A 57,671-nucleotide genomic window follows, 5' to 3' on the forward strand; every position below is an offset into this window, starting at 1 on the left:
AAAAACATCGCTTTTTTTATGGATGCTATGTCGTTTAATATGAAAAACATAGCATCAAAACTTTTATTCTTATGAGCTGTTTTATATAAAATTTAAAAACATTTACCTGTGATCTGGATGTGACTATACCAAGGCTATTCGAAAAAAACAGCGTAAAAAAAACCTCAATTCGTTCAGAATTGAGGTTCATTATATTTTAATAAAGCATTATTTGTTTTTTCCGAATCCTAAGATTCCAAAAACTGTTTTAAATGCAATAAGAGATGCTACTATAAGGCTAATATTTGCAATTGCTGAAAACAATGATACGTGTTGATCAAAGTTTGTGCAAACATCAGGAACAAATCTAATGAATACTCCTATAAGACCCAAAACGATAGCTATTGTTAAAGTCTTGTAATAATGAGTTTGATTTGCGTTATTATCAGTCTTTTTTGGTTCTCTATGTTGTATTGTCTCTGCCATTTCGATTTTATTTTTTTGTACCACAAAGGTACAAATTATTCATTGTTTCGGAAATAAAATAACAAAAACATTTATTGAATTATTAACGCTATCTATTTTATAAAGAGGTAGAAAATGTCTAAAATTGCATCGCAAACAAAATGAATGAAACATGATGCTCCAGAATCTCTACAAATCAAGAAAATATGGGTTCATGATCGCTTCATCACCTGTAAAACGAGTTCAGTCATACAGTTGAAAATGGATACTCATTATTAAGACAAATTTTTCTGATGAAAAAGTTATTATTCCTTCTCTTACTCATTCCGCTTTTGGGGAATGCACAGTTTCAAAAAATAGAAAATTTTGTGGTAAAAGAAAATTTATCCCGCAATGGTAAACTGGCTATTATTGCCGTAGATTCGTTAGAGAGAACAAACGAACGGATCAATGGTACTTATAAATTTAGCATCAATGGATTTACGCAAGAGCTAAAATTTCATGATGGAATTGCTGTTCCAAATGATAAAATAGAATCTTCCACCTTTGTATTTTTCAAACACAAAAATCAAGATACATCCAAAGGACGATTATTTTATATCTACAAATCGGACAAAGGACTGTCCACGTTTGCGATCAGTGGATTGATGTTTATCATCATTCCAGCGGTTATTTTACTGATTGCCTATGCTTTTAAGAAATTATTACTGACCGCCATTATATTGGCTGTGGGATTCTTTTTCTTTAACCATTCACAGGGCTTAAATATCTCTTCTATTATAGAGTCTATTTTTGCAAGCCTCAAAAATCTAATTTTTTAAAATGGTAATCCGATACCAAAGTTGTATTGAATAAAATTATAGCGATCGGGCTTATGTGTCTGATAATACTGATCCTTAAATTCTTTGGAATCGAAAAAATGTTTTAACACCCATTGATCGCTTCCTGAGAATTGAGGATCTTTTACTTTTAGGCCGGCATCAAGTCTAATGATAAAATAATCGGAGTCAAATCGTAATCCAAAACCTGTTCCAATAGCAATTTGCTTTAAAAATTTATCTGCCTTAAACTCTCCTCCGGGATTTAGTTCATTTTCTTTTAAGCGCCAGACGTTTCCAAAATCAATAAATGTGGCCCCATTCATCTTCGCTCCCAAGAAACTATTTAAGATTCGAAAACGATATTCTGCATTTCCTTCAATTTTTATTTCGCCTAATTGATCTAGGTTACGGAGGTTCAATCGCAAATCTTCTTGGACGCTTGCTCGATTATAATTACCAGGGCCTAATGTCCGTGCTTGCCATGCCCGCATGCCGTTCATACCACCACCATAAAAGCTCTTTTCAAAGATCATCAAGGTCGAATTATTACCATAAGGAACAGCAATACCTGGATTGATTCGAAAAACAAATTGTTGATTTCCTCCTAGATTACGATAAATCCGATAGTCCAATTCTGTTTTGGCATACTGTAGGTAAGGAACGCCCAGCACCTTTTTTTCACCATCGGCATTTTGATCAAACTTGATAACCTTACTCACCAGATCCAATATATTGCCACTTAAATCGATCGAGCCTTTAAAATAATTAAAATTTTCTTTCTTGGTCAATTTCTTGGCATTATAGATAAAGGAATACTGAGAGCCTAATCCGAAATATTCACGGTTGTTACTTCTTACATATAATAAGTAACCTTGATCTATTAAATTTTGTGCAAAGTTTTCATTTAACTTTCCTTGCCTGTATTCCAGCACGATGGGTGTAAAGCTGTGAAATTTATTTGCCGATTGATGCCATGAATAATTTAATGTATTGATAAAATACCGATTAGAATACGTTGCATCTTGATTGAAAATCTGCAAACTTGACGAAAAGGTTGTCTTAGCTAATCCATATTGTGCGGTATGATTAGTGTGAAATGGCGTCATCAATCTTGGGACAATTAAATTTACGCCAATTTGAACATCATTGTTAAAGATTTTATCCGAGATATTGCCTTGGAGTCTTGGATCAAAGAGTATACCGTATCGCAATTTTACCTCCAGCAACTCTGCGCCACCAAAAATATTACGATGGGAGAATGTATTTCCGATATTAAAACCACTCATACCAGAACTCAATGTAAATTCCCCTTCGATCTGATTGCCCATCAACGGTCGTGGAACCATTTCATAATATGCATCTAATGTATTGGAATCGGTCTTTTGATAATGAATCTTAATGCTCCTAAAACCATTCATCTCATACAAACGATCATAAGCCATGTTTTCTTTGGAAAGATTGTAGTAGTCTCCGGACTTTATATACATATAACGCTTCAACGGCTTCAACCTAAAATTGCGCGTTTCATCTGTAAAATGAATTTGGGAGATACTATCAGTTATTTTTCTGGCTTCTTTTTTTACTGTTCCGAAATTGCGTATGGTAACAAAAACCTGATCAATTTTATAAGCCTGGTGATTGGCTGAGTCACTGGGATTTTCCACTTGTATCTCCAGTTTGAGGCGATTATTTTTTGATGTCGAATCTACTGCGACCCGCATATATTGGCGTATATAATCATAGTAACCGTGATTACGCATCGCGAGATACAATTTTTCCCGCTCTGTGATCAAATTGACCGCGTCATACTGTGATCCTTCTTTAACCACACTGAAGGGTTTCACTTCTTGTTCATACAGATGGGCTACTGCACTATCGGCAAAATTGTAGCTGATCTTGTCCATATAGTACGGAATGCCTTCGGTAATATTAAAATTTATAGTTGCTCTTTTATTTTTAACCAAGATTTCAGGCTGTACTTTCGCGTCAAAAAAACCTTTTGTAAATAAAAACCTTTTGATCTGTGTGGCTGATAAATCTACTAAACTAGAGTCTAATAAATGAGGTGCTTCCCCAACATTTCTCAAATCCCGTTTTTTATATTTACCGTCTTTGGTATTGAAAAGGTTATATATAAATAAATTAACCCTTGAATTGGCTTTAATATCATTGGATACATACAGAGATGCTGATTCCTTCAGCTCTGGTCTGACCCCTTGAATATTCACATGATCAATCAACGCTTGATCTTCATTTAAGAATCGTGCTGAACGGCAAGATGTGAAAATTAGCAACAAAAGCGTTATACTTGTAAAAGCTAAAAAGCGTTGATTATTTATCATTAAAAAATGTTGTCAAAAGCACAAATTACTCTAATATCATCTCTTCAAAATAAAAAGTTTCGCAAACAACATGGTCTTTTTATTGTAGAAGGAATTAAATCTGTTAACGAATTTCTATCATCCTCTTATCAAGTTGACAGCATCTTTTATACAGAAGATGTACTCGCAAAAGTGGGTAAAATATCGGGAAAAATAAAATCTTATGTGCTGACTGAAAACGAATTTCAAAAAATCAGTGGATTAAAATCCCCCCAAGGCATATTGGCTCTGGTTCATATCCCAGAACAAAAGGAATTACAAGTACAGGATTATAAAAATCAGCATACCTTAGTATTGGATGATATCCAAGATCCAGGAAATTTAGGCACGATCATCCGTACAGCAGAATGGTTCGGCTTTCAACAGATTATCTGTTCTATCGGGACTGTCGATGCGTATAATCCTAAAGTGGTACAAGCGACTATGGGTTCACTTTCTCGTATCCAAATTCATTATATCGATTTGAAGGCTTTTATCAAAGAGGTGAAAATACCTGTTTATGGTGCTTTGCTCGATGGAAATAGTATTTACGAGACGGATTGGACGCATGAGGGTCTTATTATATTGGGAAATGAGGGAAATGGAATTTCTGAAGAAATTATTGAACTTGTGGATCAGCCCGTCACCATACCAAGGATAGGTGAAGCAGAATCTTTGAATGTCGCTGTAGCAACCACCATATTTTGTTCAGAAATCGCCCGAACAAAAAAATTATAAGACATCGCCTTCTTTTCTAAAAGAGGGCGATTCATTTTTACACAATTCAACAGCGCATTTACAATGACTGAAAATAAATCCATATACACATTACAATTTGCACTTCTTTGCCTGAGCTCGCTATTATTTTCAGCTAGTTTCAACATGATAATTCCGGAACTTCCCAACTACTTGAGTCAGATGGGTGGTGCCGAGCATAAAGGTTTAATCATCGCCTTATTTACCTTGACGGCTGGTATATCGCGTCCTTTCAGTGGGAAGTTGACCGATCGATGGGGACGAGTTCCGGTTATGGCAATCGGATCGATCGTTTGTTTCTTATGTGGCTTTTTATATCCCATTCTGACTACAGTTTCCGGATTTTTACTTTTGAGATTAATCCATGGTTTCTCTACAGGATTTAAACCGACCGCAACTTCTGCTTATGTAGCCGATATCATCCCCCGAGAAAGATGGGGTGAGGCGCTTGGTATGCATGGACTTTGTTTTGCAATCGGTGGTGCTGTAGGACCAGCGATTGGTAGTGCTATTTTTCAATATTACGGCATCAATGTGATGTTTTATAGTTCTTCGCTTTTTGCCCTCCTTTCTATTGTTATCGTCATGAACATGAAAGAGACGCTTGTTAAAAAAGAAAAACTCAATTTATCCATGTTCAAAATATCACGGACGGACATTATTGATATCGGTGTTTTACCGGCAGGTATTGTTACATTTTTATCTTATTCGGCTTTTGGTGCCATATTAACGTTAATACCGGATTGGAGTGACCATCTGCATTTGAGCAACAAAGGAATATTTTTCGCGGCCTACACCATTGCCTCTATTTTGATACGCTTTGTATCGGGAAAGGCGTCTGATAAATATGGTCGTACACGAGTGATTATGGTCGGACTGTTTATTGTTGGTATTTCACTCTTTTTGATCGGTCAGGGTGATTCTTTTAATAAATTGATGTTGGGTGCAAGTATATATGGTATTGGTACCGGTATCCTATCCCCTGCTATCAATGCATGGACAATAGATCTCGGAAAACCCAACCAAAGGGGACGTGCAGTAGCGACGATGTATATTTCGATGGAGGCCGGTATCGGTTTAGGGGCATTATTTGCGGGTCTATATTATCAAGATATCATAACCCGAATCCCTCAAGTGATGTATTTCAATGCTTTATTTTTAGGGGTAGCACTTCTATATATGTTTTTTTGGCAAGGATTTCGCTATAGACAGAAAGCAGATTAATTGAGAAATCAATTAATCTTAAAAAATCTAATCGTAGCTATTTCATAATGGAAAGTAATTCAGAAAAAAAACCGTACTCAATTGGGCTTGCTTCAAGCTTATTTGCCTTAGCATTAATCATTGGATTTTTGTATGTCACCCAAAGCGTTGTCGTACCTCTGCTTTTTGCTATTATACTTTCAATAACGCTGTATCCGATAGCTGCATTTTTTGAAAACAAATTAAAATTTGGTAAGGCTGCTGCAGCTATTATGGCGGTCATTATTGCCATCGTAATTATCAGTACACTGATCTGGTTTATAGTACATCAAAGTATTATCATTGGAAAAGATGCGGTCGCAATCCAGGAGAAGGTGCTTGCTGCTGTTGAATCGATCCAAAATTGGATTCAATCTCGGTTTGGCTTGGAAAGAAGTGAGGTTGTCCAAAAGATGAAAGAGCAAGGAAATAATGCTTTAGAAAATGTAGGCGGATATATGTCAACAGCTTTTGGCTCGATTGGTAGCACATTAGCGGGAATCATCTTAGTTCCTATTTTTATCTTTTTCCTTTTATACTACCGTGATTTTTTCAAAGAGTTTTTCTTTAAAGCATTTAAAAATACGGATAATAAAAAGATTCATGCTGTCTTAAAAAAGATTTACGACGTAGTGCAAAGCTATTGTTTAGGACTTGTGATGGTGATGGGCATTGTCGCGGTATTGAATACGGTGGGTCTGATGTTAATGGGAATTGAATATGCTTGGTTTTTTGGTTCCATGGCTTCTTTGCTGATGTTATTGCCTTATATCGGTATCGCAATTGGATCCATTTTACCTGCTCTATTTGCCTTGGCAACCAAAGATAGTGCTTTATATGCCGTAGGTGTTATTGCCTGGTTTCAAGTGGTGCAATTTTTGGAAGGAAATATCATCACCCCAAATATCGTGGGGGGTAAGGTGAGTATCAATCCATTAATGGCTATTATCGCTATTCTATTGGGGGGAATGATTTTTGGTCTTGCGGGATTGATTCTTGCATTACCGATGACTGCAACATTAAAAGTTATCTTTGATGCTATCCCTTCTATGGAACCGATTGGATATTTAATCGGTGAACCTGAAAAGGAGCATCTCAAAAGAAATGCGACTCAGGAACTGCTACAAAAATGGGGTATTGTTAGAAAACCTAAAGTATTTTTTAAACAAACCATGGCTGACTCTGCTCCTGTAGATCCTGATTCTACCAATGATCCGGATAGTAAAGCTGAATAATTTTTATTGAAAAATAGATCAATTCGTCCAGGTATTTAAAGATAATACTTGGACGAATTTGTTTTAGATAACGCTATACTTCAATTGGATTTTCAGGATATCCGATGAGTTTTGAATAGTCTATCCCCGACTGAGCTATACAAACTATCATTGATATGAATATCATGATGATGGTTTGTATGAAATAGCCTATTAGTGATCCATCAATTTTTAAAATCAAATAGATTCAAACATCAGAAAATTTCCTGTAAACGCTACTTTTATTAACCTTGAAAAATGTGCATACTGTCAATAATCAACAATTGTTTTACCTCTTACATCCATCCTCTTCACTCTATTTTAAATAGATGCAGATAATTAATTTCTACTAACTTTGGTTTTAATATGAGCTATATGAAATATGTACCAACACTTGAAACGGAGAGACTGATCATTCGTCCAATAACTTTAGATGATGTTGAGGAGTTTTATGCGATGGACTCGCAACCGGAAGTTCATCTTTATTTAAATAGATCTCCGTTAAAATCTAGTGAAGAGGCAAAAGATTATATTAAAGGTCTACTCCAGCAGTATGAGACACATGGTATAGGTCGTGTTGCGGTCATCGAAAAAGCAACGAATCAATTAATAGGCTGGACAGGGTTTAAATTTATAGAGGAACCCATGAATGATAGGATCAATTTTCTAGATTTCGGCTATCGCTACCGTAAAGAGTCGTGGGGGAAAGGTTATGCTACAGAAGCGGCATTGGCGTGTATTGCATTTTATTATAAAAATTTGACCCATATACCTCTCCATGCCAGTACGCATGTCGACAATCATGGTTCGCGAAAGGTATTGGAAAAGGTTGGATTTAAGATTACTGATACCTTTAAGTTTACCATTTGGGACATCGATTGTTATTGGTATGAAAGGATTGAAGATACTAAGTAAGGTGTATACATCCCATTTTTAAATTCATAACTCCACTTTTAAATATTGAAATTTCCAGCATAAATCTATTTATATATCCATTGGATAAAACGAAATGCTTTTCGTATTTTTACGCTTGCAAAAATTCTATTCTTTTTGCAACTGATAATAATAAAAACACCATATTATTGATTACATGAGTGAAGAAACAAACTATCCTGCAGACGATAATCAAGAAGAAGTAAATAACGGACAGACAAATAATAGTAAAACAATTCCACTTTCGGGATTGTATGAAAACTGGTTTTTGGACTATGCATCTTATGTTATTTTAGATCGCGCAGTACCTCATATCAATGATGGTTTTAAACCTGTACAGCGTCGGATCCTACATTCACTAAAAGAGATGGATGATGGTCGATACAATAAAGCGGCCAATGTAATTGGTAATACGATGAAATATCACCCGCATGGTGATGCTTCAATTGGTGATGCCATGGTACAGATCGGTCAAAAAAATCTGTTAATTGACTGTCAAGGGAACTGGGGTGATCCGATTACTGGCGATGCTTCTGCTGCACCTCGTTATATTGAAGGACGTTTATCCAAATTTGCTCTGGATGTTGTTTTCAATCCGGAAACGACAAACTGGCAACTGAGTTATGATGGCCGTAACAAAGAACCTGTTACTTTACCAGTAAAATTCCCTTTGCTGCTTGCTCAAGGTGCTGAAGGTATCGCTGTAGGTCTTGCTACGAAAATAATGCCGCATAACTTCTTGGAACTGATCGATGGATCGATTCAAGTATTGAATGGAGAAAGACCTCATATCCTACCTGATTTTCCTACAGGCGGAATGGCGGACTGCTCGGCATACAATGAAGGTCAGCGTGGTGGAAAAATACGCGTACGTGCAAAAATAGAGGAGCGCGATAAAAAGACATTGGCGATCACTGAAATTCCTTTTGGAACAACGACGGGAGGATTGATCGATAGTGTAGTCGCGGCCAATGATAAAGGGAAAATCAAGATAAAAAAAATCGAAGATAATACCGCTGAATTTGTTGAAATTATTGTGCATCTGGCTCCAGGAATATCTCCTGATGTCACGATTGATGCGCTATTTGCTTTTACGGCTTGTGAAGTATCCATTTCTCCCAATACTTGTGTAATCAAAGAAGATAAACCTCACTTTTTGAGTGTGAATGATATCTTAATTGAAAACACGAAAAATACCAAGAACTTACTAAAACAAGAACTGGAAATCAAATTACATGATCTCCTAGAAAAAATATTCTTCAGCAGCTTACTCAAGATCTTCATTCAGGAAGGTATGTACAAGCATCCTGAATATGAAAATGCTGGTGATTTTGATACCGTGGTACTGGTTTTAAACCGTCTTTTTGAACCATTTTTTGGCCAATTCTACCGACCGATAGTTCCGGAAGATTATAAACGTCTGATCGATAAACCGATGAGTAGTATTACGCGTTTTGATGTAAAGAAAGCGGATGATCAAATGGCTTCTTTGGAAGAAGAGATCAAAAATGTGAAACGTCATCTTAAACACCTGACCGATTATGCTATCGCCTGGTACGAAAGATTGCGTGACAAATATGGCAAAGGTCGTGAACGTAAAACAGAATTAAGAGCTTTTGATCGCGTTGAAGCAACACAAGTAGCCTTGGCCAATGCGAAACTTTATGTCAACCGGGAAGAAGGATTCATTGGTTCAAGCATGAAGAAAGATGAGTTTGTTTGTGATTGTTCGGATATTGATGATATCATTGTATTCCGCGCTGACGGTAAATATGTCGTAACGAAAATTCAAGATAAGGTATTTGTCGGAAAAGATATCATCCACGTTGCTGTCTTTAAAAAAGGAGATGAAAGAACGATCTATAATGCCATCTATAAAGAAGGAGATACGGGTACGAGCTTTATCAAGCGTTTTGCCGTAGTGGGTGTCACTCGTGATAAGGAATATGATATCAGTAAGGGTTCAAAAGGTTCAAAAGTAACATACTTTACGGCTAACCCGAATGGGGAAGCGGAGATCGTCAATATTCAGCTCAAACCGCATACGAAATTAAGAAAACTTAATTTTGACATGAACTTTGCCGAAATTGCGATTAAAGGGCGCGCTTCTCAAGGAAATATTGTATCTAAATATCCGGTTAAAAAGATCACGTTCAAAAGTGCTGGTGTTTCGACTTTAGCTGGTCGTAAGATCTGGTTTGATAAAATAACGAAACGCTTAAATGCGGATGAAAGAGGACTGTATCTAGGCGAATTTGATGGTGATGATAAGATCTTGATCGTCATGTCGGATGGTACTTACGAACTGTCGAACTTTGATCTGAGCAATTATTTCGATGATAAGATGATTCGCATCGAAAAGTATTTTCCTGAACATGTGTACACAGCTATTCATCAAGATGGTAAATCGGGTACTTATTATGTAAAACGATTCAAATTTGATGATATTCCTGTCGGTAAAAGCATGCTCTTCATCAATGATGAACCTGGATCTAAACTTATTTTGTTGACGAATAATACCGATCCAATAGTTCACTTGGATATTCTAAAGGGCAAGTCCCAAACCGAAGAGGCTTTGGACCAACCGCTGAACGAAATCATCGATGTGAAAGGTATAAAAGCACAAGGAAATCGTCTCTCTTTTCACACGGTTAAAAGTGTGACTTTGATGACGGAAGAAATTGATTTAACGGTCAACACAAAAGATGTGAGTGATTCGAATACTGAAGGTACCGAATCAAGTGAAGAAACACATAAAGCAGAAGCCGATACTCAACCGGATGATATTAAACTGGAGATCACAAATCCTGATGATATCCAAACGGATAATGCTGGGCAGATTGAATTGTTTTAAATGAACAGCACGTCATCAAGCTGATTGAGCTTATCAGTCATAAAAAAATCCGCTTTTAGCGGATTTTTTTATGACTTAAATTCTTTTACGAATTTTTGAAGTTTTGGTGCAATGACTACTGAACAGAAAGGATTTTCAGGATGCGTATTGAAGTAATTGTGATGATAGTCTTCTGCTACCCAAAAAGTAACTGCTGGCTCGACCGTCGTAACGATCGGGTCTTCGAAAATATCTTCGCTATCCAACTCATCGATAAAGTTCTTAGCTAAAATCTCTTGTTCTTCATCATGAAAAAACACAACCGAGCGATATTGCGTACCCACATCATTTCCCTGACGGTTTAATGTTGTTGGATTATGTGTTTTAAAGAATATCTTCAACAGCTCTTCATAGTTGACAAGATCTTCATCGTATTCGATCTGTACAACTTCAACATGCTCTGTCGTACCTGTACAAACTTGTTCGTAAGTTGGATTATCGTTTAATCCTCCCATATAGCCAGGCAAAACGGATTTTACACCTTCTGTATTTTGAAAAATAACTTCTGTACACCAAAAACAGCCGCCTCCAAATGTTGCTTTCATATCTTATTATATTTTATTCTCAAACTTAGATAAATTTGTTTAATATCAGGACTCCGGTACGACACAAATCTATCCTTTAAATTTATTTTATGCTCCTCTTGAGTGCTTTGCGATGATCACGATATCCGCTGCCCACAAGAATTATTGTATAGCATAAAATTAAAGATTAATGACAGAAAAAGAGTCATATCAGTTTACTGATTTTGAAAATCTATGCTTTGTAATAATAAGAGCCTGGAATGAGCAAGTCTTGTTTTTCTTTGTGGCAAACAGCATATGAAAATCCTTTTTGTAGTGCATAGGATCCATACTCCCCTTTCTTATTGAGTGCTAAAAATCCTACTTGAATATCCTTAGCAATATTGGGTTTCTTTTTGACAATCCGTTTGACCGCTTCTTTGCATGCTTCTTCAGGCGAATATCCCTGACGCATTAATTCCACAACCAAAAAACTGCCCACTGTACGGATCACCTCTTCACCCACACCCGTAGAGGTAGCTCCCCCTACTTCATTGTCCACATACAGTCCTGCTCCTATAATCGGGCTATCTCCAACTCGACCGTGCATCTTAAATGCCATACCGCTTGTCGTACATGCTCCGGATAAATTGCCGGCAGCATCTAGTGCCAACATACCGATGGTATCGTGATTATATTGATTACCGGGCAGACGCTCTACGGCGAATGACTTGTTTTCAATATTCATGACCGGTTTATATTTTTTTTCTTTTAACCACTCTTTCCATGCTTTCTCTCCTTCGGGTGTAAGCAGATTTTCTTTTTCAAAACCATTTTCCAGTGCAAATTGCAATGCACCATCACCTGCGAGCATGACATGGGGAGTTTTATCCATCACTAAACGTGCTACTGATATGGGATGTGCAATATGCTCTAAAGCAGCTACTGATCCACAATTACCTTCGCAATCCATGATGCAGGCATCTAAGGTGACCATACCGTCACGATCGGGATAGCCGCCTTTACCTACGGTCATATTTTTTAAATCAGCTTCGGGCACACGAACACCTTGTTCGACCGCATCTATAGCTTTCCCACCACTCTTTAGCACTTCCCATGCTGCTTGATTTGCTGCAATACCAAAATCCCATGTGGAAATAACAATTGGTTTTATTCCCGCTCGCTTATTTGAAATGGAAAAACTTGATAATGTTTCTACAGAACTAACAGCAGCTGCTCCAATAATACCTTGTCTAATAAATTGGCGTCTTGAACTCATATTTTAATCGATTTAGCATTACAAGTATACGCAAATGCACGTTTCTTTTCATGAGTTTTTTCATTAAAAACACCTCGTCAATTCACATTTATGCAAAAGAATTGTAAATTAATTCACAAATCGTCATCATTTCTTATAAAAAAATAGGCAATTTAGTCTATCTTTAAACCAAACTAATCAGCATGACAAACAAACTTAAATATGCTATTCTTACCTGTGCCGGCTTTTTAACCATTAATCATGCCTTTTCACAACAGATAGATTCAACCATCTATCATCAGGTCAAAGAACTGCAAGAAAACGTACGTAAGGCTTATGCTCCTGATAAGCGGACTAAGATATTTGCCTTTACCCAAACAGATGTTGCCAAAAATAATTATCAAATAGAAACGACAGAACAGGCTGCTAAAACAGCTTTCGAGCAACAGATTAGAAATATCCCTGCTAATGTCGCGATAACCATACTACCAGAACAAAATCTGGGTAATAAACTAATCGGGGTAGTCAATTTATCTGTAGGCAACATGCGAACCAAACCTGATAATGCCGCTGAAATGGCAAGCCAGGTTCTGATGGGCACTCAGGTTGACCTCTTACAAAAAGATCGCGGTGAATATCGGATACGTACTCCTGAAGGATATATTGCCTGGTTACCGGCTTCTGCTGTAACAGCGATGACAAAAGAGGAAGCACAGCAATGGAACAATCAACCTAAAATAATCTATACAGCGGAATTTGGAAAATCATTCTCCGAACCGAATACGCAAAGTCAACGGGTATCGGATCTGGTTTATGGAGACATTTTAGTGCTGACGGGAGAAAAAAACAATTATTTTGAAGTCGCTTATCCGGATAAAAGGAAAGCTTATATTAAGAAAGAGGATGCGCTATCATTAAAAAAATGGATCGATACGCGTAATCCAACAGCTGAAAACTTAATTTCAAGTGCAAAATCAATGTTGGGACTTCCTTATCTTTGGGGCGGTACATCTGTTAAAGGTGTTGATTGCAGCGGTTTCACAAAAACAGCCTATTTTATGAATGGCTTTGTGATCCCACGTGATGCTTCTCAACAGGTATTAGCAGGTGAATCTGTTGACATCTTAGATGCTGAAGGACACTTTGATCCTGAAAAGGCACTTAAAAATCTAAAACCTGCTGACCTCCTATTTTTTGCGGCTGGTAAAAACAATAATCCAAATGCGCGTGTTACGCATGTCGCACTTTATATTGGCAATGGTACATTTATTCATGCTGCAGGTTCTGTACGGATCAACAGCATGTTGAAGGATGCCGTAAATTATGATGATTTCCAGACACGTACAGTTGTTGCAGCAAAAAGATATTTAGGATCTGATGACCCACAAATACAAAAAGTACAAAATAACAGCTATTATAGTATCAAATAAAAGATAACAACGATCATGGGTATACATGCAGATTGGATCACTAAAGATTTTGGAGCGTTCAAACTCCGATTTAAACCCTATACTTTAGAAATGCGCTACGTATTTACGGTTGCATCTTTCAGTAGGACGACAACTCCGGTTGTACTGACTCAACTGGAGTATGACGGCATCATTGGATACGGTGAGGCGAGTATGCCTCCTTATCTAGGCGAATCTCAAGAAAGTGTCATCAATTTTCTCAACAACATCGATTTAAGGGGATTTAACTCGCCCTTTCAAACGGAAGAACTATTGGCATACGTTGATCAAATCAGTGCTAAAAGTACGGCGGCAAAAGCAGCTGTGGATATAGCGCTGCACGATTTGATCGGAAAGATACTGGGAAAACCTTTTTACAAGATATGGGGATTAAATCCAGCGTTAATACCTGCGACTTCTTATACGATCGGTATCGATACGGAAGAGGTAGTTCGCAAAAAGGTCATGGAGGCAGATCAGTTTAAAATTCTTAAAGTGAAGCTGGGGCTTGAAACGGATAAAATGATCATCGATACCATCCGTCAATGTACGGATCGTCCGCTATGTGCTGATGTGAATCAGGGCTGGAAGAACAAAGAACAAGCGCTCGAAATGTCACATTGGTTAGCTGAACGCGGAGTTGTATTTTTGGAACAACCGATGCCAAAAGAGCAAATCGATGATAATGCCTGGCTTACGGAACATAGTCCTATACCAACTATTGCAGATGAAGCATGCCAGAGGTTGATCGATGTTCCGGCATTGCAGGGGGTATACTCGGGAATCAATATCAAGTTGATGAAATGTACGGGCATGCGAGAAGCGAAGCGTATGGCAGAATTGGCACAGGCATTAAAAATGAAGGTGATGATCGGCTGTATGACGGAGACATCTTGTGCGATTTCTGCAGCAGCTCAATTGGCGCCTTTGGTGGATTGGGCAGATCTGGACGGTGCACTTCTCATTGGCAATGATATTTATGATGGGATGAAAGTCATTGATGGGCAATGTATATTGCCAGATCGTCCGGGAATAGGTGTAATCGCTCAGTAAAAATATAACATGGTATAAGATCTTGTATTTTACGAATATCTTGATCTTATACTTATCTTGTCCCTTAAAGGTTGCAATAGATGACCTAAACCAAAATCTATTAAAAGCATAACTAACCAACACTCTTATGAACAAAATTTTACTCACCTCGTTATGTACGGTGGCTTGTGGATCTTTGCAAGTCGTACATGCACAACAAATCCAAGTTGCGGGAAAGATTTCGGATGCGAATGGCGCTGCCGTTCCTGATGTCACGGTCTCCATTAAAGGTAGCGGCACCGCAACATCGACAAACTCCAATGGATTGTTTACGCTCAATGCCAATCCGGATGCCACACTCATCATTAGCGCAGTAGGCTATCAAAAACAGGAAATCAAATTAAATGGCCGCAAAACATTGAGCATTTCTTTGCAGAAAGAGGAAAATGCTCTGGATGAAGTCATGGTGGTTGCTTATGGAACCGCCAAAAAGAGTACCTACACAGGTTCTGCTGCGGTGGTAAAAAATGATGCGATTGATAAACAGCCAGTCACTTCGTTTCAAAATGCATTAACAGGCCGTGTTCCAGGATTACAAGTCAGTACGAGTTCGGGGCAAGCGGGTTCTACTCCTGCTATCCGTATACGAGGTATCGGCTCCATGAATGCTTCGAATGAACCTTTGTATGTCATCGATGGTGTACCTGTGGTATCGGGATCTACGGGACAGATGAATGATTATCTGGTCAACTCAAATAACGTCATGAGTACCTTAAATCCTTCTGATATTGAGACTATAACAGTACTGAAAGATGCAGCAGCATCTTCTTTATATGGTTCGCGAGCAGCAAATGGGGTGATTATCATCACGACTAAAAAGGGGAAAAATGGGGCTCCTAAAATTAATTTAAAATCATCTTTAGGTATCAGTCCAAGTTGGGCAACTGATAATAACGAAACAGCCTCAGTACAAGATCAGATTGATATGCTGTACAGTGTGCTCTACGATTCTCGTATTGCGGGTGGACTGAACGAAACAGCTGCAAACAAATGGGTATTAGACCGTTTCAAAACTAGATTTGGGATACATGGGTATGGGTTTTCGACGGAAGGAACGTCAATGTACGAGAAAGTTAATATTACCGGTCTTACAGATGGTATAGAAAATAGGGAGGGTAAATATTACGATTGGAATGATGCCTTATTCAGAACGGGTATTTTCAACACCAATGATCTATCGGTAAGCGGTGGAACAGATAATACGAACTATTATACTTCTCTTTCTTATACACAGGATAAAAGTCGCGTCATCCTCAATGACTATAACCGTATCAGTGGACGCGTGAACCTCAATCAAAAAATTGGTAAATACTTAGAGTTTGGGTCGAATATCAATATAGCTAAGACAAAATTGGTCGGCATGAATGATACCCGAAATACGGGAAGTAATTATTTACTGCAAACGAGAAATCTATTATGGCCGCTGTACTGGCCTACAGACTATAAGACTGGCAATGAGTGGACCGCTCGTTATGGTAGTTTGGCTTATAATCCGCTTTATTACAATAAAGAGTGGGAGAACAGTTCTAAAACCAGCAAAATATCTGCTGTTGAATCGTTGACTTTAAAGTTGCTTCCTGAATTGACGGTTAAAACGATCTTTTCATATGATGAGACGGAGTCTAAAGATCATATCTACTACAGTGCAAAGCATTATAATGGTTCATCTACAAATGGTGTCGTCACTGAAGTCACTTCGAATATCCAAAAACTAGTTTCGTCGACTACGGCTAACTATAATAAAACTTTTGGACTTCATCAGGTTGCTTTACTAGCGGGATTTGAGGCTGAAAAAAATGAGAGCAGCTTCGTTCGTGCCACAGGAAAAGACTTACCTTCTTCGGCTTTACATACCGTATCTACCGCGGGGCAGTTGGATGCTGGATCTTATGTTTGGGGCAACAATATGATGTCCGTACTATCTCGTGCTGAATATAACTTTGATGAGCGTTACTTTGCTTCGGCATCTTTTCGTCGAGATGGTTCTTCTCAATTAGGTCCTATTCCGCGATGGGGAAACTTTTGGTCAGTAGCGGGCTCTTGGAATATAGCTAAAGAAAGTTTTATTGCTCAAATAGACGATATCAATGCTTTGAGAATAAGAGCTTCCTATGGTGTGAATGGTACTTTACCATCTACAAATTATGGTTGGAGATCATTGACCAGCTATACCAACAAATATATGACACAACCTGGAGGTGCTTTGAGTAATATTGCTGACCCTAACCTCAGCTGGGAAAGAAATTACACCACCAATCTAGCCTTAGAATTTGGGTTATTTGACAATAAAATCTTTGGCTCGGTTGAATATTTCAACCGAGATTCTAAAGACCTTATTCAGCAGGTGCCGATCTCAACCATAACTGGTTTTTCCAGTACATTGAAAAATATCGGAGAAATCAACAATAGAGGTCTAGAATTTGAATTAGGTTCTGATATCATCAAAAAACAGGATTTCAGATGGACTGCTAGTATAAACGCTACTTTTATTGACTCTAAAGTCACCAAATTAAGTGATGGTAAACCGATCATCTGGTACGATCCCACAGGTAAAGATGATCGTGCTCGTTTCATCTATCAAGAAAATCAATCGACATTGGCTTTTTATGGTTTAGAATGGGCAGGTGTCAATAAAGAAAATGGTAAAAATGTCTGGTATACAAATGATGGTACCGAGGGTGATTTCTTATTTGAAGGAAGAGGTGCCAGTTACAACTATACTAAGGCAAAGCAAACCATCATTGGCAATGCCAATCCAAAAGTCTACGGTGGTATTAATACAGATATGGAATATAAGGGCTTATCACTGGGTTTAAACTTTGCCTACAAAATCGGTGGAAAACTATATGATGCGACCTCTAAAGATGTGGCTGATGATGGTTACTATTGGGAAAGAATTCATGCGCAATATTTTGTTGATGAGTCCTGGTCACCAAGTAATATGGAAGGCAATTTCCCTATGGTTTCTGGTCGAGATCTTGAAGATGTTAATCAGATCAGTAGCCGCCACCTCTACGATGCTTCATATTTGCGATTGAAAAATATTTCCTTGTCCTATAAAATTCCTAATGATTATTTGAGCAAAATAGGAATCAACAATGCACGTATTTTCTTTAATGGAAGTAATTTATTGACTTTCTCAAAATACAAATATATGGATCCAGAGGTTAATCAGTATGGTACCCGTGGTTGGGAAATCCCAACTCCTAAGACCTACACATTTGGATTAGAATTTAATTTTTAACCTATTAAATTGAGAAAAATGAGAAAATTATTTATTGCTTCGTGCATCTTTATATCCTTTTCAGTTTCATCTTGTAAAGACTTTTTAGACGTAAAACCTACAAATTCTGGAGATGCTGAAACTTCCATCCAAACAGCTGCTGATGCCAAAGTTATTGTCAATGGCGTCATGAGCATCCTTTCAAATCGAGATTATTATGGTCGAAATTTCCCCTTGTACGCCGATGTAAAAGGTGGTGATTTCACTATTTTTGCGGCTGGCCGAGGATTTGATTATTTGTATACGTTTAACCATAGTGCTTCTTCCAATAGCTACTCAAGCGTTTGGACACAGGGTTTTAATGCAATTGCCCAAATCAATAATCTGTTGAAAAATATTGAAAGTCTAAAAGCGACGGGTTCATTGGAAAATTTTAATTCGTACGAAGGTCAGGCTTTGACTGCTCGGGCGTTGGTCAACTTTGACTTAGTACGTCTTTATGGCGAGCCTTATAATGAAAATAAAGCAGCTTGGGGTATTCCAATTATTACAAAATCTTTAAAGGCTGATGCTCAGGAATTGAGAAGCACCGTGGAAGATACTTACAAACAAATTCTTTTGGATCTTAAAGCTGCGGAGACTTTACTTCCGAAAACAAAATTGAATGGTTATTTAAACTATTATGCCAATAAAGCTTTACAGGCAAGGCTATATTTGTATATGGAAGATTATCCAAATGCTTTGGCTGCAGCTCAAGAGGTGATTAATTCAAAAGTATACACGCTTTACAGCAATACGGCTTGGGTCGATTCCTGGAAATCAGAATTTGGTACCGAGTCAATTTTTGAATTGGGAATTTATCCGAATGAAACTGATTTGGGAAATTCATCTTTAGGTGCTTATTTTAGAAGATCTGCTCATGGTAGTTCGGCTATTTTAGGAAACTTTATGGCGAGCGATTATTTCTTAGCTCGTCTCAAACAAGATGATACAGATGTACGATGGGGTGTCATGGCACGTGATGAAACTTCTACAACTCGATTGGGTGCAATCTACAAGTATAGTGGTGGCATTAACTTAGAGGGGGACAAGAAGTCATCAAACAGCACTGCGGTAAACTTTAAAGTGATCCGTCTTTCTGAAGTGTATTTAATGGCTGCTGAAGCTGCACTGAAATCAGATAAAGCTCTTGCTGCAAGCTATCTCAATGAAATCCGTAAACGCTCTCCAAAATTAAGTCTTACGAATGAGTCAACTATATCTTTAGATGTCATCGCTGAGGAAAGAAGTAAAGAGCTGGCTGGAGAAGGTCATCGTTTCTTCGATATGATCCGCTGGAATAAAAAGATTGAATTTAATGACGAATTGGGTTCCATCAATACGATTCACCGTACTAAAATAATTGACAGATCACTTAATAAAACGATTCTTCCAATTTTTATAGACGAGATCAATGCCAATCCAGGGATTGGTGCACAACAAAACCCAGGATACTAATCTCGCTGATTATAAAAGTAAAAAGCCTTCTGATCAATGGTCAGAAGGCTTTTAATTTATTAGGGATATAGGGATCAATTGACCTTTTGAAAGGCTACCCGGGGTGTTCCATCGCTGACATAAATAATACCGCAGCGTATGTATCCTAATCTTGTCAATACCTTTTGCATCGGAATATTTGTTTCATGGGTATCGACGCGAATATTGTGACACTGTTCGAAACACCATTGAAAACACTGTGATGCTACTCCTTTGACTTTTCCATTTGAGGCTAAGCGATGAACCACTCCGTAGGGAGCATCATTTAGCCATTGACCTTCTTCAATAACTGTATAATTGGGGTCAGGAAGTAATGAGAAACAGAATGTTGCGACTATGGTATTCTCTTCTAGACAGACGTAATTTTCTCCTATTTCAATTGTTGACCGGATATATTCCCGAGAGGGATAGCCATTTGTCCACTGAATGGTATTGCCGCTAGCACGCATTAAGCCTCGTGCAATGTCAATAATAGCCATCACCTCATCTAAATCCTCCAATTTTGTTTTTCTAATGTCCATATTTTAAAATAACATTTTATTTTTTTAGTAACGAAGTGACTAGTGATCAAGTAACAAGATAGTCTAACCTTCTAACTTTCCTTATAGTAACAAAGTGACTAGTGATCAAGTGACAAATGGTCTAACTTTCTAACCATCTCACTTTCTCACTCTCTACCTCCCTACCGAACGATCTGTTTCATATTCAACGGTAATTCCTGATTCAAATCTATCAAATAACCGTTAATGACGGCATATTGAATTTCATTATTTTTCTTTAGGAAAAAGTTTGCTTCTTGGCCTAAACTTAAGCTATTATAAGTCTGCAATTTACCCGTAGTTAGAATATGTATAGGCAAATTGTGCAACGTATTTATTTGAGCTTTATCCACTCTTACTGCCGCATACCCTTGTTTCAATAATGCCCTTATCGTTGACGGATTCAGATCGCTGAGATGCTCGAATGGGGATTCATAAACATGAGCTTCTACCCATTCAAAATCGGATAGATCTACATCATCGTATCCATAAAAATCATGAAGATCTCCTATATCTTCCACATATCCTTTAACGTAATAATCGTCATTCACGGTGATTTCATCTCGGCGGATGGCAATATCTACTTTCAAAGGCAAACCCTTTGAAACAGTCGATACGCGACGCAATATAACGTCGTGCAACTGGGAGGCATTGAAAGGTATCTGTTGGTATGCTGAGATTGAAAACTGCTGATAACTATCTTGTGCTATTTGCATTAAAGCATTTAGAATCACAATGAAATTCAATTTCCTGATCTGCTGTTTTTCCGGATCGCCTGCAAATGCTCCTGATTCAATTAAGATCGTACTGGCTCCCCATTTTTGAAAACTATCACCAAATGCTCTTGGAGAATGTTCATCGTCATATTTAGCTACTGCTCCTGGTATATAATCTTGGAGCAATTGATGCATTCCGGCGATTATTTTCATTGCATTGCCACGGACTTCATTGATATCCCGCTCCCAGTTATAAGCTGGAGCCAATAACGAAATAGTAACCGGTGTTTTAGTTCCTGGAACATTATAATAGATATTCTGATCGTGTAAATTGAATCCGAATTGTGGTTTTATAAGTGCTGCCTGCTGTCTTAAAAGTTTTCCCTCTGGAGTTGCTGTATCTCGGGCATCCCGATTGAGATCAATCTGTTGCGCATTTCTTCTGGTGTAAACTTCTGCCCCATCGGGATTGAGCATCGGGATAAAGTGAATGGTTAAATGGGATTTCAACAGTGATCTTAAGGAATCAAATTGATCATTTTTACCTTCTAAAAAATTGAAAAGATCAAATAATGCCATCGTTGCGGTCGGTTCATCGCCATGCATTTGAGACCATAGCATGACTTTTTTGTTTCCAGCTCCGTAGGTAAGCTCATAGATCGCTCGTTTTTGGACTGATTGTCCGATCTGCTTGACTTGTAGATCCTGTGATGCTTGATGTTTTTTTATTAAATCGACTACTTGAGCATGTTTAAATCTCCGGCTTGTTAAGGTAGACTCTCTATATAATGAATGGGCTTCATCAAAGTCATTTTTATTTAAATTCATGGTTTGGGCAAAAATTGTATTTACAGAAATGATGAAGATTAAAAAGAAGATAATTTTCATCATGGAGCTAATTTCCGTCAGTCTAATCCGTTTATTCATCAATCATTTTGTTTATGATAGACACTTATATTTCCTTCAGTAATGTTAAAGATCTGAAGTGGTCGTGATCTGTTGATTATTTTGGTTTGCAAACTACTGTATGCTGGTTCTATTTATCTAGATTAATCTTTTAATACTTGCTGTAATAAGGTAATCGTTCCTTTGTCGGCATCCATTTTGACATGTGCGCCTACAGGTAGGATAAATTGATTGGCAATATGCCCGATCATCGCTCCTGAATAAGCGGGTACTCCCAGTGGTTTGATATAATCGTTTAGGACTTGTTCTAATGTTAAAGAGCCGTATCCACTTGCGGGCCCGCAGTCGGTACATTTACCAAATACGAAACCTTTGATCTGCTCTAAAATCCCGGCTAATTTCAATTGACAGAACATGCGGTCTACTCGTTCTATATTTTCATCGACTTCTTCTAAAAATAGAATTGCATTTTTAAAATCGGGTAAATAGGCTGACCCGCATAGGCCACTGAGCAGTGTTAGGTTTCCTCCTAATAGTATTCCTTCTGCTTGTCCTGACCTTATGGTAGTGATTCGTTCTTTATATTGGATAAAATTATCTCCTTTATCTGTTGGGTTTGCAAACTGTGTCGGCTGATTGAGAAAAAATTGATTTTCAAAATTTTTAGCAACGGTATTGCTCCATGTACTGATACCGACTGCGCCATGAAAGGATATTAAACCAGTCTTTTTATAGAAGGCCATGATCAGTGCGGTAATATCGCTATAACCTAATAATACTTTGGGGTTATTGGCGATGAGTTTATAATCAATCTTTGGCAATAAGCGGGAAGCTCCTGCTCCTCCGCGTATACAGACAATCGCTTTTACCTCTTGGTCTGCAAACATGCTGTGGATATCGGCTAGGCGCTCTTCATCTTTTCCTGCCAAGTTACCGTATCGGCTGCGGATATGTTTTCCTTCTTTTACTTTGAAACCAAATTTTTCAAAGATTTCGCGGGTCATAACGATGGATTCTTCGGTATCAATAACTCCCGCAGGAGCTATTAATCCGATGGTATCTCCCCTGCGCAATACTTGAGCAAGTAATTTCTTTTGGTCAGCTAGAGTTTCAAAGAAATCTTCCTGCGCAAATGACAGTGCAGGTATTCCTGTTGCGACTAAGCCTAAAGATTTTAAAAAGGTTCTTTTGTCCATAGCTAGAGGATTAGCAAAATTATCGGTTAAACAATAGACGCTTTCCTGAACCGTACTCGATCAAGCTTCCTTTGGAATACGCTAATTTTCCAGAAACGATGGTATGTTCGATGGAAGATTTAAAGGTATGATCTTCAAATGGTGACCATCCACATTTGGAAAGGATGTTTGATTTTGTTACGGTATATGGTTTGTTCAAGTCTACGAGTACCAGATCTGCCCAATATCCTTCACGAATAAAACCACGTTCTTCTATCTGAAAACAAATTGCCGTATTGTGTGCTGATTTTTGAACGATCTGCTCTAAAGTCATTTTACCATCATGATACAGATCCAGTAATGCTTGTAACGCATGTTGCACTAATGGCCCTCCCGATGGTGCCGCACTATAGGCTTGTGATTTTTCTGCAATCGTATGAGGAGCATGATCAGTAGCAATGACATCAATGTGTCCGTCCAATACTGCTTTTACAATTTCGTCTCTATCGTTTGCTGTTTTTACGGCAGGATTCCATTTAATAAAATTACCTTTTGCGGCGTAATCTGCATCGGAGAACCACATATGGTGAATACATGCTTCTGCGGTAATTAATTTTTCAGCCAAGGGGATGTCATTTCTAAATAAGGCAATTTCTTTGGCCGTTGATATGTGTAGGATATGCAAACGCGTATTGTTCTTTTTAGCTAATTCAACTGCTTTGGAAGAGGAGATGTAGCAGGCTTCAGCAGAGCGGATAAGTGGATGCATGTTTATCGTCAATCCTGCATCGCCATATTGCCCTTTGTATATTGCTAAATTTTCTTGTATAGTCGTTTCGTCTTCACAATGTGTAGCGACCAACGTTGGTGAATTGGCAAATATATCTTCCAATGCGCGCTCATTGTCAACCAACATATTTCCGGTCGATGATCCCATGAATACTTTCACACCACAGACATCACGAGGATTGGTTTTCAATACCTCCTCCAGATTATCGTTGGCTGCCCCCATAAAGAAGGAATAATTGGCTAAAGCATTTTGAGATGCGATATCATACTTATCTTGTAATAAGGACTGTGTCAACGTATTGGGTACTGTATTGGGCATTTCCATAAAGGATGTGGTTCCTCCTGCTACCGCAGCACGACTTTCGTGCCATATATCGGCTTTGTGCGTTAATCCTGGTTCACGGAAATGAACTTGGTCATCAATTAATCCGGGTAAAAGGTATAAGCCCTCTGCATTAATCTCCTGATCGGCTGGGTGATTAATTTCTGCAGCAATCATTTCGATACGACCATGGCTGATATATACATCTGAAGTTGTTATTTTTCCCTCGTTAACGATTTGCGCAGATTTTATAAGTATTGTTGACATAGTTGCTTGTAATATTTAATATGATAACAAACTTAGAGAAATTTGTTTTATGTTCAATTCTAATTGCATAATATATCCAAAAATTTATTCGCTATAATTTGTTTTTATGCGAAACTATTAAAGCTGTTGAAAAAATTATCTTTGATCTAGTATCAGCCCAGTCTCTTCTAGCAGAAATAAGCTCTGAAAGGATTTGAAATTATTAAAATTCTGAATTCCTTATCATACTGAAATCATCACATAACTATTCCTGACCGCTGGTCTATAAAACAGAAAAAGCGGTAATGAATCATTACTGCTTTTTCTGTTTTTAAAAGTTAAAGTAAACTTAGGCTACATCAAATTTGTATCCCACTCCTTTTACGGTAGTTACATAATCTTCACCAATTTTTTCTCTCAGTTTTCTAATATGTACATCAATAGTCCTATTGGTAACAACTACTGAATCTTCCCAGATACTTTTCAGTATCTGTTCTCTGGTAAATACTTTATTGGGTTTGGATGCAAGCAAGTACATCAACTCAAATTCTTTTTTTGCAAGCACAATTTTCTGTTCACCACGATATACTAAGAAAGAATCACGATCGATCACTAAATCCATGATTTCTAATTTATCTTGTGATCTTGCTGCTTCTTCAGATACATTTCTTCTTAGAATGGCATTAATACGGCTCATCAAAGCACGAGGCTTGATAGGCTTTGCTATATAATCATCGGCTCCTACATGGAAGCCTGCGATTTCGGAATATTCTTCACTTCTAGCCGTTAAAAATACCATAAATGTATTCTTAAACTCAGGCATAGCACGCATTAGTCGGCAAGCTTCGATACCATCCATCTTTGGCATCATCACATCCAAGATAATGAGATCTGGATTGATATCTTTAGCTACATTGATAGCTTCATGACCATTCGAGGCAGTTGATACTTGATATCCTTCTCGCTTTAAATTGTAAGCAATTAAATCTAGAATATCCTGCTCATCATCAACTACTAATATTTTTTGCTTTGCAATGCTCATCTTCTTTTTTTTGCTAAATTATGAACAAAATGACAACAAAACATTAACGAAGTGTTATTAAATTGTTAAGTAACATTCCGAAAGTTAATATATAATTTGCGCTATTTTAAAGTTTTCTTTAAAAAATCCTCCAATTCTTTGCCACGTAAATTTTTAGCAACAATCAAACCTTCAGGATTTAACACATAAGATGCGGGAATTCCTGTAATGCGGTACAAGCCTACTACGGTCGACCCCCATGCTTTTAAATCCGAAGCATTGGTCCATTGTAACTGATCATCAGCAATAGCACGCATCCAAGGTCCTGGATTATCATCTAATGATACGCCAAAAACATCAAATCCTTTTCCTTTATATTGATGGTATAACTTGACAATATTGGGATTTTCCTGACGACAAGGCATACACCACGACGCCCAAAAATCTAACAATACGTACTTACCTTTAAAATCCGATAGTTTGATTGATTTATTGTTCGGTGTAAATGATTCAAAGTCTGGAGCAGGTTGGCCTATAGCCAATGTTCTCAATTTGTTTGTTTCTTCTTTGAACTGTGTAACGTAACCATTGTCTAAGAACTTATCTTTGATCTTATCGGCATAGGCTATAATTTCAGATTCTGCAATCTCCGGATCTAAGGTACTGATAGCATAAAAACCTGCTATATCATCATGATTTTCAGCAAAATCTACTGCTGCTTTAGTATAATACTGCAGTTGTTCGGTAAACTTCTGTTTATATTCGCTTCGCAGATTTTCAATTTCATCAACATCTGCGGTGATCGACTTTTTAGCAAAATCTGCTTGCAAAGAATCACGAACAGCATCACGTCGGTTTCTCATTTTGGAGAAAGTCTTGATCGTGGATGATAGATCCGACCCTTCGATCACATAGTCATTGACATCTTTTTGAAGGTCTGCTTTGAATACAATCTCCTCACCTGGAGAAGCAATCAAATCATACCTATTTTTACCTACACGAAGAGATAATAGACGTGCTTGACTGGTAGGCCGTTTAAATTGAAAAGCATTATTATCTCCAAAAAACATGGAATCTAATTTTCTTTCGCCTTCGTATAAGGATACTACTTTGATATTTCCGGGATTTTCAATTTGACCAGAAATTGTAAACTCGTCTTTATTTTTACATCCAACTAGAAATAAAAATAAAAAGCCCACCACTAGCAACGTCTGTTTCATCATATTATCTTTTTATTTTATAAATTCTATAGCTCTATCAATCGCAGTTGCTAATCCAGCACTATCTTTTCCTCCAGCTGTCGCAAAGAATGGTTGTCCACCTCCACCACCTTGGATATCTTTTGCTAAATCGCGGATGATATGACCAGCATTCAAGCCTCTTGATTTTGCTAACTCATCTGAAATCACAACAGTCAAACTTGGTTTGCCATCAAAATCTGCTCCTATGACTAAAAATAAATTATCAACGGCACCTTTCAAGGCATACGCCAATGTTTTAACGGCTTCTGCATTTGGCAGATCAACAACTGTAGCTAAGAAATTAACATCGCCTACTTGCTGCAATTTGCTTTCTAGGTCTGATTTTAACGCCAAAGATTTTTCAATAATCGTTTTTTCTATTTCCTTCTTCAAGGCGCCATTTTCCTCTACCAATTTGCCCATAGCTGCAACAAAATCTTTTGGATTATTGAGCAATCCCTTGATCTGATCTACTAACTCAAAATGTTCGCGGATAACAGCTGCAGATTTTGTTCCTGTAATGGCTTCGATACGACGTACACCGGCAGCGACAGCGGACTCTGATGTGATTTTAAAGAAACCGATCTGTCCAGTTGCCTTAACGTGTGTACCACCACAGAGCTCTTTTGAGAATGTATCATCGAAAGTAATGACACGAACGTAGTCACCATATTTCTCACCAAATAAAGCCGTAACGCCAGAATCTAATGCTTGCTGATAGGGTATGTTGCGTTCTTCCTTCAGTACAATATTTTCACGGATCTTAGTGTTAACTATGTCTTCTACTTGTTTGATCTCTTGGTCTGTTACTTTTGAAAAATGGGAAATATCAAAACGCAAAACATCTGCATTGACTAATGAGCCTTTTTGATTCACATGGTCACCTAATACTTGCTTTAAAGCGGCATGGAGTAGATGTGTCGCGGAGTGATTATTTTCGGTATCAACTCGTTTTGCTTGATCTACTTGAGCAATAAAAAGACCTTCAAAACTCTGCGGTAATGTATCGATAAAATGTACGAATAAACCGTTTTCTTTTTTGGTGTCGGTGATATATATTTTTTCTCCAGAAACGTCAGATACTAGAACTCCGGTATCTCCTATCTGACCACCACCTTCAGCATAAAAAGGTGTTACCGATAGTACCAACTGAAATTGGTCTTTGCCTTTTGCTGAAACTTTACGGTATTTGACAATTTCTGTTTTTGCCGTTAAGGTATCGTAACCGACAAATTCAAATCCTTCGTCTTCATTGACTAAAATCCAGTCTCCGGTATCAATTGCTGTTGCCGCACGGGAACGCTCTTTTTGAATCTGTAATGCTTCATTAAAACCAACCATATCCACGGACAGATTTTTCTCTCTTGCTAACAATTCGGTCAAGTCAATTGGAAATCCATAAGTATCGTAGAGCTCAAAAGCAAAGTCTCCTGCAATAGTTGTATTTGCTTCCGCATAATTTTCGAAACGTTGTACTCCGGTCACTAAAGTTCTCAAGAAGGATACTTCTTCTTCCAAAATCACTTTTTGAACAAAGCTTTCTTGTGCTTTCAATTCATTGAAAACACCATCAAATTGGGCTGCCAATAAGGGTACCAATTCGTTGATAAATGGGGCTTTGAAATTCAGAAAAGTATAAGCATAGCGTACCGCGCGACGCAAAATACGACGGATCACATACCCTGCCTTATTATTAGATGGTAACTGACCATCGGCGATAGCAAAACTAATCGCACGAATATGATCTGCAACCACACGCATAGCGATATCTGTTTTCTCATCTGCACCGTAAGCAATACCTGCTTTCTGAGAGATAAACTGAATAGTTGGTTGAAAAACATCGGTATCGTAATTGGATGTTTTTCCTTGAATAGATCTTACAAGACGTTCAAATCCCATTCCTGTATCGACGTGTTTGGCTGGTAGAGGTTGCAATGAGCCATCTTTTAAACGGTTAAATTGCATAAACACTAAGTTCCATACTTCGATTACTTGTGGATGATCGGCATTGACAAGTGATTGGCCCGATACTTCTTGTCGCTCTTGCGCTGTGCGCATATCGTAATGGATTTCAGAACAAGGGCCACAAGGACCTGTCTCCCCCATTTCCCAAAAATTGTCTTTTTTATTTCCTAATAGAATACGATCTTCTGCAATCAAAGCTTTCCAAAAATCATAGGCTTCCGTATCTTTTGCTAATCCTTCTGAATCATCACCTTCGAAAATCGTGACGTAAAGACGGTCTTTATCTAATTTATATACATCAGTAAATAATTCCCATGCCCATTGGATTGCTTCTTTTTTGAAATAATCGCCGAAACTCCAATTTCCTAACATTTCAAATAAGGTATGGTGATAGGTGTCAATACCTACCTCTTCCAAATCATTATGTTTACCGGATACACGTAAACAACGTTGTGTATCGGCAACACGCGGAAATTTAATGGCGGCCTCGCCTAAAAATAAATCTTTAAATTGATTCATTCCCGCGTTTGTAAACATCAATGTGGGATCATTTTTCACCACAACTGGTGCTGATGGTACGATTTGGTGTCCTTTACTTTTGAAAAAATCCAAAAAAGCCTGACGAATTTCTCTACTTGTCATTGAAAATCTAATTGTCTAATTATGATGATGCAAACTTACTTAAATTTGCCTCGTAATGCAATTAGACAGATGTATTTTAGTCTACAATAATGTATTAAGAATGTCAAGAATTGAAATATATTTTGACTATTTTTAGAAATACTTCATTTTAGAATAAGATTTAAGAAATTAAAATGGAGTTAGTTACTTTGTCAAATAGTATGTCTAAAATCACTTTATTTCATTAAATTAATCACATATTTAAATCATTATAACAAATACCTTTACATTAGGTAAGAAAACAAAACTAACTTATACCAATTATGTTAAACAACTACGGTGATGTAGTCATGTTTTTTTAACCAACGATAGCACACAACATAACACTTAACGATCAACAACATGAGCAATAAAATTTTAGTTCCAATTGATTTTTCAGACAATGCCCATACTGCTATTCAATTTGCAATTGATCTGGCAAAAAAAAGGGGATTTGAGATTCATTTATATCATAACTATACGGTCTCATCCAGTAGTTTTGAGGATGAAAGCAAGGAAAGTACTGACGAAAATTTCAAAGCAGATATATTAATGTCTGATTTGATCGATAAGTTGAAAGCCAACAATCCCACAGTCACTTTTACTTCGAAATGCGAGCGTGGTATTATCACAGAGTCCTTATTTAAGGAAACAAAAAATGCGGACTATTCAGCTATTATCATGGGAACAAAAGGGAAAACCGACGATACCAGTGTCATTGTCGGTAGTACAACCTACGCTGTCAGCCAAAAAAGTAATATTCCTGTGATTGCCATTCCGGTTCATTATCAAACAAAAGATATCCATAAGATTGGTCTACTTTCTAATTTTAAATATGCTGAGCTAGATACTTTAAATGAATTTATCAAAATATTTGGATCCAATGTGAAAGTACAAATCATACATGTACACTATCACCCAGATTCTGAGGCTGATATCGAGGATAAATTAGAAATCTGGAAATATCAAATCAAGAAACATACTGAAATCACAGATGTGGACATAGAAGTAGATTCTATACAGACCGATGTGGAGGAATTGGATACGATTCCTGAAGTGATCAATGAGATTATTAAAGATGAACAAATTGATCTGGTATTGATAACGAAGACACGTAAATCATTTTTTGAACGATTATTTAAAAAGTCTGTTGCAAAACAAATTATTCATCATCCTATTATTCCTACATTTTTTTCTAAAGCTTAAATTACTATGGGTAAAATATTAGTGCCAATCGATTTTTCTGAAAACTCGATTATTGCTGCAAGATATGCAAGGGAAATTGCGCTTGAAAATCATGATGAGCTGGTTTTCTTACACGTGTATACGAAACATGTAAACAAATACGCAAATTTTGTCGTACGTGGTGAGAAAATTATTGATCCTACCATAAAAGATGCAGAACAAAAACTGAGTGAATTGGTCAACCAAGTTAAGGACAAATATCCAACGTTGACAATAAGCCAGCTTTTTGATGAGGGGATTCTCTCGGAAGTAATTGCAAAAGAAACAGCGAAGAACAGTTATAAAGTAGTGGTAATGGGAACAAAAGGGGCATCAGGAATTGAGTCGGTTCTGATCGGCAGCAATACCTATGATGCAATTAAAGATGCACAAATCCCTGTTTTGGCGATCCCTGCTTACGCAACAACATATAAAAAAGATACCATTGCACTGTTGACAAATTTCAAACCTGGTGAATTGGAAGTTCTAAAACAGGCGATACCTGTATTTGGGAATAAATTTCATCTTCTATTGATACACATTAACAAGGCTGAAGCTGAATTAAAAGTATTGGACAAAAAGTTTGACGAATGGATCGATACCATCATTAGAGAGACAGGTATCGATGATATTTCATATACCATAAAAAATAGAAGCTATTTTGTCAATTTGGCAGAAAGAATCGCAAATGGAATACAGACCATGATTCGTGATGAAAACATCGACATTATCTTAATTACAAAAAGCCGCAAGACATTTTTTCAAAACTTATTTTCTGAAAACATTATTAAAGAAATGGCTATGGAAATTATGATTCCGAATTTCTTTGGCAAGACCAGTTCCAAGGTGGAAATTCCTAAATAAACTACATGTTAACGTAGAAATGTAAATTATAGTATACATGATGTTACATTTTTTATGGCAAAGCAAATGAATAAGTGGTCAATTAACTACAAAAATGGGTAAATCTACAACAGGTTTTATTAGATGGGCCCACATTGGCAACATTATTGCCTTATGCACCATAGAAGATTAAAAATTAAAATTAGATAATATGAAGATTAACCTTAAGAAAACTGGTTTATTAGTAGCAGCGGGACTGTTAACATCTGCTTCATTTGCACAAAATGCAAAAGTTGGTTCTATCGAAGGAACTACTCCACTAGGATCATCGACTGAATATAGAACTTGGTCGATTGGTATAGGTGCAGGGGTTTTAAATCAAACTAATATTTTCGGTTTTAACCGTAAAGATTATAATGATTTGGATCATAATTTAGGTTATTCGGCATACATTAAGAAACAAATTTCCCCTTCTTTCGGATTCAAAGCATCGTACTTAGGTGGAAAAGTTGGTGGAGCATATAAAGATGGTTCACAGTCTTTCGAAACTAAAACACCTTGGTCAGCTGCATTATCTGGAGAATGGACTATGGCGAATTCCAATTGGAGATTTTTCAATAGTTTCATCAAACCCTACGCTTCATTAGGTTTAGGAGTTTTGAACTCTGAAGCAACAGTAACGATGGGATCGACAAGTACAACATCTGATTCGCAATCAAAGTTGTTCGTTCCAGCTGATTTCGGTTTTAAATTTGCAATCGCAAAAGGTATTAACTTAGACTTAGGTTATCAGTTAAACTGGGCAAACCAGAAATTCGATGGATCTAATCCTGCTGCATCTCCACAACCAACTTACAAAAATGACTTATTCTCATATGCACATGCTGGTTTAGAAATTGCTTTAGGTGATGGTTCAAAACCTGCTTTGAATAATTCAAACCCGGTAGCTACATTGGTACATGATTATACAGCTAAATATGATGAGTTAAAAGCACAACGTGATGCATTGGATGCTGCAAATAAAGCATTACAATCAAAAGTAGAATCATTAAATGCTGATTTACAAGATGATGACGGTGATGGTGTTGCTAACAAATTTGACAAATGTCCAAATACACCTTCAGGTGTTCAAGTAGATGGTGCTGGTTGTCCAATCCTTGTTAAAAATGAAACTAAAATCGTAGAGAAAGTGATCACTGAAACGGATAGAAGAACTGTTGATGAGGCTATCAAAAACTTAGAATTCGAAACTGGTAAATCCGTGATTCGTGCTAACTCTTACAACTCATTAAATAAAGTTGCTGCATTATTAGTAGAAAAAGATTTCAGTTTGAAATTAGCGGGTCACACCGATAACACAGGTTCATTAGAATTAAACTTGAGATTATCTAAAGAGCGTGCTGAGGCAGTGAAAGCTTACTTAGTATCTAAAGGTGCTAATCCTTCTCGTATTGAAGCTACTGGTTATGGTCCAAACCAACCTATTGCATCTAATAAAACTGCAGAAGGTCGTCAACAAAACCGTCGTGTTGAGTTTACAATATATTAGTAGATATTACTATCATAAAGAAGGGCTACTCCAAAAGAGTGGCCCTTTTTACATGATTAATTTTTGAGTATAACTAAAATTATTTGACTAAAGTATTTTAAGATCGATAAAAATTAAAAGAACAGAACCTTCCTTACAGGTATTTAAAACGATGAACGGAACATTTTGTCATCCAAAAAACACAATATATCAAATACTTAAGTGAAAAATTAGTTTGGTAAATATTATTTCCCTATATTTGCATCGCCTTAGGCAATAGAGCCTATTGTATAAATTAATTCATGAACCCATTTTTAGAACTGGGAATCCGTGAGGAAATTGTTAATGCCATCTCAGAATTAGGTTTTGAAAAACCTTCTGAAATTCAGGAAAAAGCCATTCCTGTTTTATTGACTGGTAACGACGATTTTGTCGGATTAGCCCAAACCGGCACAGGTAAGACAGCAGCATTTGGTCTTCCATTATTACAGCAATTAGACTTTTCTCAGAAACATCCTCAAGCGTTGGTATTATGCCCGACACGTGAGCTTTGTTTGCAAATCTCGAAAGATATAGAAAGATATGCTAAAAACCTAGACAACGTCCATGTTGTTGCGGTTTATGGAGGTGCAAATATTAGTGACCAACTACGTCAGATCAGACGTGGAGTGCAAATTGTAGTAGCGACCCCTGGTCGTATGTTAGATATCATTGGCCGTAATGCTATTGATTTCTCTCAAGTAAAATATGTTGTGTTAGATGAAGCGGATGAGATGCTTAATATGGGCTTCAAAGAAGACATCAACAACATTTTGTCAGAGACTCCTGACACTAAAAAAACATGGTTATTCTCAGCTACCATGCCTTCAGAGGTTCGTCGTATTGCTAAAAACTATATGACTGATCCTGTAGAGATGACTGTAGGAACAAAAAACACAGGTAATGCAAACATTGAGCATCAATATTATTTGATTAGAGCTAAAGATAAATATGCTGCTTTCAAACGTATTGTTGATTCAAACCCTGATATTTTTGGTATCGTATTTTGTCGTACAAAAATTGAAACTCAAGAAATTGCAGAATCTTTAATTAAAGATGGTTACAATGCGGATTCACTACACGGAGATTTATCTCAACAACAACGTGATAAAGTGATGAAACGTTACCGTGACCGTAGTTTACAACTACTAATCGCTACCGATGTAGCGGCGCGTGGTATTGATGTAAACGACGTAACTCACGTAATTAACTTCTCTTTACCTGATGAAATTGAAAACTATACTCACCGTTCGGGCCGTACAGCTCGTGCTGGTAAAACTGGTATTTCAATCTCTTTAATCAACATTAAAGAACAAAGCAAAATCCGTCAACTTGAAAAAGTTATCGGAAAGCAATTTGAACGTAAACAAGTTCCTCAAGGAGCTGATGTTGTTGAAAAGCAATTATTGACAATCATCAATAAAGTTCAGAATGTAGAAGTTAATGAGGATCAAATCAATCAATTCTTACCAGCTATTATGGAAGGTTTTGAGTCGTTATCGAAAGAAGATATCGTAAAAAGATTTGCTTCATTAGAGTTCAATAGATTCTTAGATTATTACAAAGGTGCACACGATTTAAATATCGAAGCACGTGATATCAGCAGCAACGGCCGCGAACGTGGCGAAAGAGGTGAACGTGGTGAAAGAGGCGAGCGTGGTAGTTCAAAAGGATTTACTCGTTTGTTTATGAACTTAGGTTCTGTAGATGAATTCAGCCGTGGAGACATGTTAGGATTTATCTGTAACAACGCTAAAATCTCTGGTAAATCAATTGGTAAAATTGATCTAAAAGGAGTTTTCACATTCTTTGAAGTTGAAGATGCTGAAGTTGCTAAAGTATTTGAAGGATTCAAAGAAGTTGATTTCAACGGACGTAATGTTCGCATCGAAGTTTCTGGAGATGGAAAAACTGAAAACCGTGGTGGTGGAAACAGAAGCCGTGGTGGAAGTGGTGAGCGCAGAAGCTTTGGCGGCGGTGAAAGACGTGAAGGTGGATACCGTGGTGGAGATCGCAGAAGTGGTGGCGGTGAAAGACGTGAAGGTGGATACCGTGGTGGAGATCGCAGAGAAGGAAACGGTGGTGGTTTTAGAGACTTTTCTGGAAAAAGAAAAGAATCTAGTAACAAATACTAATCGATTCAAGCTATAAATAATAAGAGCGGCTATCCAAAAGATAGCCGCTCTTATTTATTTGACATTATACTCCGCTTATATTAAACGAAAAGTGCGATTGTTACTTGACACGCTGACGAATAGCTTCGTAAAGGACTACTCCAGCTGAAACAGATACGTTTAATGAACCTATTTCTCCAAACATGGGTATCTTTGCTAAATGATCAGCAATACGAATTAAATCGTCTGATACTCCTGTATCCTCAGCTCCCATGATGATACATGTAGGTACGGTATAATCTACATCATAAATACTATCTTTTGTCTTCTCCGTACTTACTACCAACTGTATCCCCGATTCAATCAAAAATTTACCAATCTTAGCCAAACCTTCATGACGACATACTGGAATTTTATATAAAGCGCCTGCTGAAGTCTTTATCGCATCAGGGTTAACTTCCGCAGAACCCTTCTTGGGTACAATGATAGCATGAACGCCCGAACATTCGGCTGTACGTGCAATAGCGCCAAAGTTGCGCACATCTGTAACACCATCCAACATTAAAAATAAGGGAACCTCGCCTTTTTCATAAATCTCAGGAACAATGTCTTCAATTTTTTGATAGGTAATAGGCGAAATAACAGCAATGACACCTTGATGGTTTTTGCGTGTGATACGGTTTAATTTCTCAATCGGAACTTGTTGAAATCCCAGGTCGTGCTCCTTCAATAGGGCTTTCAATTCTAAAACTAAACTTCCGGCTAAACCTCTTTGAATAAATAATGATTCAATTTCTTTACCACTATCTATCGCTTCTATAACGGCACGAATACCGAAAACCATCTGATTGGCTTCACGATCTGCTGATCTATCGTGTCTTTGAAAATTTTGCATGCTTAATATTCTAAATAAGAATTGGTTGCTAGCAATTAGCTAACCAATTTGAAAGGCAAAGATACAAAAAGAAATATGGGTTAGTGAAATAATAGTTGGTCTAAGTCTTAACTTAAACCCAAATTTAATTCTTTTCTTAGTGTTTCTAAAAGTGGATTTTTTTGAACCATTGCCTGATATTTCTCTTGCGAGGTGTAAGGTTTACGAACCACATCATGTTCCATAATAACACCATGGAGATCTAGAGAAAAATTACGTAATACTGGACGGAGATAATTTAATACATCTATTTTTGCCGTGTTGAGCACATCCATCTGCACCATATTCTCGACCTCAACTTCTATTTTATTTGCAACCAACTTTGGTGGAACTGCAGTCATCAAGGTGTAGAGATTGATTTTATTTTCTTTTTTAATTTGATTAGCTAAAGCTTTCCAAGCTTGAATAAACTGCTCATGAGTGATCTCTTCTTGTTCGGTACCTTTTACTAAACTGGGTTCATTGTCCCCTTGCTCCTCTATTTTAGATTCAAAAATAGAATTTAGATCGGGTAGTGATGGCATAGAGCTTTTGGCAGCCCCCCATCCTCCTTTTTTTACTTTAGGTGGTAGATTGGAGATTTCAGGTTCTACTGTTTGCTCTTTTACCGTAGCTATCGGTGCTGCTACAGTTGGATAAGATGATAGTTTATCTTGTTTTACTGATAATGAAGGCTTTACCTCAGGAGCAGGTGTACCTGTTGATTGTGTTAAATCAGGGCGTTTTTTTTTTAGCCCTTCGCTAACATCTGGAAGCTGAATACTTCCGAGCTGGCTTAATTTAATAGCACTTGATAAGTGACATATTTTGAGAAGTGCTAATTCAACTTGAAGACGTTGATTCTTACTTGTTCTATAATTGATCTCACATTGATTAGCAATATTCAATGCTGATAATAATAAACCTGTCGACGATTTTTGAGCTTGGTCAAGATACTTCATTCGTATGCTTTCGCTCACTTCTAGTAACTTTAAAGTAGCAGGTTCTTTTGCCACTAACAGATTTCTGAAATGTGATGCTAAACCTGAAATGAAATGGCTTCCGTCAAATCCATTATTTAAAATATCATTTAATATGAGTAATACTTGTGCTGGATTTTCGATTAAAATAGCATCAGTCAGCTTGAAAAAATAATCGTAATCTAAAATATTTAGATTATCAATGACTGCCTGATAGGTTACGTTCTTATTAGAAAAGCTCACAATTTGATCAAACATCGATAGTGCATCACGCAACCCACCATCTGCTTTTTGAGCGATGATATGGAGTCCGTCTTGATCAAACTGAATATCTTCATGATGAGCAATATGAGCCAAATGGTTGGCCATATCTTCGATACGAATGCGATTAAAGTCGAAAATCTGACAACGCGATAGAATCGTTGGTAATATTTTATGCTTTTCGGTGGTTGCTAAAATAAAAATAGCATAAGTAGGCGGTTCTTCCAAAGTCTTAAGAAAGGCATTGAAGGCTTGCTGCGATAGCATGTGAACCTCATCTATAATATAAATCTTAAATTTTCCTACTTGTGGTGGAATACGAACTTGATCAATGAGATTGCGAATGTCATCTACAGAATTGTTAGATGCTGCATCTAGCTCATGAATACTAAATGAATTGCCGTTTTGAAAAGAGATACAGCTATCACACTTGCCACAGGCTTCACTTTTGTCGGAGATATTTTCACAATTAATTGTTTTTGCTAAAATACGCGCACAGGTTGTTTTGCCAACACCTCTCGGTCCACAAAATAAAAATGCTTGAGCCAACTGATTGTTATGAATAGCATTTTTGAGTGTACCAGTGATGTGTTGCTGGCCGACAACCGAATCGAAGGTGACTGGGCGATATTTACGAGCAGAAACAATAAAATTTTCCATTGTACGAAGATACAAATTTTGTCTCTCCATCACAATATAAAAAGCGACACTATAAAAAAGCGATCGACTAAAATATACTTACTCCCTGAAAATTAAACAATTTAAATATGGGGCTGATGAAAAAGGTAAGAAAAACTTATGAAACGCATCTTTTCAGAAGTTATGATATACAAAATTAAAGTTGGCATGATTTCAAAAAGGAGCTTATCAAAAATTTGAAAGCTCCTTTTCTCTATCTAAATCACCTACTAAGTTCCTTTAGGTTTAAGAACAAGCCATACAATCGCAGCTAATATAGCGCCAGCTACAGGTGCTACAATAAATAGCCAAAGTTGCGAAAGCGCTTGTCCTCCAGCTAATATAGCTGGTCCAAAACTACGTGCTGGATTTACAGATGTACCAGTAATTGGAATGGCTACTAAATGGATCAATACTAAGGTAAGACCTATAGCTAATCCAGCCATCGTGGAATTTCCTACTCTGGAGGTAGTCGCTAAGATTACAAATAAAAAGATAAACGTTAAGACAGCTTCCGTTAAAAATGCGGCTGTAACACCATACTCATTTTGATATCCTTTTCCCCAACCATTGGAACCATACGCCCATTCTCCAGAATTAAATCCGGAAATCTGTCCGTGAAGAATTTGTTGCAGGACTAATGCGCCCAATAGTGCACCAATTAATTGTGCAACAATGTAAATGACCGCGTCTTTAACTGAAATTTTTCCGGCGACTAAAACACCTATTGTTACAGCAGGATTAATATGGCATCCACTTATACCTCCAATTGCATAAGCAAAAACAACGACGGAGAGACCAAATGCAAGAGCAATTCCCAATAGTCCTAAGCCAGACAATCCGCCTAATGTTGTAGCGCCTGCAACAGCAGCAGCTCCACAACCAAATAGCACCAAACCGAAAGTTCCAATCAGCTCAGCAACAAATTTTGTAGAAGATTTTATTTCCATTTCTTTAAATTATAATATATTCAAAAAACGTGAAAAATATTGATTTAATTAAATAATGGATCATTAAATTAAAGTAAATATATAGCTACAAATATAATTGTAACAAAATCCAGTTTTAGGAAATAAGTCATAGTGAAGTAACTAAATCAATTCTTTGAAGTTTTTAATATTATTTTTATGTAACTTCATTATTAATAAATTGTTAAGGACTTGAAATCTCTATATTCATATTTGGTCGCAGGCTTACTTTCGCTACTGTTTATATTGATACAGAAGTCACAGTCGTATGCCCAAGAGCATCAAGTTAATTTCTACAATGCTCCGTTTTTCTTTTCATTAGATTCGACATTCTTAGTTGATTTCCCTTCTGAAGTTGACGAACATCATGTGTTTGATTTTTATAAAAAAATTGAACAAAGTAAAGATTCCTCGATTATCAACTCCTTGTTAGCGTATAAGAAAAAATACAATCTAAACGACTGGATATATTATCAACTGATTCGTCAAACGGCGCAAGAAATAAGTCCAAAACAGGATAATTATAGTCGCTATACCCTATACAAATGGTACTTGATGTGCAAATCGGGTTATGATGCCCGTCTAGCTGTCGGTAACAACCAAATTATATTTTATATAAAAAACAATGAAGATATCGCTGATATTCCATTTTTTTCCATTGACGGCAATCAGTATACTTGTTTGAACTATCACGATTATGGAAAACTATTTCAACGTAATGGTGTTTATAAACCTGTTGATTTGAAAATAAATGAAGCGGTCAATGACTTTAGCTATAAGGTGACACAAATGCCAGATTTTAATCCGCATAACTATGTGGATAAAAAAATAAATTTCCAATACAATGAACGATTGTACCATTTCAAAGTGAAGATTAATAAAGATGTCAATAAGATATTCGCCAATTATCCTGGGGTCAACTTCGAGACTTATTTTAATATTCCACTCAGTCGCGAAACGTATCAGACTTTAATTCCTGTACTAAAAGAAAATATTAAGAAAATGGATACGATTAAAGGGGTCGATTATTTAATGCGATTCACACGTTACGCATTCCTTTATGAAAATGATGATGCTAATTTTGGTAAAGAGAAAAGATTATCCCCGGAGGAAACGCTAAACCATGCATATAGCGATTGCGATGATCGAGCTGCACTATTTTTTTATTTAGTTAAGGAAATCTATAATCTCCCCATGATCACTCTGTTGTTTCCTACTCATATCACCATGGCGGTTCAATTTGATAAACCAATTGGTGATGCCATCTTGTATAATGGTAAATACTATTCGCTATGCGAACCCACTCCTCAGAGTCAGAATTTGGAAATAGGGCAAATGTCTGATAAATTAAAAAATGAATCGTATCAGGTCGTATACCATTACGAGCCAAAGTAGGCGACTGTAAATAAGTAAATTACAAAAAAAAATCCTGCGCAAGGCAGGATTTTTTTTGTATTGAAGATCTATTTGACTTGACCTGGAGTTGTGTAAGGTAAGTTTTGAGGATCATAGTGAGCCCATCCTTTCGTCCAGTCCGTAGTTCCAAAAGCGCCTTTGTAAGCTACTTTCTCAAAGAATGAACCACTTACTTTGGCATTCGTAAATAACGCTCCTGTAGCAGCTGCTGAACCGGATGATAAGGTGAAATCTGGATCTGCAGGAGTACTTGAAATATCTTTACCATAATTATACGGTGCAACGAATAAAGATGATGCAAATTTGGTATTATCAAATACATTACCCGCACGTAACAAAGTATTAACTGCAGCAGAATTAGTCGTCGAGCTTACTTTTAGATCGATATCTTTTGATCCATACACCAAGTTATTTGCAAAAACTGCGGAACCTGTTAAAAAGTTATTAGAAGTGGTATTTGCAGTTACAACTTTTGTATCGTCAATATATAATCCAGCAAATGGAAATCCAGAAATTACTGAATTCAAAATACTAATTGATGAATTACGGCGAATTTGTGCTCCATGCTGATAGTTTCCAATAGCCGATTCGCCAGCTTTTTTGATTGGACCTAAGATCGTCACATTTGAAAATACGGCTGAAGTTTTAGGTGTTTGATCGGTACCTGTTGAATTATTGTCTGACTCAAATCCATTTGAACCAGATTGATCTGCCATCGTAGATGCTCTTTGTGCCAACGCAAATTGAACATTACCAGCATATCCAAAATCGGTATCAAAATCGTCATCCCAAGTCGCTACAGCCAATAAGTGTTTCGCATTTACCGTACCACCAAACCACTCAAAAGCATCATCACCTGAGCGATAGATCTGAATATAATCCAGTGTAGTACCATTTCCAACCCCAGCTAATGTCAATCCATTAATTTCATTATCTGCTGAATACTCAATACCTGCATATTCAATACGTACATATTTCAATACGCCAGAGTTATCTGCTGCATCGGTACCGCCGTAGTAGATGTAATTTTTAGCATCTTTATCTTTAGGTCCTTCTAAACCACCTTCGATCATAACATCGTTTCCTTGGTTTACTGGAGCTTTACCCAAAAGAATAACACCACCCCAATCACCGCGAGTTCTAGCACCTGCAGGTAAAGCTGATGTAAATACAATTGGCTTATCAACTGTTCCTGTAGCATTTATTTTTGAACCTCTTGTAATCGTCAGAGTTGCTTTTGTAGCTTTATCTCCTTTAATAATTGTTCCGGGTTCAATCGTCAATGTAGCACCATTAGATACAAATACGAATCCTTTTAATAAATAGATCTTATTAGCAGACCAAGTTGTGTTTGCCGTAATCTCCCCAGTAACCACTACCACATCTTTATCCGTTGGATTTGTCGGTGTTTCGGTATTGTCACCGTCATCTGTAATCTTGGTTTCTTTACATGCGCCAGCAAATAATAAGGCTGCTAGTGATAAGAATAAAAATCTTTTTTTCATTTTTTAAGTTTTTAAAAATCTTGTTACAAAAAAATAGTTTTGTTATGTCTTTATATTTAAAGTAATATTAAGTTTATATTATCTTTTAGAAGGTGTAATTAAATGATAATGAAACATTTGCACCGGGCTTATATTTAAACCAAGTTTCGTTATCAATATTTCTCACTTTATTATCAAAGTATACATCGATCGGGTTGTTTAAAATATCGCTGGCATTCAGCTTCACCTCGCCTTTATTTTTCATCACTTTGTATCCGACTTGAAAATCTAACACATTACGCGGCGCTTCCCATGCACTTGCAAAAGTTTGGCCTCCAGGCTGGATGATACGTTTTCCAATGCGGTTATATAGGATATTCAGATTCAATTTATTGTCGATAGCCGTATGCTGTAAACCGGCGTTGATCACGTACGGAGACTGACCAACCATTGGTCTTGTTTTTTCTAAGTAAAGCTGATCATCGGCATTTGTAATTTCTGAATGAACATATGTCAAGTTTAAGTAAGCCGTCGTATTTTTAAAGAATGATTGCTCGTTTACAAAATCTAATCGTTTACGTACCTCTAATTCTGCTCCATAAATATTTGCTTTTGGTGTATTTCCAAAGCTGATATCAGGTGTAGAGGTAACGTCATAACGTCTTGGCTCGATAGCATTAGTAAATTGTTTGTAAAAAGCAGATATCGATAATATCTCACCTGCAGAAGGATAGATTTCATAACGTAAATCTGCATTATTGATGGATGCTCGCTTTAAATTAGGATTACCAGTAATCATTCCTAATTGTTCGAAATCATAAAACTTAAATGATGCTAACTCTCTTAACTCTGGTCTCGCTAGCGTACGGTAATAAGATGCTCTGAAATTTGACTTAGGTGTCAATCCGTATGTAAAATTAACAGATGGTAAAAAGTCTAATTTCGTATCATCGACATCACTAACCATCTTCATGGCATCGACGTCAAGGGCATCAATTTTTACGTTATAATTTTCGACTCTAAGACCGTAAACTACTCTAAATTTATCATTGAATTTTTGATCAAGCATTGCGTAGCCGAAAGTAGTCAGTGAGCTACCGGTATACTTGTCACCATTCATCATGATCTCTTTGAATTTAAAATAATTTTTATCAATGTTTTCCTTAGAAAATATTTGGTCAGCAGGCAATTGTGTTACCGTATTGATCAAATCCACATCATTTAAAACGTCGCCATTCAATTCTAACCCAATAAAGCGTGCATCAAAATTTCTTTTTCTATAATTGGTTCCTGCACCAACTTTTAAAGTGGAAGGTGTAGAAAGAAATGTCATTGGCAAATTATAGCTGGCTTCCCCAGAATAAATATTTTCATTTAGCTTGGCAAATAATCTCGCATTTTGCTTCCCGATTGAACTAATATTAGCTGCGTATGGTACTGATGGATCATTGGCCGATTCCATCGGTCTTACATAATTAAGTTTAACTTGGTTGGGCTGATCATTTAAGATATTGCTCCAAGATGCAGTCCATTTTATTTTGTCATTCCGATCACTTAAAACATGCTCCCCATCAAGTGTTGATTTTAACAAAGATTTTTGCATGATATCATATGCGGAGAATTTGACATCATAGGAAGATCCAAGGTCGGTACCTCTTCTATCCGTGTAGGTGTTGTCATAATTTCTATTGTAAAGATTTTTCCATGTGATCTTACTTTTTCCATAAGTATATCCAAAGTTGGCTAAAGCACCTAAATTGGTCGAGAACTTATATTGATCGTCTGTATAATCATATTGATGCCATTGACGCTTAACATTGGGCAAGATATTTTGCGAATTTCTGTAGGTCACAGAAAATAATGCACCAAAGCGATTGCTGTTTTCAAATTGTTTTACTTTACCTAAAGAAAACTGATAGTTTTGTGAAGGTAATGCCGTTTTATTTTTCACAGTAAGATCATTCGGTAATGATTTTAATGCTAATCTATTTTCTTTACTTGATAGTCCATCCTTATATTGTTCTCTAGAATACATATTCGTAGCCAGATTACTTGATCCATCATCAAAACCTAAATAGTTTTGTAGGTTCTTCTTTGTTTGTAAGAAATCTTTGAATGTAGAAGCTGTATTATATCCATACCCTAAACCAAAGGAAACAAAGTTTTGATCTGGAATATCTTTTGTTGTGATCTGTACTGCTCCACCGGCAAAATCTGCTGGTAAATCTGGAGTTGCAGTTTTAGAAATCGTGATTTTATCAATTAAATTTGAAGGGATGATATCAAATGAAAATGCACGACGATTGGCTTCCGTACTTGGCAATACAGTGCCATCCATCATTGAGACATTGTAACGGTCACTTAAACCGCGGACTACTACAAATTTATTGTCTTGGATAGTCGCCCCACTCACCCTACGAATAGCTTCCGATGTATTTTTATCCGGTGATCTTCTGATTTGTTCACTTGAAATCCCATCGGATATGAGTGCACTATTTTTCTGCTGTGCATATAAAGCGCCAATGGATTCTTTTTTATAAGATCCTGTCACCACAACTTGATCTAGCAATTGACCTTCAGAATTATCCAATACAACATCTAAATTTGTAATTTCATCTGCTTTAATTTCTACATCTGTAATTTGCTTTGTAGCATAACCGATGAAAGCATACTCTACTGTATACTTACCCACTGACAATCCAGGAATATTATACTTACCTGAAACATCCGAACTAGCAGCTCTTGCTGTCCCCATAATGCGGACAGTTACTCCAGTGATTGTCTCTCCATTTTTACTGTTCGTAATAGATCCTATTAACTTTCCACTACCTTGTGCAAAAACAGCTGTCGCTATTACCAATAAAATCAGTGTGGCAACAAATTTCTTAAGTGTTAATTGTGGTTTCAATTTATTTGTTTTTTTGTTTCTGCAAATCTATTACCATGATATTACGTGTACATTACCTTAACATTACTATTACATTAGTGACAGATTAAAAAATTGTTAACAGCATCGTTTTCACCTACTATACATGTTTTACTGTGTTAACAATTGATTAACAAGGAAAATGTTAAGTGCGAACGGACTTAATAATTAATACATATGTGATGTAATAATCTCATAACAATTCGAATTATGTGCAGGAATTAAGTTAAATTTAGCTTTTGAAAGAATGATGATACTATGCACAAAAATCCAATGATAGCAACACAAGAACTTTCCTTCCAATATAAAGGAGGTACTCGGATAAAGTTTCCATCTGTTGAAATTCAAAAAGGGCAGCATACCCTTCTTCTGGGAAACTCAGGAACTGGTAAAACAACATTGCTCAATCTCTTGGGCGGACTATCGAAACCAACTGAAGGAAAGGTATGGATCAATCAGAATGATATCTATCAATTTGGCACATCGGAACTCGATCAATTTAGATCGCAACATATCGGTTTTATCTTTCAAGAAGCGCATCTTTTGAAAAATTTGACTATTCTTGAAAATATACAGCTTGCACAATCGCTTGCTAAGAAAAAGGTGAATAAAAGTGAAATTGTAAGTGTATTGCACAAACTTCAATTATCTGAAAAGGCTCATGCCTATCCAAATGAATTGAGTAGAGGACAATTGCAGCGTGCAGCTATTGCTCGTGCTGTCATTAATAAACCTTTACTTTTGATTGCTGATGAACCCACCGCTTCTCTTGATGATCAAAATACGGATCGGGTTTTAGCTTTACTCATGGAAATCGCCGATCAGCAAGGTGCAACGCTACTGATTGCTACTCATGATAAAAGAATCAAAAATAGTTTTTCGAACACCTACGATTTAAACACCATAAATCCTAACAATAACTAGCATGAATACTCTTCAAATAGTTTGGAAAAATATCAGCAAACAGACTGGATCGACTATCCTCAGTATTTTACTCACTGCCTTCGGTGTGGCCATACTTTGTGTACTTTCTATAACAAGTGAAAGTTTTGAAAAACAACTTGAAAATAATAGTAAAAATATTGATCTCGTAATTGGTGCAAAGGGAAGCCCATTACAACTGATATTATCTAGTGTTTATCACATTGACAACCCTACAGGAAATATCCCATTGGCGGAAGCTGAAAAATTGCAAAATAATCCATTAATAAAATTAGCTGTACCGGTATCATTGGGCGACAATTATAGAGGCCATCGCATCGTGGGTACAGATTCTAGTTTCCTAACCTTGTATGAAACCAAAGTTCAACAGGGAAAGTTATTTCAAAAAAATTACGAGGTAGTTATAGGAACTGATGTTGCACATAAACAAAAGCTTAAAATTGGTGATCATATTCATAGCTCACATGGGCTCAGTAAAGGTGGCCATAGTCATGACGATCATCCTTTTACAGTGGTAGGAATATTGGCCCACAATAATAATATTACAGATAATCTCATCTTGACCAGTTTGAGTAGTGTGTGGGATGTGCATGGCATAGCACATGATGAACATCATGAAGAGTTGACTACGGAAGAATTGCAAGCGAAAGAGGATCTTGCAGAAACTCGGGATGCATATCTACATCACCACGGTGAGGCGACAGACGAAGAGCATGATCATGCACATGAAGATGATCAATCTGCTGATTCGGATAGGGTAGTCAAATCTATCGGTGCCGATATGATACATTCTTCTGGTCTTGAAATTACAGCATTATTGGTTCAATACCAATCTCCGGCAGCGATAGCTGTATTGCCTAAATTTATTGCTCAAAATACACAAATGCAAGCTGCTTCACCTGCGATTGAGAGTGCTCGTTTATTTTCATTATTGGGTGTTGGTATTGATTCATTGCAGATCTTGGCCTATATCATCATGGCTATTGCGGGGTTAAGTGTATTTATAAGTCTGTACAATGCATTAAAGCAGCGGAAATATGATTTAGCGATCATGCGTACCTTAGGTGCTTCCAAACTTAAGCTTTTCACATTGGTGATTTTTGAGGGAATGGTGATTACTATAATCGGTGGATTTCTAGGATTGATATTTGCACATATCGCGCTTTACTATATCAGCCTACAAACGAGCCAGAGTGCTGATTTTATCCATGCATTTAAACTCAATCCTGTTGAACTGATTTTCGTTTTACTAGCTTGTATCATTGGTATTATTTCTGCTTTAATTCCAGCAATCAAAGCTTATAAAACAACAATATCACATATTTTATCGGGTAATTAATAGACATTGAAATCTTCATGGGCAGAAGTAATCCATAATTGCGATAAAGATTTTGCTCATGATCGCCTAATCGCTTTTTAACATCACACTGAATGTAACATGGTTTTTCATATTTGAAAATTACAGTTCACATTCATAAATATTATTCTAAATGAAAAAAACATTAGTATTCTTAAGTTTACTTTTCTCCTTTTGTTTGACGGTAAATGCACAAATAGGTCGTGATCCCAATACGCCTGACCATACCCCAATGATGAATAAGACCTGGGAAGCGATTGATAAAATGGCTTATAAGGTGTCTTATAATGGAAGTAAGAAAATCTACACCCCTTTCTACCCTACAGAATTAAAGGCTTTAGAAAATAAAACGGTTGAAATGCCCGGATATATGGTTCCATTAACCAGTGGCAGAACGCATAAAAACTTTATGATTTCGGTATTACCTGTAGCACAATGTATGTTTTGTGGATCAAACGGTATTCCACCCATGGTCGAAGTATTCTTAAAGGGCGATGCCATAAAATTTACTGAAGAACCAATCAAACTAAAAGGCAGAATGGTTTTTAATAAAGATCCACTTAAAGGAAATTCGGAAATTATGATTGTAGATGCAGTCCTGATCAAATAAAATAAGCCGCTAATAGCGGCTTATTTTATTTGATACATGTAATTACATGATCTATCTGTTCAGCAAAGAAACTTCAACGCAAGAGGTCATAGCAGCGGTCTCAGTTCTCAACCGAGCATGTCCTAATGAAATTGGTTGATAACCTAAGGTCAGTGCTTGATCTATTTCTGTGGTAGAAAAATCACCTTCTGGACCAATCAGTAAGATATATTGTTCTTTGGGCTGCAAGACTTGATTTAAAAATTGTTTTTCACCATCAACACAATGAGCTATTACTTTTGTAGCAAGATTGGATTCTTGTTTCTTACAAAACTGCGAGAACGTAATTGCAGGATTTAATTTAGGAATATAAGCTTTCAGTGATTGTTTCATCGCCGCTATGATCACCTTATTTAATCGATCCAATTTAACTTCTTTTCGTTCTGAATGCTCACAAATGATAGGCGTGATCTCTTGGATACCAATTTCTGTAGCTTTTTCTAAAAACCATTCAAAACGATCAATATTTTTTGTTGGCGCCACTGCAATATGCAAGTGATAAGAAGACTCGTGATAGTTTTCCTGTACTTTCAATATGGTCAGAACAGTTCTTTTGGGATGAGGGTCTAAAATTTCAGCTTCATACAATCCTCCTCTTCCGTCAATTAAGTGAACCATATCTCCAGCTTGAAGTCGAAGTACGCGAATGGCATGCTTACTTTCTTCTTCGCTTAAAATAAAGTTTTTAAAATCTGGTCTAATCTCTTCTGTAAAAAAAAGCTGCATAATCTCTAATTATCTTGGTCATCATCCATAGACTCGACCAATTCTAATTTAACAAATTCTATATTCTGCTGTGTTTTACGAATGATCGTAAAGGTATAACCGAATACTTCTTTATACTCTCCTACTTCAGGAATTTTATCAAACATATCACTGACCAAGCCAGATACAGTATCATAATCTTGGCTCTCTGGTAATTCTAAAGGTAAAAATTCATTTACATCATGAATACTTGCTCCAGCATCAACCATATACTCGGTTTCGGATATACGCTCTACTACTGGGGTTTCTTCATCGTATTCATCTTGAATCTCACCGACTAATTCCTCTACGATATCTTCTAAAGTGACCATACCTGCAGTACCACCAAACTCATCCAATACAATGGCCAACTGAATTCGTTTCAATTGAAATTCAGCCATCAAATCGTTTATTTTTTTTGTTTCAGGGATAAAGTAAGGTTTTCGCATGATCTCTTTCAATACGACTTCTTTCCCTTTCATGACGATAGGTAAAATATCTTTGGTATGTACGATACCTACAATCTGATCAATACTGTCTGCGTAGATAGGTATACGAGAATATCCTTGTTCAGTTACTGTTGTGATAAAGTCTAAGGCAACACAGTCTTCCTCCACAGCAACAATTTTCGTCCTCGGAACCATGATATTCTTCACGATCCGTTCATTAAAATCGAAAACATTTTTAATTAATTCGTGCTCAGAAGTATCTAATGCACCACTTTCTTTACCTTTATCCAATAAATACTGTAATTCTTCAGAAGAGTGAGAAGATTCACTTGGATGAGGCTGAACACCGATTAGTTTTAACAGAAAATTAGCAAATCCATTGAAAACATATATTAAAGGCATTAATAACCAATAAAATATACGTAAAGGGATCGCTACTTTCATGGTCGTAGCTACAGGCTTTTGAATGGCAATTGATTTAGGTGCTAACTCGCCCAATACGACATGTAAAAATGTGATGGTTCCAAATGCTAGCGCAAACCCAGTCCATTTAGCCCAACTTTGAGTGGTGTCTACCTGAAAAAATGAAAACACATTGGACACAATTTCGGTCATCACGGCCTCACCTTTCCATCCTAATCCTAGAGATGCCAAAGTAATACCTAACTGTGTTGCAGCTAGGTATTTATCCAAATGTTCCGTAATATTTTTTGCAATTTTAGCAACATTGCTCCCTGATTTTGCTTGGAGCTCAATCTGGGAAGCTCTTACTTTAACTATGGCAAATTCTGCGGCGACAAAAAAACCATTTGCAATTACTAAAAATATTGTCCAAAAAATATCGAGGGCCATTATGGGGGTTATTTATTACCGAATTCTTTATTGTACAATTCTATACTATCCAATAGAATTTGTTGTGCGACTTCGCGTCCTTGGACACCTTCCACAACAACATTTTTCTTTTCTAATGCTTTATAACTTTCGAAAAATTGAACAATTTCTTTCATACTATGTGGAGAAAGCTGTTCGATATCTGTAATATAGTTATACACTGGATCATTTTTGGCAACAGCAATGATTTTATCATCTTGTTCGCCACCATCAACCATGTTCATCACACCGATAATTTGTGCTTCAACCAATGTCAAAGGCAGAATATCAACAGAACAGATTACTAAGATGTCTAATGGATCTTTATCATCACAATAAGTTTGTGGGATAAAACCATAATTGGCAGGATAAACTACTGAAGAACTTAAAACACGGTCCAATAATAAAAGACCTGTTTCTTTATCCAATTCGTATTTTCCTTTTGAACCGTTTGAAATTTCAATAATTGCATTTACCGAATTTGGCACATTCGTACCAGGAGATACTTTATGCCAAGGATTTTGTGTACTCATTTGTTTACTGTATATTTTGTTTGTTTTTATTTGCTTTCATCTTACGTTTGATCAAGGCAATGCCTATTGGTAAAAAGGCAACTGCAATTAATCCTACAATAATATATTCTACATAATTAATAATCCAAGGGAATTCTATTCCTAAGAAATAACCCGATAAGGTTAGTAATAATACCCAAAGCAATGCTCCAGATATATTAAAAATCACAAATTTCTTAAAATCTAATTTGACTACCCCTGCAAAAATTGGGGCAAATGTACGTACTATTGGTACAAATCGACCAATAATAAGAGCTGTCCCACCATATTTATGGTAAAATTCTTCAGCCATTATAACGTACTTACGTTTAAAGATCAGACTATCCTTTCGTTTAAAAAGCATAGGACCAGCTCGATAGCCAAACCAATATCCCGCAAAATTTCCGAGCACACCGGCTCCAATTAAGCCTGCACAAAGCGTGACGATATCAACCTGAATTTTATTTAATGCACAAAAAAGTCCCGCTAAAAATAACAAATAATCTCCCGGTAAAAAGAAACCAAAAAATAATCCCGTTTCAGCAAATACAATGAGTAGAACCAAATAAAAACCGCCAGAGCTCAATAATTCCTCTGGGTTCAATAATTGTTGAAAAGACAACAAAAGATCTTGCATAATTTCTTTTTTACGTTTTCACTTATTCTGTGAAAAAAATCATCCTAATATAATTACAATCGATGACTTTTTATATAGACATATATATTCTATATAAGATTGCAAAGATATAATATATTATAGTCTTTTTTTATATTAATATTTAAAATACTACTTAAGAAAAGGATCTTTTCGCTTAATTATCAGTTGTAACATTGATAATTGATTCTTTTATTGCCTCTGCAATTTCGGTAAATTCTTCATGAGTAAGCGACAATCTAGGTTGAGAAAAATTTAGATCTGCGACATGATTGAGAGGGACTAAATGTATATGTGCATGTGCTACTTCTAATCCAATAACGGCTATACCAATCTTTTTACATGGAAAGACACGTTCAATACCTTGAGCCACAATTTTTGAAAAAACCCATAGAGCCATGTATTCTTCATCATTAATATCAAAGATGTAGTCAGTTTCACGTTTTGGAATAACCAAAACATGACCTTTTGTCAAAGGGCTCACATCTAAAAATGCTAAAAAATCATTACTCTCCGCTACTTTATAAGCAGAAATTTCTCCCGACACTATTTTTGAAAAAATTGTAGACATATACCAATTGTTTATAAACCAAATATAAAAAAAGGCTGCTTGTAATGCAACCTTTAAATTGTGAGATAACGTTTTAATAATATGCGGTTATGGCAAAACCGCACATAACCGTCATATTTTATCTTGAAATATCGATAATTTCAAATTCGATTTGACCTGCTGGAACATCTATAACGGCTACGTCACCTTTAGATTTACCCAGTAAACCTTTGGCAATCGGAGATTTAACAGAGATCTTACCTAACTTCATATCTGCTTCAGTTTCAGATACCAACTGGTAAGTCATTTCAGCGCCATTTTTCTTGTTTTTAATCTTTACAATAGAAAGTGCTAACACTTTTGATGTATCTAATTTTGACTCATCAATCAATCGAGCTCCGGCTAATGTGTTTTCCAAGTTCGCGATTTTCGCTTCATGTAAACCCTGCGCTTCTTTTGCTGCATCATATTCTGCATTCTCAGATAAATCGCCTTTGTCTCGAGCTTCTGCTATAGCATTTGAGATCAGGCTTCTTCCTTCAGTTTTAAGATAGTGCAACTCGTCCTTGAGTTTTTGTAATCCCTCTGCGGTGTAATAAGTTACTTCTGCCATAATTATTATTATTTATTTTTATCTTATTTTTTCAAAATGAAACAAGACCATGTTATCCTTGTCAGATAACATGGTCTCGTTTGATGTAATACGAAGGTAAGAATTGTTTTTAACAAAACAAATTCTAACTTATTAATTCAGATCAATTCTCTTCATCATCGACAAACCGATAACCTAACCCTCTAACAGTCTGCAAGTAATGAGGTTTGTCTGGATTTTTCTCAATCTTTTTCCTTAGTCGTACGACGTGCATATCCAATGTACGGGTATTGACATTAGAACTATATCCCCACACCACTTCCATTAATTCTTCACGTGTTATTTCTTTGCCTACATTTTGTAAAAAATGCAATAAAATTCTATTTTCTAAAATTGTCAATTCAATCTTTCTACCATCTCTTATTAATGAGTGGATATTGGGTTGATGCTCGGTTTTACCAAAATGGTACACTTCAGGTGTATTTTTGGGCAGAAAGAAACGAACTTTATTTTCTATCATAGCGATCAATACATCCATATTGAAAGGTTTACTGATATAATCGGTGACCCCAAAGCTATAAGCTTCAATTTTATCAATATCCTGAGATTTGGCGGTCATCATGATGACTATGTTTTCAAATCCTGCTTTTCGAATACTTTCACAAATTTCATTACCTTCTTTGCCTGGTAACATCCAATCTAATAATACAACATCTGGTCTTTTTTCTAAAATCAACTTTTCAGCCTCATTTCCATCCCCCGTTTGAACAACATTGTATCCTTCCGTTTCTAATCTGTGACGAACTAAAAAGCGTAGATTTTCATCATCTTCAATAACAGCTACAGTTATTTCTTTGCTCATAATTAATTATATTTTAAACTGAAAAAATGAGTGTAAAGGTAGTTCCTTTACCTACTTCACTTTTTACAGAAATTTCTCCTCCCATAAATTCTGTTATCTCTTTACAAAAGGCTAAACCTAAACCAATACTTCCTTGTTGATTGTATTGACTCTTTATGCGATAGAATTTCTTAAATATATTTGAAAACTCACTTTTATTTATGCCGATTCCTTCGTCCCTAAAGATAATAACAAAATTCTTTTTATTTTGTTGTATTTTAATATCTAATATTTTTCGTTTTTGATCAGAATATTTATAAGCATTATCGATCAAATTTTGAAACACACTGGTCAATAAAACGGGGTCTGCTAGCAAACTTGATTTGACATTAATTTCCTTTGAAATTTTGAAATCAGCATGTTTTAACTGTGTAGAAGCGACAATATTATCAACAAAAGAATTTAAATCAATTTCTTCTTTTTTAAACTTAATCGTCTTATTTTCAATTTGACTAAAAGACAACAACTTATTCATCAAATTATTCAATCGATCAGATTCCTGATCTAATATGTTACCATACATAATACGCTCCTCATCGGATAAATATTGTGCACTTTTAATGTTATTACCTGCGATCTTAATGACACTGACTGGTGTTTTGAATTCATGTGTCAAATTATTAATAAAATCGTATTGTAGCTTGAATAACCTTCCATTAATTTCTAAATTTCGATAAATTAAGTATAAAATAACAAGCAGGATTAAATAAACAAGTGAGATACCTAGTACAATAGGAAAAAAACTTCGGTTTACTTCTTTTGAAATAAAGGACTCACCCGAATGGAATAATAATTTGTAATCTGCCAAAGCGCCTGGTAAAGGCATTTCGGTCACATACTCTTTAATATCTGAAGTAATTGGTGCTCTCACAATAGGAACTACTTCAATGCGTTCATATAAATTTGGATAGATATTTTTGACCTCTAGTAAGGTGGGATCCACATTAAAAACAAACATATCCTGTTCATAATTTACAATATGATCTAATTTTGTATCCATAATATCTTTATATACCAACAAATCATTGATTCGTGGAATATTAAGATAGGTAATTCTTCCAGGTTGAGTAGCATAAAAAACTCTTAGGATATCGCGATCTGTCAACTTGGAGCTAGACTGTAATTTGTCAATATAACTGGCTATTTTGATTCCCATACTATTCAACTCATCATTGAATGGCCCCATCTCTTCGCGCTTGGTAATATATCTTTTATTTAAGCCTCGATTGTTTATGGTAAATATGGATAAGGTTTTGGGTCTAATATTTAATCCATTGATCGAAAAACCTGCCAAAGCATTGACATCATTACTAAATAGCATATCATAGAATGCTATTTCTTTGACAAAGGGATAGGAGCTTAAGACGCTATAAGCATATTTACCGGCTTCCAGAGAATCGAGATATCCCTGATAAAAAGAAACTTCAGGAACACGATTTTGAAAAAAATCATTGAAAGGTACTAATGTCAAATCAAAGACTTCTGATTTGCGATTGGTAAATTCATTATCAACATGATTAATCGTATAATTACGAGCGGCAAAAACAACAACAAAATAGAGTAAGGTAACAAAGGCGAAAAAAACAAAAAGTAACCCAAAATTCTTACGATAATTATAACTTGTTTCTCTCATCACCCACTATTTACCGATGTATTTATCCAAAAACTTTTCTAATTCTTGATAATATTGAATTATATTCTCTTCCTTTTTAAATGTTCTACCTTCTTCTTCTTTTAAAAGATATTGAACAGGAATATTATTATTTTTCAATTTTTGAACAAATTGATTGGCATCTGTCACTGAGCTAAACCTATCTTTACCTCCTTGTGCCAACAATACGGGTATCTTCACGCGATTGGAGTGAAATACAGGAGATATTTGCTTAAACATACCGGATTCCCTTACAGGATTACCAATGATTTGATAATACTTTTGTAAGTAAGGTTTTACATATGGAGGAATATCTCTAAAATAAGTAAATAGGTTTGTAAAGCCGGAGTACGATACTGCACAGGCATACATATCGGAGTTGAAGCAGGCTGCATGTAATGCAGAATATCCACCAAAACCTTTCCCAACGATAGCAATTCTATCTTTATCGGCGATTCCTTCGCGGATCAACCATTTCACTCCGTCGGTTATATCATCTTGGATCTTACCTCCCCATTCTTTAAATCCAGCTGACCAAAATTCTTTTCCAAAACCTATTGAACCTCGATAATTCATTTGAAACACGACATACCCTCGATTAGCTAAAAATTGTGCTTCATGATCAAAACCCCAAACTTCTCGTTGATTGGGTCCGTCATGAGGAAGAACGACCATTGGAAGATTTTTTCGATCTTCATGTAATGGATAGGTAATAAATCCGGTAATGATCTTACCATCTCGTGCTTGATACTTTATAAATTCTGTCTGGGATAAATCACGATCTTTCAAATTGGGATTATTGTCAGTAAGCTTATGAAGATCATTATCCTGACAGTCGAAGTAATAAATCGCTCCTGGATTGGTATCCGTATAGGTTCGGATTATAATTTTATCAAATTGGGCATCGACATCAATAACATCAAATTCTGAACCTTTGGTTTTTTCAGATATCTTTTTAAAAATTTGCGCAACTTTTTCATTGAAAAAATATCGTTTCTTTTTTGACACAGTATAAGATGCATAGTTCATCTCATTCGTGTAATGGGAATAGTCCCCCCAATCTAAGTCAACTTCCTTATTGCTAAATATTTCATGTACTTCTCTTTTTCCAACCAAATCATACTCTATCAATGAGAGCTTATCTCTGCCGATATTGGAGAGCGCATAAATATTTGTGGTTGAATTTTTCACAAACCCCATGGGTATAATAGTCGATCCAAAATCATTTTTTAGGACTTGATGGAAAGGTTGAAGATTATCTGCGCGATACATCAAGGACTCTTCTACACTGTCATTGGCCATGACCAGTCTTACTTGACCATCATTGGATATATACCAAGCATTGATGTTGCCTGGATTTTGTAAGATAACCTCAGATTTGCGTCCATCAATATATAATTTATGAAGATCAAAAGTAGAAGAATCACGATTGTTGATCGCTACAATAATGCCTTTATCGTATAATCTTGAAGGTTGCACCCAACGAAATTTTGCTTTCATAGGTTTTATTAAAGGTTGAAGCGCATCAGTAAGAATATTGACCGCATACAATCTTAAACTATCATTAGTAGCCTGCTCTATGGAGAAAATAATTTCTTCATTGTCCCCCCACACAAAACTATTGACATTCATATCGTTTTGATAGGTAAGCTGTTTTGAACTATCTCTATTGTTTAAATTTAATAAAAATATATTTTTGCAATGATTATCTAAACCTATATATGCTATAAAATTACCATCAGGAGAGATTTTAAAAGAAGTTTTTTCAGGAGTTGAGAAAAAACTTTCAATAGGTATTCGCTCTGTTCTATTTTCAGAACAGCTGATACCTAAAAGTGTGATAATTAATATTGAAAATATAATGTGTGCGCGCATAAACAATCTCATTCGTCAACTTAATCAAAGATTAAAATTAAATACCAATAACAAATCATGTGCAACCTTATTTTTACAAGAACATCTTGATTTTATTGTATTTCAATATAAATAATATATATTTCAATAAGGCAATTAAAGTTTATATTTTTGTCTTTATGTATTTATATAACATATCCATTATATCAGAAGAATCAGTACATCAGGAAATAGTTTCTTGGATTAAAGAAAATCTACTAGCAAACACGAGTTTCAATCCGCATTTTTTAGAAATGCTTCATTCTCCGCATGAAGGAATTACGTATTGTTTACAGATTCAGGTGCCTTCAGAGGAAGATATTGCTCGATTTCAGCAAGATCATTTAATCCATTTACAAAATGTAATCTTATCTAAGTATCAAGATAAAGCTTTCATTTTTGATAGTACGATGAAATATCTATAAAAAAGGAGAGATAATAACTATCGCTCCTTTTTTATATTTTCTTTAATCAGCTCCCACTTTGGATCATAACTAATTTTAGGCGTCATAAAATGCAACAAAACTAACCTTGAATAACGGAAGTTGAAGGGCGCAAAGATAATGATCGTTGCGAAAAGCACTAACATATAAGTCCAAGGGGATTCACTACCAGTAAGCACAGCAGTTGCGAGTGCAAAAGTGACGACTTCTGCTACTGACATGGCATAGCTCACATACATAGCTGCATAAAAATAACCTGGCTCTATTTCAAACGTCAAATTACAAACGGAACATACCTCTTTTGTCTTCTGTTTACTGAAACCATAAACAGATCCCTCAAACATATTTCCGACATGACATCTTGGACATTTTGAATGGATCAATGCATGAATTTTAGATGTTGGCATATAGATTTAGTTTAGAGAATTTTTTCTTGCGATTTATTCAGTTTTGAGGTGCGAAATTTTTTATACCATAATAAACCTAATCCAGCTGCAGCTAAATAAGGTATAACAAGTAAAAATAAAATGCCATCATTTAAGCCCTTTCCTTGTGTATTGCCATTCTGGGTCGAATTTTCGGCATTTAAAGAGCACATAGCACACTGAGCCTGTACTGAACTAAGAGGTGTTACAGTAATTGTACAAATCAAAAACAATGTAACTAGCAAATACTTAAACATTTTCATAATACAAAGATACTTAAAAT

The 57,671-nt window shown here is 36.3% G+C and carries 45 protein-coding genes; 19 read left to right on the plus strand and 26 right to left on the minus strand.

Features of this window, described 5'->3' with window-relative positions:
- Positions 1–207 precede the first annotated feature (207 nt).
- Positions 208–465 (minus strand): hypothetical protein, encoded by a 258-nt coding sequence (locus B3P23_RS03015; protein ID WP_045755543.1) that lies wholly within the window; start codon positions 463–465, stop codon positions 208–210.
- A gap of 272 nt (positions 466–737) precedes the next feature.
- On the opposite strand from B3P23_RS03015, the gene B3P23_RS03020 reads away from it, so the two are divergent.
- Positions 738–1,265, plus strand: a complete 528-nt coding sequence (locus tag B3P23_RS03020; protein WP_045754320.1) for a hypothetical protein — start codon at positions 738–740, stop codon at positions 1,263–1,265.
- Here B3P23_RS03020 and B3P23_RS03025 read toward each other — a convergent pair.
- Complete coding sequence (locus tag B3P23_RS03025; RefSeq protein ID WP_293924420.1) at positions 1,262–3,607, minus strand: BamA/TamA family outer membrane protein; 2,346 nt, start codon at positions 3,605–3,607, stop codon at positions 1,262–1,264. The two genes, B3P23_RS03020 and B3P23_RS03025, sit on opposite strands and share 4 nt — an antisense overlap.
- Positions 3,608–3,613: 6 nt before the next feature.
- Between B3P23_RS03025 and B3P23_RS03030 the strand changes: the two genes are divergently transcribed.
- The 5 genes from B3P23_RS03030 (at position 3,614) to B3P23_RS03050 (ending at position 10,663) form a co-directional block, all read left to right on the plus strand.
- Entirely contained in the window at positions 3,614–4,363 is a 750-nt protein-coding gene (locus B3P23_RS03030; protein ID WP_045754318.1) for a TrmH family RNA methyltransferase, read from the plus strand.
- Between the two features lie 63 nt (positions 4,364–4,426).
- The gene (locus B3P23_RS03035) at positions 4,427–5,605 is read left to right on the plus strand and encodes an MFS transporter (RefSeq protein ID WP_045754317.1); all 1,179 of its coding nucleotides are present in this window, start codon (positions 4,427–4,429) and stop codon (positions 5,603–5,605) included.
- Positions 5,606–5,652: 47 nt separating this feature from the next.
- Positions 5,653–6,858 (plus strand): AI-2E family transporter, encoded by a 1,206-nt coding sequence (locus B3P23_RS03040; RefSeq protein WP_084405352.1) that lies wholly within the window; start codon positions 5,653–5,655, stop codon positions 6,856–6,858.
- Between the two features lie 384 nt (positions 6,859–7,242).
- Positions 7,243–7,791, plus strand: a complete 549-nt coding sequence (locus B3P23_RS03045) for a GNAT family N-acetyltransferase (protein ID WP_293924423.1) — start codon at positions 7,243–7,245, stop codon at positions 7,789–7,791.
- Positions 7,792–7,966: 175 nt separating this feature from the next.
- The gene (locus tag B3P23_RS03050) at positions 7,967–10,663 is read left to right on the plus strand and encodes a DNA gyrase/topoisomerase IV subunit A (protein WP_293924425.1); all 2,697 of its coding nucleotides are present in this window, start codon (positions 7,967–7,969) and stop codon (positions 10,661–10,663) included.
- Positions 10,664–10,731: 68 nt separating this feature from the next.
- On the opposite strand, the gene msrA is transcribed toward B3P23_RS03050, so the two are convergent.
- Positions 10,732–11,247 (minus strand): peptide-methionine (S)-S-oxide reductase MsrA, encoded by a 516-nt coding sequence (msrA, locus tag B3P23_RS03055; protein WP_045754315.1) that lies wholly within the window; start codon positions 11,245–11,247, stop codon positions 10,732–10,734.
- A 211-nt stretch (positions 11,248–11,458) separates the two neighbouring features.
- Positions 11,459–12,484 (minus strand): N(4)-(beta-N-acetylglucosaminyl)-L-asparaginase, encoded by a 1,026-nt coding sequence (locus tag B3P23_RS03060; RefSeq protein ID WP_293924429.1) that lies wholly within the window; start codon positions 12,482–12,484, stop codon positions 11,459–11,461.
- A 182-nt stretch (positions 12,485–12,666) separates the two neighbouring features.
- Here B3P23_RS03060 and B3P23_RS03065 point away from each other — a divergent pair, with 182 nt between their 5' ends.
- From B3P23_RS03065 to B3P23_RS03080, 4 genes are all read left to right on the plus strand, one after another.
- The gene (locus B3P23_RS03065) at positions 12,667–13,893 is read left to right on the plus strand and encodes a C40 family peptidase (protein WP_293924430.1); all 1,227 of its coding nucleotides are present in this window, start codon (positions 12,667–12,669) and stop codon (positions 13,891–13,893) included.
- A 15-nt stretch (positions 13,894–13,908) separates the two neighbouring features.
- Positions 13,909–14,964 (plus strand): dipeptide epimerase, encoded by a 1,056-nt coding sequence (locus B3P23_RS03070; protein ID WP_293924432.1) that lies wholly within the window; start codon positions 13,909–13,911, stop codon positions 14,962–14,964.
- Positions 14,965–15,091: 127 nt separating this feature from the next.
- Positions 15,092–18,247 (plus strand): SusC/RagA family TonB-linked outer membrane protein, encoded by a 3,156-nt coding sequence (locus B3P23_RS03075; protein WP_293924434.1) that lies wholly within the window; start codon positions 15,092–15,094, stop codon positions 18,245–18,247.
- Between the two features lie 18 nt (positions 18,248–18,265).
- The gene (locus B3P23_RS03080; protein ID WP_293924436.1) at positions 18,266–19,723 is read left to right on the plus strand and encodes a RagB/SusD family nutrient uptake outer membrane protein; all 1,458 of its coding nucleotides are present in this window, start codon (positions 18,266–18,268) and stop codon (positions 19,721–19,723) included.
- A 74-nt stretch (positions 19,724–19,797) separates the two neighbouring features.
- Here B3P23_RS03080 and B3P23_RS03085 read toward each other — a convergent pair whose 3' ends face one another.
- The 7 genes from B3P23_RS03085 to alaS form a co-directional block, all read right to left on the minus strand.
- Positions 19,798–20,283 carry a GNAT family N-acetyltransferase gene (locus B3P23_RS03085; RefSeq protein ID WP_045754309.1) on the minus strand — a complete coding sequence of 162 codons (486 nt, stop codon included), beginning with the start codon at positions 20,281–20,283 and terminating at the stop codon, positions 19,798–19,800.
- A 161-nt stretch (positions 20,284–20,444) separates the two neighbouring features.
- Positions 20,445–21,944 (minus strand): M14 family zinc carboxypeptidase, encoded by a 1,500-nt coding sequence (locus B3P23_RS03090; RefSeq protein ID WP_293924439.1) that lies wholly within the window; start codon positions 21,942–21,944, stop codon positions 20,445–20,447.
- Positions 21,945–22,066: 122 nt separating this feature from the next.
- On the minus strand, positions 22,067–23,119 hold the full coding sequence (locus B3P23_RS03095; RefSeq protein WP_293924441.1) for a S66 peptidase family protein: 1,053 nt from the start codon (positions 23,117–23,119) through the stop codon (positions 22,067–22,069).
- A gap of 19 nt (positions 23,120–23,138) precedes the next feature.
- Positions 23,139–24,476: a dihydroorotase gene (locus B3P23_RS03100; RefSeq protein ID WP_293924443.1), complete on the minus strand. Its 1,338-nt coding sequence runs from the start codon at positions 24,474–24,476 to the stop codon at positions 23,139–23,141.
- 328 nt (positions 24,477–24,804) lie between these two features.
- The gene (locus B3P23_RS03105; protein ID WP_045754305.1) at positions 24,805–25,497 is read right to left on the minus strand and encodes a response regulator transcription factor; all 693 of its coding nucleotides are present in this window, start codon (positions 25,495–25,497) and stop codon (positions 24,805–24,807) included.
- Positions 25,498–25,598: 101 nt separating this feature from the next.
- Positions 25,599–26,699, minus strand: a complete 1,101-nt coding sequence (locus B3P23_RS03110) for a TlpA family protein disulfide reductase (RefSeq protein ID WP_293924445.1) — start codon at positions 26,697–26,699, stop codon at positions 25,599–25,601.
- 9 nt (positions 26,700–26,708) lie between these two features.
- The gene (gene alaS / locus B3P23_RS03115; protein WP_293924447.1) at positions 26,709–29,324 is read right to left on the minus strand and encodes an alanine--tRNA ligase; all 2,616 of its coding nucleotides are present in this window, start codon (positions 29,322–29,324) and stop codon (positions 26,709–26,711) included.
- A 381-nt stretch (positions 29,325–29,705) separates the two neighbouring features.
- Between alaS and B3P23_RS03120 the strand changes: the two genes are divergently transcribed.
- From B3P23_RS03120 to B3P23_RS03135, 4 genes are all read left to right on the plus strand, one after another.
- The gene (locus B3P23_RS03120) at positions 29,706–30,548 is read left to right on the plus strand and encodes a universal stress protein (RefSeq protein WP_045754302.1); all 843 of its coding nucleotides are present in this window, start codon (positions 29,706–29,708) and stop codon (positions 30,546–30,548) included.
- Positions 30,549–30,554: 6 nt separating this feature from the next.
- A complete protein-coding gene (locus B3P23_RS03125; protein ID WP_293924449.1) occupies positions 30,555–31,430 on the plus strand; it encodes a universal stress protein in 876 nt (291 codons plus the stop codon).
- Between the two features lie 190 nt (positions 31,431–31,620).
- Positions 31,621–32,958: an OmpA family protein gene (locus tag B3P23_RS03130; protein WP_045754300.1), complete on the plus strand. Its 1,338-nt coding sequence runs from the start codon at positions 31,621–31,623 to the stop codon at positions 32,956–32,958.
- A gap of 281 nt (positions 32,959–33,239) precedes the next feature.
- Positions 33,240–35,111: a DEAD/DEAH box helicase gene (locus B3P23_RS03135; protein WP_094773001.1), complete on the plus strand. Its 1,872-nt coding sequence runs from the start codon at positions 33,240–33,242 to the stop codon at positions 35,109–35,111.
- Positions 35,112–35,211: 100 nt separating this feature from the next.
- On the opposite strand, the gene rlmB is transcribed toward B3P23_RS03135, so the two are convergent.
- The 3 genes from rlmB to B3P23_RS03150 form a co-directional block, all read right to left on the minus strand.
- Complete coding sequence (rlmB, locus tag B3P23_RS03140; protein ID WP_045756020.1) at positions 35,212–35,985, minus strand: 23S rRNA (guanosine(2251)-2'-O)-methyltransferase RlmB; 774 nt, start codon at positions 35,983–35,985, stop codon at positions 35,212–35,214.
- Positions 35,986–36,092: 107 nt separating this feature from the next.
- Complete coding sequence (locus B3P23_RS03145) at positions 36,093–37,904, minus strand: DNA polymerase III subunit gamma/tau (RefSeq protein WP_293924454.1); 1,812 nt, start codon at positions 37,902–37,904, stop codon at positions 36,093–36,095.
- A gap of 248 nt (positions 37,905–38,152) precedes the next feature.
- Entirely contained in the window at positions 38,153–38,872 is a 720-nt protein-coding gene (locus B3P23_RS03150) for an MIP family channel protein (RefSeq protein WP_293924456.1), read from the minus strand.
- A gap of 210 nt (positions 38,873–39,082) precedes the next feature.
- Here B3P23_RS03150 and B3P23_RS03155 point away from each other — a divergent pair, with 210 nt between their 5' ends.
- Entirely contained in the window at positions 39,083–40,285 is a 1,203-nt protein-coding gene (locus B3P23_RS03155) for a hypothetical protein (RefSeq protein WP_293924458.1), read from the plus strand.
- 68 nt (positions 40,286–40,353) lie between these two features.
- Here the strand turns inward: B3P23_RS03155 and B3P23_RS03160 are convergent, their stop codons facing one another.
- Entirely contained in the window at positions 40,354–41,811 is a 1,458-nt protein-coding gene (locus tag B3P23_RS03160) for a hypothetical protein (protein WP_045753655.1), read from the minus strand.
- 85 nt (positions 41,812–41,896) lie between these two features.
- Positions 41,897–44,698, minus strand: a complete 2,802-nt coding sequence (locus B3P23_RS03165; protein WP_153195394.1) for a TonB-dependent receptor — start codon at positions 44,696–44,698, stop codon at positions 41,897–41,899.
- 276 nt (positions 44,699–44,974) lie between these two features.
- Here B3P23_RS03165 and B3P23_RS03170 point away from each other — a divergent pair, with 276 nt between their 5' ends.
- From B3P23_RS03170 to B3P23_RS03180, 3 genes are all read left to right on the plus strand, one after another.
- Positions 44,975–45,640, plus strand: coding sequence for an ABC transporter ATP-binding protein (locus B3P23_RS03170; protein ID WP_293924461.1), 666 nt, complete (start codon positions 44,975–44,977; stop codon positions 45,638–45,640).
- Between the two features lies 1 nt (position 45,641).
- Positions 45,642–46,997, plus strand: a complete 1,356-nt coding sequence (locus B3P23_RS03175; protein ID WP_045753656.1) for an ABC transporter permease — start codon at positions 45,642–45,644, stop codon at positions 46,995–46,997.
- Between the two features lie 151 nt (positions 46,998–47,148).
- A complete protein-coding gene (locus B3P23_RS03180) occupies positions 47,149–47,625 on the plus strand; it encodes a hypothetical protein (protein ID WP_045753657.1) in 477 nt (158 codons plus the stop codon).
- A gap of 51 nt (positions 47,626–47,676) precedes the next feature.
- Here the strand turns inward: B3P23_RS03180 and B3P23_RS03185 are convergent, their stop codons facing one another.
- The 9 genes from B3P23_RS03185 to B3P23_RS03225 form a co-directional block, all read right to left on the minus strand.
- Positions 47,677–48,390, minus strand: coding sequence for a 16S rRNA (uracil(1498)-N(3))-methyltransferase (locus tag B3P23_RS03185; protein ID WP_045753658.1), 714 nt, complete (start codon positions 48,388–48,390; stop codon positions 47,677–47,679).
- A gap of 5 nt (positions 48,391–48,395) precedes the next feature.
- Positions 48,396–49,709, minus strand: coding sequence for a hemolysin family protein (locus B3P23_RS03190; RefSeq protein WP_045753659.1), 1,314 nt, complete (start codon positions 49,707–49,709; stop codon positions 48,396–48,398).
- 8 nt (positions 49,710–49,717) lie between these two features.
- Complete coding sequence (locus tag B3P23_RS03195) at positions 49,718–50,260, minus strand: inorganic diphosphatase (protein WP_021188159.1); 543 nt, start codon at positions 50,258–50,260, stop codon at positions 49,718–49,720.
- A 4-nt stretch (positions 50,261–50,264) separates the two neighbouring features.
- Positions 50,265–50,915, minus strand: coding sequence for a DedA family protein (locus B3P23_RS03200; protein WP_045753660.1), 651 nt, complete (start codon positions 50,913–50,915; stop codon positions 50,265–50,267).
- Between the two features lie 175 nt (positions 50,916–51,090).
- Positions 51,091–51,504 carry an HIT family protein gene (locus tag B3P23_RS03205; protein WP_045753661.1) on the minus strand — a complete coding sequence of 138 codons (414 nt, stop codon included), beginning with the start codon at positions 51,502–51,504 and terminating at the stop codon, positions 51,091–51,093.
- 118 nt (positions 51,505–51,622) lie between these two features.
- Positions 51,623–52,096 carry a transcription elongation factor GreA gene (gene greA, locus B3P23_RS03210; RefSeq protein WP_045753662.1) on the minus strand — a complete coding sequence of 158 codons (474 nt, stop codon included), beginning with the start codon at positions 52,094–52,096 and terminating at the stop codon, positions 51,623–51,625.
- A gap of 142 nt (positions 52,097–52,238) precedes the next feature.
- On the minus strand, positions 52,239–52,937 hold the full coding sequence (locus B3P23_RS03215) for a response regulator transcription factor (protein WP_045753663.1): 699 nt from the start codon (positions 52,935–52,937) through the stop codon (positions 52,239–52,241).
- A gap of 13 nt (positions 52,938–52,950) precedes the next feature.
- Complete coding sequence (locus B3P23_RS03220; protein ID WP_045753664.1) at positions 52,951–54,609, minus strand: sensor histidine kinase; 1,659 nt, start codon at positions 54,607–54,609, stop codon at positions 52,951–52,953.
- Between the two features lie 6 nt (positions 54,610–54,615).
- On the minus strand, positions 54,616–56,502 hold the full coding sequence (locus B3P23_RS03225) for an alpha/beta hydrolase family protein (protein ID WP_293924471.1): 1,887 nt from the start codon (positions 56,500–56,502) through the stop codon (positions 54,616–54,618).
- 158 nt (positions 56,503–56,660) lie between these two features.
- On the opposite strand from B3P23_RS03225, the gene B3P23_RS03230 reads away from it, so the two are divergent.
- Positions 56,661–56,945 carry a DUF4286 family protein gene (locus B3P23_RS03230; protein WP_248754653.1) on the plus strand — a complete coding sequence of 95 codons (285 nt, stop codon included), beginning with the start codon at positions 56,661–56,663 and terminating at the stop codon, positions 56,943–56,945.
- Between the two features lie 17 nt (positions 56,946–56,962).
- Here the strand turns inward: B3P23_RS03230 and B3P23_RS03235 are convergent, their stop codons facing one another.
- Positions 56,963–57,370: a DUF983 domain-containing protein gene (locus B3P23_RS03235; RefSeq protein WP_045753666.1), complete on the minus strand. Its 408-nt coding sequence runs from the start codon at positions 57,368–57,370 to the stop codon at positions 56,963–56,965.
- Positions 57,371–57,671: the final 301 nt, after the last annotated feature.

This window comes from Sphingobacterium sp. UBA6320 (assembly GCF_002440335.1).
Classification (GTDB): Bacteria; Bacteroidota; Bacteroidia; order Sphingobacteriales; family Sphingobacteriaceae; genus Sphingobacterium.

Coding starts and splice junctions, on each gene's coding strand:
- B3P23_RS03015 (WP_045755543.1), bottom strand. CDS start 465: ATGGCAGAGACAATACAACATAGAGAACCAAAAAAGACTGATAATAAC.
- B3P23_RS03020 (WP_045754320.1), top strand. CDS start 738: ATGAAAAAGTTATTATTCCTTCTCTTACTCATTCCGCTTTTGGGGAAT.
- B3P23_RS03025 (WP_293924420.1), bottom strand. CDS start 3,607: ATGATAAATAATCAACGCTTTTTAGCTTTTACAAGTATAACGCTTTTG.
- B3P23_RS03030 (WP_045754318.1), top strand. CDS start 3,614: ATGTTGTCAAAAGCACAAATTACTCTAATATCATCTCTTCAAAATAAA.
- B3P23_RS03035 (WP_045754317.1), top strand. CDS start 4,427: ATGACTGAAAATAAATCCATATACACATTACAATTTGCACTTCTTTGC.
- B3P23_RS03040 (WP_084405352.1), top strand. CDS start 5,653: ATGGAAAGTAATTCAGAAAAAAAACCGTACTCAATTGGGCTTGCTTCA.
- B3P23_RS03045 (WP_293924423.1), top strand. CDS start 7,243: ATGAGCTATATGAAATATGTACCAACACTTGAAACGGAGAGACTGATC.
- B3P23_RS03050 (WP_293924425.1), top strand. CDS start 7,967: ATGAGTGAAGAAACAAACTATCCTGCAGACGATAATCAAGAAGAAGTA.
- msrA (WP_045754315.1), bottom strand. CDS start 11,247: ATGAAAGCAACATTTGGAGGCGGCTGTTTTTGGTGTACAGAAGTTATT.
- B3P23_RS03060 (WP_293924429.1), bottom strand. CDS start 12,484: ATGAGTTCAAGACGCCAATTTATTAGACAAGGTATTATTGGAGCAGCT.
- B3P23_RS03065 (WP_293924430.1), top strand. CDS start 12,667: ATGACAAACAAACTTAAATATGCTATTCTTACCTGTGCCGGCTTTTTA.
- B3P23_RS03070 (WP_293924432.1), top strand. CDS start 13,909: ATGGGTATACATGCAGATTGGATCACTAAAGATTTTGGAGCGTTCAAA.
- B3P23_RS03075 (WP_293924434.1), top strand. CDS start 15,092: ATGAACAAAATTTTACTCACCTCGTTATGTACGGTGGCTTGTGGATCT.
- B3P23_RS03080 (WP_293924436.1), top strand. CDS start 18,266: ATGAGAAAATTATTTATTGCTTCGTGCATCTTTATATCCTTTTCAGTT.
- B3P23_RS03085 (WP_045754309.1), bottom strand. CDS start 20,283: ATGGACATTAGAAAAACAAAATTGGAGGATTTAGATGAGGTGATGGCT.
- B3P23_RS03090 (WP_293924439.1), bottom strand. CDS start 21,944: ATGAATAAACGGATTAGACTGACGGAAATTAGCTCCATGATGAAAATT.
- B3P23_RS03095 (WP_293924441.1), bottom strand. CDS start 23,119: ATGGACAAAAGAACCTTTTTAAAATCTTTAGGCTTAGTCGCAACAGGA.
- B3P23_RS03100 (WP_293924443.1), bottom strand. CDS start 24,476: ATGTCAACAATACTTATAAAATCTGCGCAAATCGTTAACGAGGGAAAA.
- B3P23_RS03105 (WP_045754305.1), bottom strand. CDS start 25,497: ATGAGCATTGCAAAGCAAAAAATATTAGTAGTTGATGATGAGCAGGAT.
- B3P23_RS03110 (WP_293924445.1), bottom strand. CDS start 26,699: ATGATGAAACAGACGTTGCTAGTGGTGGGCTTTTTATTTTTATTTCTA.
- alaS (WP_293924447.1), bottom strand. CDS start 29,324: ATGACAAGTAGAGAAATTCGTCAGGCTTTTTTGGATTTTTTCAAAAGT.
- B3P23_RS03120 (WP_045754302.1), top strand. CDS start 29,706: ATGAGCAATAAAATTTTAGTTCCAATTGATTTTTCAGACAATGCCCAT.
- B3P23_RS03125 (WP_293924449.1), top strand. CDS start 30,555: ATGGGTAAAATATTAGTGCCAATCGATTTTTCTGAAAACTCGATTATT.
- B3P23_RS03130 (WP_045754300.1), top strand. CDS start 31,621: ATGAAGATTAACCTTAAGAAAACTGGTTTATTAGTAGCAGCGGGACTG.
- B3P23_RS03135 (WP_094773001.1), top strand. CDS start 33,240: ATGAACCCATTTTTAGAACTGGGAATCCGTGAGGAAATTGTTAATGCC.
- rlmB (WP_045756020.1), bottom strand. CDS start 35,985: ATGCAAAATTTTCAAAGACACGATAGATCAGCAGATCGTGAAGCCAAT.
- B3P23_RS03145 (WP_293924454.1), bottom strand. CDS start 37,904: ATGGAAAATTTTATTGTTTCTGCTCGTAAATATCGCCCAGTCACCTTC.
- B3P23_RS03150 (WP_293924456.1), bottom strand. CDS start 38,872: ATGGAAATAAAATCTTCTACAAAATTTGTTGCTGAGCTGATTGGAACT.
- B3P23_RS03160 (WP_045753655.1), bottom strand. CDS start 41,811: ATGAAAAAAAGATTTTTATTCTTATCACTAGCAGCCTTATTATTTGCT.
- B3P23_RS03170 (WP_293924461.1), top strand. CDS start 44,975: ATGCACAAAAATCCAATGATAGCAACACAAGAACTTTCCTTCCAATAT.
- B3P23_RS03175 (WP_045753656.1), top strand. CDS start 45,642: ATGAATACTCTTCAAATAGTTTGGAAAAATATCAGCAAACAGACTGGA.
- B3P23_RS03180 (WP_045753657.1), top strand. CDS start 47,149: ATGAAAAAAACATTAGTATTCTTAAGTTTACTTTTCTCCTTTTGTTTG.
- B3P23_RS03185 (WP_045753658.1), bottom strand. CDS start 48,390: ATGCAGCTTTTTTTTACAGAAGAGATTAGACCAGATTTTAAAAACTTT.
- B3P23_RS03190 (WP_045753659.1), bottom strand. CDS start 49,709: ATGGCCCTCGATATTTTTTGGACAATATTTTTAGTAATTGCAAATGGT.
- B3P23_RS03195 (WP_021188159.1), bottom strand. CDS start 50,260: ATGAGTACACAAAATCCTTGGCATAAAGTATCTCCTGGTACGAATGTG.
- B3P23_RS03200 (WP_045753660.1), bottom strand. CDS start 50,915: ATGCAAGATCTTTTGTTGTCTTTTCAACAATTATTGAACCCAGAGGAA.
- B3P23_RS03205 (WP_045753661.1), bottom strand. CDS start 51,504: ATGTCTACAATTTTTTCAAAAATAGTGTCGGGAGAAATTTCTGCTTAT.
- greA (WP_045753662.1), bottom strand. CDS start 52,096: ATGGCAGAAGTAACTTATTACACCGCAGAGGGATTACAAAAACTCAAG.
- B3P23_RS03215 (WP_045753663.1), bottom strand. CDS start 52,937: ATGAGCAAAGAAATAACTGTAGCTGTTATTGAAGATGATGAAAATCTA.
- B3P23_RS03220 (WP_045753664.1), bottom strand. CDS start 54,609: ATGAGAGAAACAAGTTATAATTATCGTAAGAATTTTGGGTTACTTTTT.
- B3P23_RS03225 (WP_293924471.1), bottom strand. CDS start 56,502: ATGCGCGCACACATTATATTTTCAATATTAATTATCACACTTTTAGGT.
- B3P23_RS03230 (WP_248754653.1), top strand. CDS start 56,661: ATGTATTTATATAACATATCCATTATATCAGAAGAATCAGTACATCAG.
- B3P23_RS03235 (WP_045753666.1), bottom strand. CDS start 57,370: ATGCCAACATCTAAAATTCATGCATTGATCCATTCAAAATGTCCAAGA.